This window comes from Gilliamella sp. X-23 (genome assembly GCF_057063545.1).
This window is the reverse complement of record NZ_JBXSQG010000014.1, coordinates 1-57,671: the sequence shown is the minus strand read 5'-3', so window position 1 is coordinate 57,671 and position 57,671 is coordinate 1. Positions and strand designations below refer to the sequence as shown.

The window sequence follows — 57,671 nt, the reverse complement described above, 5'->3', positions numbered from 1 at the left end:
ACTACTTGTTTTAAAATACCATCTTTAGACGCCTTAACGCTAATGAAGCCTCGTGGTGGTTCAATGCCATTTGTTGCGTTAGATATTTGTGACGAAGTTTCTGATGGCATTAATGCTGATAAAGTTGAATTACGAAGCCCATGTATTTTAATCGATTCTCGTAGTGATTCCCAATCATAATGTAAAGGCTCTTTGGTAAGAGTATCTAAATCTTTTTTGTAAGTATCGATTGGTAAAATACCTTGTGCATACGTTGTTTCGTTAAATAATGGGCATGCTCCCTTTTCTTTAGCAAGGTTATTGGATGCTTTTAGCAAGTAATATTGCATGGCTTCAAAAGTACGGTGAGTTAAGTTATTAGCACTACCATCAGAATATTTGACTCCATGTTTTGCTAAATAATAGGCATAATTAATAACACCAATACCTAATGTTCGACGATTTAATGAGGAATTGCGAGCAGCAGGCACAGGGTAATCTTGATAATCAAGCAGTGAATCAAGGGCCCGTATTGCTAAATCGGCTAATTCTTCAAAGTCATCTAGTGATTCAATTTTACCTAAATTAAAGGCTGATAATGTACAAAGTGCAATTTCACCGTGCTCATCATTAACATTATTAAGGGGTTTGGTAGGCAATGCAATTTCCATACATAAATTCGATTGGTGAACAGGCGCTAATAGGGCATTAAATGGGCTGTGGGTATTACAGTGATCGACATTTTGGATATAAATGCGTCCAGTCGATGCGCGCTCTTGCATTAATAGAGCAAAGAGTTCAACGGCTTTAACTACTCGTTTGCGAATATTGACATCTTTTTCATATTGGTGGTAAAGCTTTTCAAATTTATCTTGATCGGCAAAAAAGGCATCATAAAGCCCAGGGACGTCTGATGGACTGAATAAAGTAATATTTTCGTTGTTAATTAACCGTTGATACATTAATTTATTGATTTGTACCCCATAATCTAAATGGCGAACACGGTTTTCTTCTACTCCACGGTTATTGCGTAAGACTAATAAGCTCTCGACTTCTAAATGCCAAAGAGGGTAGAAAACGGTTGCGGCTCCACCACGCACACCGCCTTGTGAACATGATTTAACCGCAGTTTGAAAATATTTATAAAAGGGAATGCAACCAGTATGAAATGCTTCACCACCACGAATTGAACTTCCTAAAGCGCGAATTCTCCCAGCATTGACCCCAATTCCTGCACGTTGCGATACGTATTTTACAATAGCACTTGCTGTTGCATTGATTGAATCTAAACTATCATCACACTCAATTAATACACAGGAACTAAATTGACGAGTAGGTGTTCGAACACCTGCCATAATTGGGGTTGGTAGTGAAATCTTAAAGGTAGACACTGCATCATAAAAGCGTTTTATATAGCTAAGGCGTGTCTCTTTTGGGTAATTGGCAAATAAACATGCTGCGACTAGAACATATAAAAATTGTGCACTTTCATAAATCTCTCCAGTAACGCGATTTTGTACCAAATATTTTCCTTCAAGCTGTTTAACTGCGGCATACGAAAAAGACATATCTCGCCAATGATCGATAAACTTATCCATTTCCGCAAATTCTTCTTGAGTATAATCTTCAAGTAGATGTTCGTCGTATCGTTTACTTTCTACTAACTTTTTGACATGCTCATAAAGAGATGGTGGTGTAAACTGGTTAAAGGCCTTTTTACGTAAATGGAAAATAGCTAAGCGAGCGGCTAAATATTGGTAATCAGGAGCATCTTGAGAGATAAGATCGGCTGCAGCACGAATAATTGTTTCATGGATATCTGATGTCCGGATTCCATCATAAAATTGAATATGAGAGCGCAATTCAACTTGTGATACCGAAACATTATCTAATCCTTCGGCTGCCCATGTAATGACTTTATGGATTTTATCAAGATTTATTGGTTCTTTTTTGCCGTTTCGCTTTGTGACAAGTATTGATTTATTCATTTTTCATTCACTGTAATTATGTATTCTTGTGATAGCTATAGTAATTGATATTTATCAAAATATACAATATATAGTACCTATTAATCATTTAATTACTATATATAGTGTGCTTGTTAATCGGTAATGCTGATTTTATTAACGAAAATCAGGTTTTATTGATTTTAAAAGGTACTGTCAGTTTTTATTAACAGTCCCATAAAGATAGGTACAAGTGGAAAAAATTAAAATATTGTATATGATAAGATCTACCTATGAATAGATAGATCCTAAAATTTACACGAACATTGACAATACTTTATCTTCTAGGTACAGAGACGCATATGCCATTTTTATTTTCTTTTTCTCTATCGCGACAATGATATATACCATTATAAGTATGTATATCGCAATACTTTCCTTTCCATGTATCCCATAAGTAGTACCGCCTAAAACTATTTGATTGGTTTTCATGCGGTGCCAAAGAACCAGGGTAAATCTGTTGACCCAGATCGCCCCATTCACTAAATAATGTTCCTATTTCACGTGTATATAACGCTACTTTGTTATTACCACTTAACATCACATTACTTACTTCGTCAGCATGACTTAAGCGATAATGACCACTTTTATGTGAACATGCTGCAATTACCTCCGTAAGCTCGTCTCTCATAGAGAGAGGCTCTTCTTTATTGTTATACGTTTGATTCCAAGCGTCAAACCATTTGGTAAGGGTAAATGAGTATTGAACTATTGTATTTTTTGTTTGATTTCTTCCTTCAATGACAACAGTATATCCAGAGTCAGATCCCATAATATATTGCCAAGCTTTGCCTGGATCTTTTGCATCAACGGTATTGAAAGCTATCGTGACAAAATTAGTATTATTGGTGACATTAACTAGTGCACTGCCTTGCTTAACTGTCCAAATGTAGTTTGAAGCGATGCCCTGATTGGACAAGAGCAAATCAAATTTAGCACCATAAAAACCTGTAGTTGGGAAGTTTTTTGTTGGATCAACATTCGATTGATGTAAGAAACCATATCTTGGATCCCATTGATTTTTTTTACTTCCTGTAATTCCTGATGGATTTAATGAAGGTCTAGCATAACAGACAAAAGCATCATCTAATATGGTATACGTTTTAGAGGGATGAGTGATGACATCCACATTAGGATAGGTATTGCTATTAGGGATACCATACTGCGAAGATAAAATTAGATCAGCAGATAATTTTATTTTAAAAGGCGCATACATACCTTCTGTGGATAAGCTACAAAAAGTATCAGTATCTTTAGGGGTAAATTCAATGAGTTTATTATTTATGTCTGTATAATACCAAGTCATACTAACTTTTTGTTGCCCTTTGGGTACAAGTGCTTCTAATTCGTCTCCATCGGGATCAAAATATTCATGACTATCTGGCTGTTTTATTGGTGCCGCATCGATTTTATTTTTAAAAGGGTAATTGTGTTGAATAGGTAAGTATTTTACTTCATCTCCATAATAGTTTCTATTGTCTACAGTTAAACCAAATAAATTCAAATCATCTATTCGCTGCTCAATTATGGGTGATAAAGATGGTTTTATTCCGTGAATAACCTGAGTTGTTTGAGAGCTAAGACTTGCATAACTTATTTCGGAAAATTGCGATAAGATTGTTGTATATATGACTGATTTTAAATGTTTTTTTATTACTGCTTGATTCATCTTTGAATTCCTTTTCATCATTTTTTATCCTAAAAGAAATTAAGGAAATTACTAGATGATGACTATATTTTAAAAGTCGCCGATTTTAGATTAGGCCGTGATATTTAGTCAAATGGTATCTTTTTTAAAGATTGCTAATTGACCAAATTTTAGTTGATTAATTGGATTGCTATGTAACAACATGAAATTAAACTTGATTTTTTTTAGACTTATAACGTTGAATTGGACTTGCTTGGTTTTGTGCATCTATCCATGCTAATTTATCGGCATAGTTTTTTTCTGCCCCTCGTGTTGTAGGCCGGTAATATTTTGTATTAGCCATTTCTGGTGGAAAGTAATTTTCACCTGCAGCGAAAGCATTAGGTTCATCATGAGCGTAGCGATACTCAGCACCATAACCTAAATTTTTCATTAAGTTAGTTGGTGCATTACGCAAATGTTCGGGTACATCATAATCTGATTTAGATTGGGCGTCACTCATTGCTTGTTTAAAAGCAAGATAAACAGCATTACTTTTGGGTGCACAAGCCATATAGACAATTGCTTGTGCAATTGCACGTTCTCCTTCAGCTGGACCAACTCGGGTAAAACAGTCCCATGCTGCTAGTGCCACTTGCATCGCTCTTGGGTCAGCATTGCCGACATCTTCTGATGCAATGGCTAATAACCGGCGGGCGACATAGAGTGGATCGCCACCAGCCGAGATAATCCTAGCATACCAATAAAGTGCAGCATCGGGTGCTGAGCCTCGAATCGATTTGTGGACAGCTGAAATTAAATCATAAAAACGGTCACCTTGGTTATCAAATCTAGCGCTGCGTTCACCCATTACTTCCTTGAGTAGTTCAGGGGATAGCTCTTGACCATCGGACATGTCAACCAATAGCTCAAGTGTATTAAGAGCACGCCTTGCATCCCCTCCTACAAATTCAGCAATCTGTTTTTTGGTTTCTTCGGGCAGCAAAATATTTCGGTTACCGTAACCTCGTTCGGGATCGTTCATTGCCTGTTGTAAAATCTGTTCAATGTCGTAGTTGGTTAATGATTTTAGTAAATAAACTCGTGCACGCGATAGTAAGGCTGAATTGAGTTCGAATGATGGGTTTTCGGTCGTAGCGCCAATAAATGTTATGGTGCCATTTTCAACATAGGGTAAAAAAGCATCTTGTTGGCTTTTGTTAAAACGATGAACTTCGTCAACAAATAAAATAGTACGAATACCGGCTTGTTGATCAATTTTAGCTCGTTCAATCGCTTCGCGAATATCTTTTATACCGGATGTAACGGCAGACACTCGTTCAACTTTTGCATTCGCATGGTGAGCAATAATTTCTGCTAATGTTGTTTTACCGGTACCTGGTGGCCCCCAAAGAATCATTGAGTGTAAATTACCAGCTTCAATGGCTTTTGGTAGCGGTTTATTTTCACCTAGCAAGTGAGCTTGTCCTATATATTCAGATAAGGTTCTAGGACGCATTCTTGCTGCTAACGGTTTAAACTCATCAGTGGTAAATTCAAAAGACATACTCGGCATGGCAGGTCATTATCCAAATTGATAAATTGAATCTATTATATACTTGTTATTTAATAAGTGAAAAAAGAAAAGAAAATATCTTTTCCCATCAGAATAAAAACGTTAATATTTTGAACTAATTTAGTTACTGGACTTTATTTAAGTTGTTAGATGAAAAGTAAGGATTGGGTATGAAGAAGTATTTATTGTTAATTGGGTTATTGGCGAGCTTATCAGTATGGGCTGGTGATAAAGAAGTATTACAACAACGTTTAGATAAAATTGAAGGATTTTATGCAAGCTTTTCTCAAAAAGTGAAGACTGAAGATAATCAACCTGTGCAAGACGGTAAAGGAGATTTATGGGTTAATAGGCCTTACTATTTTAATTGGACAATGAATGAGCCAGATGAAACTTCAATTATTTCTGATGGAAAAAATATGTGGGTGTATACGCCAGCGGTTGAGCAAGTAAGCGTAATGGATTTAAAAAAAGCGGTTGATAATCGTTTAATGTTACTTATTACTGATAGCCACAATCCAATTTGGGATGTTTATCAAGTGACTCGCAAGCAAGACTCATTTACACTTAAACCGACGGATGGATCTAATCAAGATTTTATTATTTCTGTATTACCTACAGGTATGATTTCAAATTTCACTATCATTGAAGAAGATGGCCAACGTAGTTTTTATGATTTGTCTCATCAAGTACTAGGTAAAGTGGAACCGAATAAATTTAAATTTACTCCGCCGGCAGGTGTAACAATTGATGATCAACGTTAGTTGATTTTCTTTTGCTCAAATTTAATTTGTTGTGACCGACTTCTTTGTTCTATGCTAGAGTTATCACTGTGATTAAATTTGAGCCATGATTTAGAATAAAAGAAATTATTCAGTCACGCCGTTTTTGAAAATGGATAAATCTCTAAATTGATTAATTTCATTACATGTGGGTTTACCATTAACCAGTTGTATAATCAGATCAATAAATTGTTCTAATAATTTATCCATTTTGATGCCATTTACTAACTGCCCTGCATCAAAATCTATCCAGTGCTGTTTTTTATGAGCTAAAGCTGAATTAGTTGAAATTTTTACGGTTGGCACAACTCCACCATAAGGTGTTCCTCTTCCTGTAGAAAATAACACCATATGGCAACCAGCTGCAGCTAATGCGCCTGTTGCAACTGCATCATTACCGGGTGCAGATAATAAATTTAAGCCTGTTTTTTGGAGTCTATCACCATATTCTAATACATCAATAACCGTACTATTACCTGCTTTTTGCGTACAACCTAGAGATTTGTCTTCTAGTGTAGTAATACCTCCTGCTTTATTACCAGGAGAGGGGTTTTCGTAGATAGGTTGATTGTATGACATGAAATATTGTTTGAAGTTGTTAACCATATTTACGGTTTTTTCAAATATTTGTTGATTGACACAACGAGACATTAAAATTGTTTCCGCGCCGAACATTTCTGGAACTTCTGTTAGTACACTTGTCCCCCCATGCGAAATTATATAATCAGAAAATTTACCTAATAGAGGATTAGCTGTAATGCCAGATAGGCCGTCAGAACCACCACATTCAAGCCCAAATTTAAGTTCACTTAGTTTACCTAATTGCCGTTGATCTGATTTCATTATTTGGTAGATTTCAAATAAATAATTGACACCTTGTTTTATTTCATCTTCAACTTCTTGAGCAATCATAAAGCGTACTCGCTCGCTATCATACTCTCCAAGACTTTCTTTAAAAGAATTGAGTTGATTATTTTCACAACCTAAGCCAATGACTAAAACTCCGCCTGCATTAGGATGTTTAACCATATCTTGTAATATAGTTTTGGTTGTTTGATGATCACAACCTAATTGTGAACAACCATAGGGATGAGAAAGTAAATAAACACCATCAAAATTATATGATTTTTGTAAAAGTTCTTGAGAAATATCGGCTAAAAATTGATTACGAATCTGTGCGGCAATACCATTAACACAGCTAACTGTAGGAATAATCCAAAGCTCATTACGGATACCAACATCTTTATTTTTTCTTCGATAAAGTTTGACTTCTCTATCACTAAATTGCGTTGAAATATGTCCTATAGCCGGTTGGTATTGATATTCATTAAGTGCACCAAGATTAGTTTTTACATTATGCGTATGAACATGCTCACCAACTTGAATCGCTTGTGTGGCATGGCCAATTGGAAAACCATATTTTATAATATTTTCACCTTGTGCAATTGGTTTTATTGCTATTTTATGACCGGCAGGGATATCTTGTAATGCAGTAATTTGATGTTGATCTACCAATAGTTCACTAATGATTTTATCGCCTTGATGTAATTGTTCTAATGCAATAATGACATTATCATTATCATTGATTTTAATTGTTTTTTTCATAGCTAATTCCTATAAATGCTCATTTCCGCTACGTTTGGTAGCGGAAAAAATTGGCAGATTGTTATTGTTTTAACTGATTTTTATGACTGATTTGAGTCGAGCACTTGGATCATCTCGCATTTCTTGGAATGCCTTTTCAGCATCAGCTAACTCATATACATCGGTAATGATTTTTTTGACATCACATTTTCCTGAACTGACTAAATCAATTAATTCGATAAAGTCGTTTTTTAGGGCATTGCGAGATCCAAAAATATCCAACTCTTTTGTTTGAATTTGGGTAAAGGCAAAATCTAACTTTTGTTTGCTTACACCAACTAAACCAATACGTCCTCGGAAAGCTGCTGCATCAATGCAGTTTTGGAAAGTTTGTGGTAGTCCTGCACATTCAATGCAAACATCAAAACCGTCATTTTGAGTGAGTTTTTTTACTCTTTCCTCAAAATTTTCTTTATCTGTTCGAATAACACCTTTTGCACCTAGTGATAATGCCTTATCTAATCGTGATTGCATTACATCACTTACATAAACTTCAGCACCTTTTAATACAGCAGCCATAACTGCAAATAAGCCGATAGGTCCGGCGCCAACCACTAAGACTTTATCTCCTTTTTTTACTGATGTTCGTTGAATGGAATGATAGCTAATACAAAATGGTTCGATCATGGAAAGTGTTAATGCATCTAATCCTTTACCATCATAAATACGTTCAATTGGTATACTGTAATATTCTCTAAAAATACCATCGCGTTGTGCGCCAAGTGTTTGATTACTTGTGCAGCAATTAACAAATCCACGTCGACAAGAGTAACATTGACCACAGTTGAAATAAGGATTTGCTGTAACTATCATGCCTTTTTGGATACCATGATCATTGTCTTGGACTTCAACAACTTCGGCCGAGAATTCATGGCCAGGAATACGAGGATAACTGGCATAAAGGAAAGTCCCTTTATACGTTCCCATGTCTGAACCACAAATCCCACCATATAATACTTTTAAGATCGCTTCTCCTTTTTGTAACGTTGGTTTTTCCATCTCTTTAATTTCAACTTTTCCTGGTTCTGGAATAACAATATATTTCATTTTAGGCATTTAATTGACTCCTAATGTTTAATTGTTTGGAATATAGTTTTTAATATCGTGGGATAAAATACTTTTCAAATTTTCCGTTACTAAATCAGTTAATCCAGTGACGTTATTTAAATCTTCTCCCCAATGCTCTGTCATTTTTAAGACATTTGTGACTAGTGTTTTTACATCATTTTGATAAAGAGGTTGCCATTCATTAAACTTTGCTAATAAATGAGCATCATCAGTTAATGAAATAGTTTGACCTTGGTACTTTCCACGATAAAAAGCAATAAGTGCAGCTAATGAAAAAGAAATATATTTGGGTGGTTGGTTAAATTGTTTACTATAGGTTAATAACTGCGGTAACAAGCGAGTTTTAAATTTCGTTAGTGAATTTAGTGAAATAGATATTAATTCATGTTTTATGAATGGATTTTTAAAACGTTTTAATACTTCATCTGCAAATTGTTTTAGTTGTTCTTTATCCAAAGATAGCGTTGGGATAACTTCTTGGTTAAGCAAATTTTTCACAAACGTTTCAATTTGCAAATTATCCATACATTGTCCTACAGTGCGTAGTCCTGCAAGATACGCAACGGGAACCATTGCTGTATGGGCGCCATTTAAGATGCCAACTTTTCTTTCTTTGTAAGGTTTAATATCATCAACAACTAAAATATTTAGGTCTACTTGATCAAGCTTTAATTTTTGTTTTAACCAATTTGGTCCTTGGATAACAAATAAATAGAAGTATTCTGCTGTGTCTAAAAATCGATCTTGGTAACCTAGTTGTTGTTCAAGTTGAGTGGCTTCATCCTTTGGGTAACCTGTTACAATACGATCTACTAGCGTTGAGCAAAATGTATTACTTTCGTTTATCCATGCAATAAAGCTATTACTAAGTTGCCATAATTTTGCATATTTTAGTACCAACTCTTTTAGTTTTTCGCCATTATAATCAATTAGTTCACATGGAATAATGATTAAACCTTTATCTTTCTTTCCGTTAAAAAATTTGAATCGATGATGCAAAAAACAGGTCAATTTAGCAGGAAAGGTTGTTGGTGGCGTATCGGTAGCTTTATCTTTCTCGCTAAATGCTATTCCTGCCTCAGTGGTATTTGAGAAAATAAATTCTAAATCAGGATTTTGTGCACATTTTAAATATAACTGATAATCTTGATATATCAATATTTCGCGATTAACTGAATAGATAATTCGAGGAGTAGCAATAGCATCATCTTGTTCATTAAGACCTCGAATAATCGTTGTATAAAGTCCATCTTGTTCGTTAATTGAGGGGTGATGGGTATCAATAGGCCTGATAATTGTTACACCACTATTGAAGTCTGTTTTTTGGTTTAGATTATCAATGATCCAATCGACAAAAGCCCTTAAAAAATTACCTTCACCGAATTGGATAATCTTTTCAGGGTAATTTGGTCCAGAAAAATTAGATCTATTTAATTGTTTAACCATGGTATAGTTCTCTTTAATTAATTTATTAGGTAGTAAGTAAAGAGAACTATAAAAGAAGATACAAAGTAGTATTTATTTTTTTAATTGTTTCGTGTTGAATATAAAATTTTTTTGTTTTTTATCTGTTTTTTATAGCTAATGTTCGACCAATTGACTCTTGCATTGATGTTTTTGCTGTATTTAAATGACGACACAACGCTGCGATGGCCGCTTGTTCATTTTTTTGTAAAATTGCTGTTAAAACAGCAATATGCTCTGATACGGCAATACTATTACGTTCTTTTAGATTGCTGTTATCCCACTGATAATGAAAATGAAATATGACCGAAATTAAATCAAAAGACTGCATGAAAAACGGATTATCATTACAAGATAAAATTAACTGATGAAAATCACGATCAAGTGTTGAAAAAAGAGTATATTCATCTTGTATATTTTTCTGAAAATTTTTATGACGTTGTAATAATTCTCGTGCTTTTATCCAGTTGATATGATTATCTGGTTGAGCCATAAATGCTTTAAGTGCAAATATTTCTAACACACTCCTAAATTCATAAAGTTTTTCTGCATAATCTTTGGCAAATGTAACTAATTCCCATTCCCCTTTTTTTATATTATTAATAAGCCCGTAGTGTAAAAAACGTAATAAAAATTCACGTACCACAACGGGATTTACTTTTGTATCTTTAGCAAGTTGGATTTCGTTAAAATTATCACCAGGCAATAACTTCTTATGATTTATTAAATGGTAAAAATAGGTTTCAAAATTTTTATCTTGTACCGCTCTTTTTTCAAAAGTACAGACTATCTTATCCTCATTTGTTGGTTCTCGTAATAAATGGTATTCATTATTATTAAACAGTAGGATTTGTTTTTTGCATAAATGCTCTAGTACTGCTCGGATAGTTGTTCTACTAACATTAAAAGCCTCAGCCAGAATTGAAATAGAAGGTAATGGAAAAGATAATATTTTGTTATTAATGCAATCAATAAATTGATTAATGGTATTTTGCCTTAATGCTTGACTTCTGCCCATATTATTTTCTCAATAATGTTATTATAATAATAGGAGTTTAAGAAAATCCTATCGAATATTTTTAATAGGATTTTCTAATAAAATGGCTAAGTTATAAAGTAGATTGATTTTCTGTAATCGGTTTAATATCTTTTAATACAAGTGAGTAGACAAGCGCGCCTATTGCACAAGCGCAACCTGAAACCACTAGGGCATACATAAATGAGCCTGTTGCGCCAATAATGTATCCTGTTACAATTGGACCTAATATTCCTCCGCAATTTGAAACCGTATTTTGAATCCCTCCTAAAACGGATGTCATATTTCTTGGTGCTACATCGCCAGGTAGGCACCAGATAGCTGAACCAGCAAAGGCAAGACCAATATATGAAATACAAAGTAAAGCCATCATTATGGTTATAGAATCAACTAAGCCAGCAAATGAAATTGAGGTTGCAATTAACATTCCTCCGACCAAATTACATTTTCTAGCAAGATTGATATTATTGGTTTTTATGTAAATAAAATCAGTTAACCACCCTCCAATCCATTGTCCAATTATACCACATAAAGGCGGTAACATAGCCAAAAAGCCCATTTCTGTTAAACTTAAACCTCGTTCTTTCATTAAATAAGTAGGGAACCAAGTAATGAAAAAATAGACTGCATAATTAAGCATAAAAAATCCAATGCACATAGCAACCACATTGCGATACTTTAATAATTGATACCATTTCATTGGTTGTATGGTATCGATCCCTTCTTTTTTGATTTGGCCGTCACGAATATATTTTAATTCTGTTGCACTAATACTTGGATGTTGTTCTGGATCTCGGTAAATATATATCCACCAAACAACCCAAATAAGACCTAAAGCTCCACAAATAAAAAACGCCGCATGCCACCCCCAAGCAGCAATAATCCAAACAACAAGAGGCATCGCAAATGCCGTGCCGAAACGTGAACCACTATCAAATAGTGCAGTTACGCGTCCTCTTTCTCTATCAGGGAACCATTTTGCGGTTATTCCCCCATTACAAGGATATGCTGCAGCTTCTCCAATGCCCATAAACACCCGAGCAAAAATAAAACCGATAGGGGAGGTTGCTAATGCCGTTGCACCAGTTGCTAAAGACCACCAAGTTACCGACCCTGCAAGAGTTTTTCTTTGCCCAAAACGATCTGCAAGGAAGCCAGCAGGAATTTGACAACAGGCATAACTTAAGAAAAATGCAGACATGATCCATCCCATTGCTTCAGGTGAAATATCTAAATCAATCGCAATAATAGGTGCAGCTGCAGACATGACAGTTCTATCTAAATAATTAATCACAATAGCAAATAACATAAGTATTGCTATGTGGAATCGAACACGACTATTTTTTTTAGGCATACAAAACCTCTTTCTATAAATTATTTAATAATATATTCATTTAGTTATCTTAGTCTGGGTAACAATCATAAAGATGACTAACGAATAAGTCATTTCACTAAAATGGCTATATTGATAGTAGAGAAAAAATTTATTTAGATAAGGAATTGTTTGTTCGATTGTGGTCTGGATAATATTTTTCTGTTTTTAATTTGTTTTTTTATTTTTTCATCGTTTATATTACATCTTGGTTAGTTTTAATATATCTCCCTTTTTATAAAAAATTTATTTTATTTTCATATAAATAATTGATATTAAATATTATATTTTATGGTTCAGATGTTTTTATTAGTAAGAATATTAAAATAATTTTGATGTTGATCACATTTATCCAATAAACCTTTTAAAGCTAAATTTTTAGCTCTGCATACTCAATTGCAGTGGTTCACTCTTTATAGGATAAATTATGACAAGTGTATTTTATAATAAGCCGTCTTATTGGTTTGCTTCCTGTTATAGTTTTATGAATTACGCTACAGGTAGTTTCGTTTTTTCGTCTTATGCTATGCTAAATAAGGAGACTGGTTTAACGGTAAAACACACTGGCATTATTTATTTAATTATTTTGTCTCGCTCATTCTTATGATTGTGGATGGTGTTTATCACGATAAATTAGTACTGAAAAAACAGCTTATCTGGTTTCAAAGTATTATTATCACATTAGCAGCGCCTACATTAATTTATGTTTATGAACTGCTACTAAAGCATAGTTTTTACGTTGGTGTCATATTTGGTAGTTTCTTTTTAGGCTTTGGTTGGATTGTATTAATGGGGTTAATTGACTCTTACTGTGAAAAAATCGCCGCGTTTTTGGTTTCTACTTTGGTCAATGTTGCACATGGGCGTGTATCGCTTATGCAGTAGGAACCTTTATTGCCGGTATGTTAATTAGTCTTAATCCACAAATTTTTGGACTGCATCGGGTGTAGGTATCTGCTTTATGCTACTTAATCTCAATTTTAAACACGATTTAAGTCAATCATCAGAAGCTGTCTTCCAAAAAAACAAGCTAAGTTTTAATGAAATTATATCAGTCTTTACACTGAAAAATTCTGGATATTTGTTATTTATATGCTTGGAACTTATAATATTTATGATCAACAGCTATTCCCTGTTTATTTTATTTAGCAGTTTGACTATATCAATGATTGTTATCGGTTATATGGCATATTAAATTCGTTTCAAGTTTTTTTAGAAACGGCGGTCATGTTTTGTGTTACGTGATGTTGTTATCCACATTTATTGGGATGATGAAAAAGTACCATCAGTCGAAAGCCCAATCGATGATTTTTTCTGTAATGATTTTGGCGCACGGTGTGATATTAACTCAATGCCAATTGTGGTCAATCCAACAGGTGGATTTAATAACTATTTTAGAATGCCGTTTAATAGAAAAGCGAGGATTGAAATTCAAAATGAACATGAAGCAGATTTACAGCATTTCTTTTTAACTATTAATTGCCTTAATGCTTAAAACATTTGAAGTACTACTTTATTTTCATGTTCAATGGCGTAACGAGTAACTAATTATGCCGAAGATTATGTATTATTAGATAATATCGAAGGCTATGGCTATTATGTTGGTACTTACTTAGGATTAACAGCTTTGGATTGTTACTGGTGGGGAGAAGGGGAATTTAAGTTCTATCTTGATGATGATAGTCAATATCCAACTCAACATTCAACAGGCACTTTACTGAAAGAAGTGCTGAGCTATTTAGTTGAAGTAGACTCCAAATCGCAACAGATTTGTTTGTGTTCTTATGATTATAATATTTATCTTAATTATTCTTACTATCCGATTAATGCTATTGCACAAGACTTTCAAAGTATGGCTCATACATTGTATTAATGTAATTGATGACTTACTTAACTTTAATCAATTAAAAACCATGCATTTTTTATCAAACCACAAAATATACGTCACCACTAGACCTATGCTTTACCAAGTAATAACGTATTATCGATTTGCATTTTTCATAATGCGTGCTTTATCAACTTGCCATTGACGTTCTTTAATATCAGTGCGTTTGTCGTATTCTTTCTTCCCTTTGGCAATACCAATTTTTACTTTTGCCCATGCGTTTTTCCAATATAAAGAAAGGGCAACAACGGTATAACCTTGGCGATTAATTTGACCAAATAATGAATTGAGCTCTCGCTCATTTAGTAGTAACTTACGATTACGCATTGGTTCGCAAATAACATGCGTCGAGGCGACATTTAGCGGTGTAATGGTTGCCCCAAACAGCCATGCTTCACCGTCTTTGAGTAGAACATAGCTATCACTAATATTGGCCTTGCCTGCTCGCAGTGATTTGACTTCCCAGCCTTGCAGGGATAAGCCCGCCTCGATTTCTTCTTCAATGAAGTACTCATGGCGTGCTCGTTTATTTAATGCTATGGTTGCTGAACCTGGCTTGTGTGATTTTTTCTTAGTCATAATGTGCGTTATTATAGAGTTACGTGATATTATATGCTACTAATTTTATTTTTTTATTTTATTATTATGGCACATGTTTTTCACGAAGTTATCGAACCTTATTCAATTGAGCAAATGTTTGCTTTAGTCAACGATATTGAAAAATACCCAGAATTTGTCCCTGATTGTATAGCAACAGGTATTATTAGAAAACAAGATAACACTATTGCTGCATTTATTGAGGTTGAAAAGTTTGGCTTTAAAAAATCGTTCACGACATTAAATCAAATCAATGAACCTAATTCAATTGATATGAGACTTTTAGATGGTCCATTTAAACAATTATCGGGGCAGTGGCAATTTGTTGAAATTTCTGAAAACAAAAGTAAAATCAGTTTTAATTTAAATTTTGAGTTCAAAAATAAATTATTAGGTATGACTTTTACCCCTGTTTTTAAAGAAGTCATGACAGGTATGGTTAATGCGTTTTCAAAACGAGCAAGGCAGATTTATCAAGATGATTAATATTCAAGTTGTTTATGCGTTACCGAATAACTCGACAGTCATTGATTGCAATGTCGACGAGCAAACGAACGTCTTGCAAGCAATTACAAAATCCAATATCTTAAAAATATGTCAAATAAAATTAGATGAGCATTTAATTGGCATTTATGGAAAGCGTTGTGGTCTTAATGAATTGGTTAAAAATGGTGATCGTATTGAACTATACCGTGCTTTAATCAATGATCCTAAAGAAATAAGACGAAAAAAAGCGACACAAAAAAATCATCACTAAAGGCAAAGGAAACCGAATGCATAATATGCTAATTGAAAAGATTGAAACTTTATGCAAAAAACGTGGTATTAAATTGACAACGCAACGTCGAACTGTCTTAGACATCATGTTAACGGCTAATAAAGCAATGAGTGCGTATGATCTTCTTGATCTACTTAAAGTCAGCGAACCACAAGCTAAACCGCCAACAATTTATCGTGCGCTTGAATTTCTACTTGAGCAAGGCTTTATCCACAAAGTGGAATCTTCGAATAGCTATATTATCTGCCCACATTTTCAAGACCCAGAACATATTTCTATTTTATTGATTTGCGATAAATGCCAACAAATTATTGAAAAACACTCTGAGCAAATCGAAGAACAGCTAAAACAGCTTGCGCACCAAAATCAATTCTTAATAAAGCATAGCGTGCTTGAAATACATGGACTTTGTCAGCAGTGTCAACTTTAATTATTGTCCTTTGGTTAATAAATATTGTTTGCGATACTATTGGGCAAATAGCGTTCAAGTATGCGGCGATCACATCCCAAAAAAAGCAAGGCTTATATTATTGGCAAAAATTATTTGGAAATTTCTGGCTTTGGATCGGCTTTAGTGCTTACTTTCTTGGGTTTATTTTTTGGTTGGCGTTTTTAAGTCAAGTGCCATTATCGGCAGGCATTTTATTGGGATCATTTAATATTATCACAGTGATGTTAGCTGGGCGGATTTTATTTAAAGAACACCTTACTTTGTTCCGAATCGTGGGGATATTTTTTATTACGACTGGTGTAGTATTAGTGGGGCTCACTTAATGAAAAAATTTTACATCATCGGTTTTATTTTACTGCTATTTTTTGACACCTTTGGGCAAACTAGTTTTAAATTAACCGCACTATCAGCCTTGCCTTTTGAAGCTAGTTTTGATTGGTTAGTCCGAATTTTTACTTATGGTTGGGCTTACTTAGTTATGCTGGGCTATACAGGGGCTTTTATTACTTGGATGGTATTATTAAAAAAAGCACCAGTAGGTCCTGCGTTTGCGGCTTCTCATTTACAAGTGGTTACAGTTATGCTGGTATCGGTTATTGTTTTTGATGAACAAATTACCATCACTCGGTTGTTAGGCGCGTTATGTATTATTATTGGCATCATTTTCCTTGCCTTAGCGGAGCAAAGATTGCAGCGTAAATCCTAGTTTTTTTAGCTTCTTGTATCGAAACTTATACTTAATTATAAAAAAATAAGCGATATTACTTTGTGTATGAAGATGAAGTTGAGTTTATTTAGGCGAGTGAATAACTGCATTGGTTCCCAATCTAACTATCAGACATTCCTTATCTATTTTTGCTTTGTAAGACAAATTATGTGTAAAAATAGATAAGCGAATTTAGGTTTATTTAGTTTCGTTCTCGTTCAAGTACCACTAAATAAGCTTCTCTTTTCCAAAATAAAAATAAGCGACGCATGTCTTTTTCCATCGTAACAACTCGCCAACCTTGTTCTGCATTCTTATTTAAGGCTTCAGTAAATTTAACCTCATTAACATTAGCGTTACCCAAAAGTAACGAAGACAAAGTTCCTTCTTGAAAAACAATAACCTTATATTCTTTCATATAATTAATTCCTTAACTTTTTATAAATCATTATTTTTAATGATAAGTACCCCCAAAAAATGGGAAGGAATTATATACTTTTTAATTTTTTACTTTCAAGAGCATAATCAGTTTGTTTAAAAATAGATACGTTTAATCGATTTTTGTTCTATCAATTGTTAACTAATATATATACAATTAAAAAAATTAGCCAAAAAAACGTTCAAAAATATCATTGATTTTATTAATGTTTTTTAAATTGCTGTTTTCTTATAAAAAAATATTTATTTACACGTACCTAACAAGTTTTTCCAATTAAAGTTTCAATACCAAAACTAACAAAACATTACAAAACTTTAATAAAAAAAAGTGGTTATCTGCTTTTAACTAGTTATACTTTGAAATAAATAATCACTCAAATAGAGCATAAAACCAATATAAAACTATTGAAAATAAAATTCAAAAGTTACTTGATAGGTAGGACATTATGAAGAATTGTTTCAGTATCATTTTGAGCATCAAACCTCAGGTTTGCCAAGCCTATGTATTAAATTTATTTAATTATCTCTGTAGTCAAAAACAGATGGAATGCTTATTTTTATCACGAGACTTAGAGAAATCGCCGAGGTTCAAGTTCTTACCCTCCTTATCTCAGTTAGCCTTTGCGCCGTTGTCGTTATTGTCGTATTCGTTTGATTCGCAGGCGTTATCGGCGAAAACCACAAGGGTTATTGAGGGTAGTGCACCGTATTTGACGTTTGATGGGGGACGAACTAGGGCGACAATAAATGATGTATTGGCCATCACGTTGCCAGATGGATCGAGGGTCATCCCTTCATCCGATACCTCAAGTAGAACAAATCCAATGCTGGTAAGGAATATAAGTACTTTTGATGATATACACACGCTGGTGCCATCGGGGAAAAATACCATGAGTTTTAGTGACTTAATTGCTCAAGGTAATTGGGGGGATGATGATGGGGATGGTCAGGGTACTAATCGACCGCCTGTGGAGTATAGTGTAACGGCGACCGGAAGTATATCGATGAGTATTCGTAATAAGTATGGTAGTACAGTAAGTCGTAGTGATACAGTGGATGTATGTAAGGGGCCTTATGAGGTAATATTAAGTAATACAAGGCATAATTTAATGACACGGTATGGGGTGCCTCGTGCTTCTTATCTTGATGCTCAGGAAAAGACGTATTATATCAATTTGAATCAGCCTAGAGTTTGTTATGCAAGGCCATATCTTGGCGGTTGGGCTAACGTTGCTGGTATATGGAATACTTATGAGGGTTTTTTGGTTCAGTCAACAAGTTCTTCATCTTATGGACTTAATTTTCCTACTACGGGTGCTGATGGGTTGTATTTTTATTTAGCTGTAGGTGGTGGGACTGATGTAAGTAAGTTGAAGTGGGCTCCAGTCACGCGTAGTGGCATAACGGCTACCGTAACAATGGTAATTCCTAATGAAACTTGGATTCCTATCCCTGATAGGAGAGAAGTTTTCGCTCGTGTTCAGTTAAGTGGTCCTAGGGCAGATAGCACTCAAATACAATCAGATAATCCTAGTCCACTTAGTAGACCTAGTTTACCACAGGTTTTTGAGTTAGAGGGTAAGGATAGTCGAGGTAATGTGGTGGTCAAGTATGGATTTAAGTTGAGGCAGTGGTTCGTCAATCGAAGTAGTATAATAGATACTGTTTCAGGTCAAATAAAATGGTGTGGTAGTTTGGGCTATCGTCTGCCTAGGATAAAGGATTTAACCAATGCGAAATGTGGTGTGAATCTGAATTTTCCATGTTTAGGAGGGATTGATGGCGCCACGCCGTCGTCAGGTACTAATTATTTTCAGCGTCGAATAGGTGCAGGCTTTTTCACTGAGTGGGGTGGAATGAACAATTACCCCGATGCTGACTTCATGTTTTTCACTGGCTACTGGACGAGTGATGTGATATCTGACAATAAGTTTGATGTCAACTCGATGAATGGTTACGTCGCCAGATACGAGGACGGCGAACATCCAGCTGTTTGCATTACGCCTTAGTTCTTAATCTTTATGCGTGGGGACGCTTATGAATCCAATAGAGAGTAATATAACAAAGAAACAAGTCCCTGAGTTGCGGAGCCGAGCGGGGCTGGCTTGCCAGCCTTGCGCTTTAATGACTGAAATCCCCAAAAGCGCCTCCCGGCAGACGACGCCGAAGGTGTCATTGGCTGCGTAATGTAAGTCTGCGGTTACGCTAATCGTATCATCCTGATGCTTGTCTCTTCAAGGCCATTTTCGTTTTGCTATGATGTTCAAATTGTTCCTGATAAATAATAATACGCCAAACATTCCTGTGGTGTATTAATATGCTTTGCTGTCGGCATATGCTGACTCTGAGACGATACAATCCAAATAACCTTGAGTGTTTTTTTTGAGTTGCTTTTTTGTTAAAAGAGGACTAGTTGCCACTTAAAAAGCGGTCAGGAAAGGTATTGATTTTATTGAAGTTTTTATTTTGACGTTTTCAAGTAAAATCAAGCGTTTATACAACCTAGGCAAGATATTGATAGCTAACAAACCCATAAAATCATGAATAGAGCCCCTAATAACAACCATTTAGCTTGCAAAAAGTGGTCAGGAAAGATATTGATTTTATTTGTTTTTTATAAAAATAAAAGCACTAAATTTGCTTATCTAAGTTCTTTAGCATCTCAATAATTGGCCTATTGGCGTCTGGGAATTCGTCAGCATTGAGATCTTCTTGGTCAACCCAACGACTTGGTTGTCCTTCTTTAGCAAAAGGAACGCCATCCCATTCTTCGACTAAATAAGCATGGATGGTGATGTTGCGATCTTCATAACTGTGTTTAAAGACTTTTAAGAATTGGGCTTGATGGATGTGAATGTCGACTTCTTCGGCAATTTCGCGTAGTAAGGTTTGATATGGGGTTTCACCGTTCTCAATTTTCCCACCCGGAAACTCCCAAAAACCGGCAAGATGGGAATCTTCGCCGCGTTGGGTGATAAAAATTTGACAATTTTGTGAACGAATAATACCTACAGCAATTTCAGTATGTTTTTTCATAATTCTGTCTGTTTATCTTTAAATTTAGGGAAAGTAGAAGCTTTCCTTTTTTATTTAATCACCGACTTTAATCGGTGATTTAAACATCAATTTATTCGATAATACTAAATTTTTGTCTTAATTAACAGCACCATGACAATGTTTATATTTTTTACCTGAACCACAAGGACATGGATCGTTGCGTCCTACTTTGGATTGTGAGCGTACCATTGGTTGTGGTGCACTAGTTGGCTGCGCTTCACTTTCACCACTCATACCGGCTAGTGATTCATGGTTAGCTTGCTGCTTAGCCATTAATTTTTCCATTTCGGCAAGGCGTTGGCGTTCGGCTTCGTCTACTTCTTCTTGTGAGCGAATTTGTACACGGCTTAAAATACCGATAACGTCATATTTTAATGATTCTAACATGCTGGCAAACATATTAAATGATTCTCGCTTATATTCTTGTTTTGGATCTTTTTGCGCATAACCACGTAGGTGAATACCCTGACGTAAATAATCCATTGAAGCTAAATGTTCTTTCCAAAGCGTATCAAGTGTTTGTAGCATAACACTTTTTTCAAAGTGTCTAAATGCTTCAGCACCAGCAGTATTTTCTTTTTCTAAATATCTGTCTTGTGCCATTTGTAAAATACGTTCGCGTAGTGTTTCTTCATGTAGATTTTGTTCTTCATCTAACCATTTTGCTATTGGTAAATCTAAGTCAAAGTCTGTTTTTAGCGCCGATTCAAGCCCCGGAATATCCCACATTTCTTCAATTGATTGTGGTGGAATATATTGGTCAATTAGCGTATTAAATACATCGTTTCGGATTGAATCAATAGTATCTTTTATATCGGTATTATCCAGTAAGCCGTTTCGTTCACGATAAATAACTTTACGTTGATCATTGGCAACATCATCATATTCTAGAAGTTGTTTACGTATATCAAAGTTGCGACTTTCCACTTTCTTTTGCGCATTGGCAATGGCTTTAGTTACCCATGGGTGTTCAATGGCTTCACCTTCTTTCATGCCCAGTTTACGCATCATGTTACCTACACGTTCAGAGGCGAAGATTCGCATTAACGGATCTTCAAGTGATAGGTAAAAACGTGAAGCACCTGGGTCACCTTGACGACCAGCACGACCACGTAACTGGTTGTCGATACGACGTGATTCATGACGTTCTGTACCTAAAATATACAGCCCTCCTAATGCAATCACTTCTTCGTGTTTTACTTGCCAAGCTTGTTTGGCTTTTTCGATATCTTCTGGGGTTGGATTTTCGATTTTTGCTATTTCGCTTTGCCAGTTTCCACCCAGCATTATATCGGTACCACGCCCGGCCATATTGGTGGCAATAGTCACAGCGCCTTTGCTACCAGCATTAGCAATAATTTCAGCTTCTTGAGCATGGAATTTGGCGTTTAAAACATTGTGTTTAATACCGGCTTTTTTAAATGCTTGCGAAACAAGCTCTGATTTTTCAATTGATGCTGTCCCAACTAAAACTGGTTGACCGCGTTTTACACATTCTTGTACATCCGCAACAATTGCTTTAATCTTTTCTTTTTCGGTCATATAGACAAGGTCAGATTGATCTTTTCGTTGCATTGGGCGATTAGTTGGAATAACAATCGTATCTAAACCATAAATTTGGTTAAATTCAAATGCTTCTGTATCAGCTGTCCCCGTCATGCCTGCTAATTTTTCGTATAAACGGAAATAGTTTTGGAAAGTGATTGAAGCAAGCGTTTGGTTTTCATTTTGGATTTTAACGTGCTCTTTTGCTTCAACTGCTTGGTGTAAACCATCAGACCAGCGTCGCCCATCCATTGTTCTGCCTGTATGTTCGTCAACGATGATAATTTCATTATCTCTAACAATATAATCAACATCACGATGGAATAGGTGGTGAGCGCGCAGTGCGGCGTTAACGTGATGCATTAATACGATATTGTTCGGTGCGTAAAGTGATTCATCACCTTTCATGATGCCTTGTTTAATAAGTAATTCTTCAACTTTTACTAATCCACGTTCAGTTAAATTTACTTGGCGTGATTTTTCATCAATAGAGAAGTCTCCATCCCCTTGGAACTGATCAGAGTCTTCTTTTTCTTGACTGGTTAAATAAGGAATAATCTTATCAACACTAATATATCTGTCAGAACTATCTTCGGCTTGACCTGAAATAATCAGTGGTGTTCTCGCTTCATCAATTAAAATTGAGTCGACTTCATCGACTAAAGCGTAATGCAGTGGACGCTGTACTCGAGCATCTTTGCTAAATACCATATTATCGCGTAAATAGTCGAAGCCGTATTCATTATTCGTACCATAGGTGATATCAGCATTGTAAGCCTCGCGTTTTATATGTGCAGGCATATTTGGCAGGTTGATTCCAACTGTTAAACCTAAAAATTCAAATAAAGGGCGGTTATTTTCAGCATCTCGCTGTGCTAAGTAATCATTAACTGTAATAATATGCACGCCTTTACCGGTTAATGCGTTTAAATAGGCAGGTAATGTTGCTGTTAAGGTTTTTCCTTCACCGGTACGCATTTCTGCAATGCAGCGTTCATTGAGTACCATACCACCAATTAGTTGTACATCAAAATGACGCATGCCAAATACACGTTTACTCGCTTCGCGTACTACCGCAAAAGCCTCTTCTAAAATATCATCTAATTGGGTTCCAGCAGCAATTTTTTGTTTAAACTCCGTGGTTTTTGCTTTTAGTTCATCATCGGTTAATGCTTCCATGGTTGGTTCAAGTGCATTAATGTTTTCAACTCTCTTGCGCATGTTTTTTAGTACGCGTTCATTGCGGCTACCAAATACTTTTGTTAATAATTTTAATAACATAACTTTTCTCTTGTTTTTTCAATGCGGATATAAGGAATTAACCTTATATAAATATTAGTTCTATTTGAGTTATAAATGCATTAAGCGGTAGTGTTGGGCCCAGCTCTTATGCCATTATAAGGAGATAGTCGAATAACTTTACTGGATGAAAGTTCAATATCATTGGGTGTGATAAAGATCGCTACAATGCATTGTTTTTGTGCATGCGGTAGCGTTTGTGATTTTTTTCGATCTACTTCTTGGTTATCTTGCACAATGGATGCAATTGCAATAATCCCAATTTGCGAAACAGGAGCTTCTGAGGGAAGCGTTTCGTGTTGATACAAACTGAACCCAGCAGCAATTGCACCTAATAATAAGTGTGATAAAGCGGTTTTAATGATCAACCGTTTGTTCAGTTTTTGCCAGTAGTAAATGACGATCATAACGCAATATTTTAGCATTTATTACAAAAATAAAAAACATTTATTATTTTTTATAACTGCTTATTTCATAATGATTTTTATATGGTTGATTTTATTTATATGAACTAATTAATTAACCAATTTGTATTTTCCTTTATTAATTTAATTAGATAATTTACTGGCTTGTCTATGTATATTAAGTTATGTTTTGGTTTTTATGTGTTTTTTAGTAAAAAAATAAGATAATTATAAAGTGTTCTGGTATGATATTTATTAATAATAATTGGCAAATAATATTGATATGAAAATTCTCTTTGGTGTTCAAGGAACAGGAAATGGCCATGTCAGTCGTTGTAGAACATTAGCTAAAGCTTTGAAAATAGCTGGTGCTGATGTGGATTATATTTTTAGTGGGCGAGATCCTAAAGACTATTTTGATATGCAAGCTTTTGGAGATTATAAAACTTATCGAGGAGTCTCTTTTGCAACGCTTAATGGTAAAATTAATTTTCGGAAGACTGTACAACGAATACGAGCATTTCGGCTTATTAAAGATGTGCGTGAGCTAGATTTATCAAAGTATGATTGCATTATTAGCGATTTTGAACCAGTGAGTGCTTGGGCGGCGCATCATCAGCATCGAGAGTGTTTAGGGATAAGCAATCAGGCGGTATGTCAATATCTTAAGCCTAAAGAATATGGGCTGATTGCTAATGTCATTATGAAATATTATGCACCTGTTACAAAGCCGATTGGTTTACATTGGTTCCATTTTGGGCATAAATTACTACCACCAATGATTGATACATTCCAAACTATGCCAACAGAAGACGGTAATGTTGTGGTTTATTTGCCGTTTGAAGGCTTAGATGAAATCATGGCTATGTTAAAACAATTTCAAAATCAACATTTTATTTGTTTCCATCCTGATGTCCAGCAGTCTTATAAATATAGCAATGTATCTTTGCAGCCGCTTGGGCGAGATAGCTTTACTCACGCTTTAATTAGTTGCTCTGGTATTATTTCAAATACAGGTTTTGCCTTAATTTCAGAAGCTTTAGCGCTAGGTAAAAAGATTTTGACTAAACCTGTTTCAGGGCAATTTGAGCAAATTTATAATGCACAATGTCTGCAATCTCTTGATATGGCAACGGTTATGGAAAATTTAAACTGTATCAAACTTAAGTATTGGCTTGATTTACCTTCTCCAAAAAAAATAATTTATCCTGATGTGGCTACCGAGTTAGCTAATTGGATTGTTGCAGGTCAAAAAGAATCGTTACTTTCTTTAAGTGAACGGCTTTGGAGTCAGACGGTGTTTCCTGAAAATGTAAATAATCGTATTAAATCTTTAGGTTATGTATAAAGGAACAAAAATGATTTTAAGTATTATTGTGGCGATGGCGCATAATCGTGTTATTGGTTTAAATAACCAAATGCCTTGGCATTTACCTGCGGATTTAGCTTGGTTTAAAAAAAACACGCTTAATAAACCTGTTATTATGGGACGAAAAACATTTGAGTCTATTGGGCGCCCATTACCTAACCGTCACAATATTATTATTTCAAGACAAGCAGCAATAGGAGGTCACGCAACTCCGCATGTAAGTTGGGTGCAATCGATTGAGGCAGCTATATTGTTAGCTCAAACACGGCATGTTGATGAAGCGTTTATTATTGGGGGGGGAAATATTTATCAACAGGCGTTACCTTTAGTTGATCGGCTTTATTTGACTCATATAGATGCAGAACTACAAGGTGATACTTATTTTCCTGATTATTTGTCTGAGCAATGGCAAGTCATTCATCAGGAAAGTCATCAACGCGACGATAAAAATGGTTATTTGTACCAATTTGAAGTTTTAGAGAGAAAGCCATAAAGGCTAATTTTTTTGATTAAATTTGCCACTAAAATTAAAAAGTAGCAAGTTAATACATTAATTAACCTTAAAAACGTTTAGCTTCGATAACATCAGGTAGTTGTTTTATTTTATTGAGCACTCGATTTAACGAGTCCTGATCAAAAATTTCCATATCGACCTCAATAGTCGCTAACTGTTGCTTCATATCAGAGCGACTAATTAGACCAAGGACATTAACCTTTTCATTAGCTAAAATCGTAGTAATATCTCGCAATAAACCACTTCGATCGTTGGCAACAATTTGTACCATCATGGTATAGCTTGAGTTGGTACTATTGTTCCAAATAGCATGAGTAATTCGTTCGGGAGCGTGATTTTTAAGTTCTTGTAATTGTTCACAATCAGAGCGATGAATTGAAATACCTCGCCCTTGGGTAACAAAACCAGTAATTGGATCGCCAGGAATAGGGCGGCAGCAGTTTGCAATGGTGTACATTAAGTTATCAACACCTTCAATAATAATTTCGCAGCCTTTTTTACTGCTGGTTTTATTAGCATTTTTGGTTTGTATATTTGATTTTTGGGCAATCTGCTTTAATACGGCTTCATCTTCTTCCTCTGCTGTTGGTTTATTAAATTGTGCATTGATGAAATTAACTAATTGATTAATCCTTATATCACCACTTCCAATACCAGCTAGTACCTCGTCAAACGAATGGGCGTTATATTTATTAATTAAGATTTTTTCAACGCTTTTTATACTAATATTTAATGGTTCCAGTTCGTGTTCTAAAATTTGTTGTCCGGCAGCGATATTTTTATGTCGATCTTGTTTTTTAAACCAAGCTTGAATTTTTGCTCTTGCACGGCTACTGTTAACAAATCCGGTATTAGGATTTAACCAATCTCGGCTTGGATTAGGTTGCTTTTGGGTAATGACTTCAACTTGATCACCCATTTTTAAATGGTAGGTAAATGGTACAATTCGTCCACTTATTTTAGCACCAATACAACGATGCCCAACATCACTATGGATATGATAAGCAAAATCAAGTGGTGTTGATCCTGCAGGTAAATCAACAACATCGCCTTTCGGTGTAAAAACATAAACTCGATCATCGAAAATCTGGCTACGAACGGCTTCTTGAATTTCACCACTTTCGGACATTTCTTGTTGCCACGTTAATAATTTGCGCAGCCAAGATATCCGTTGATCATAAGCTGTCATTTTATCGGTACTGCCTTCTTTATACTTCCAATGAGCGGCAACACCAAGTTCAGCATCATTGTGCATTTGTTCAGTTCGGATTTGAATTTCGATGGTTTTATCTTGTGGTCCATAAACAACAGTATGGATAGATTGGTAACCATTTGGTTTAGGATTAGCAACATAATCGTCAAATTCTTTGGCGATATGTTTGTAATGGCTGTGAACAATTCCTAATGCATTATAACAATCTTCAATACTATCACTGATAATACGCACTGCTCGGATATCATATAGATCTTCGAACTCAAGATGTTTACGTTCCATTTTTCGCCATATGCTGTAAATATGTTTAGGACGACCATAAACCTCAGCACGAACATGATCTTGGTCCATTAGCTCTTGTAGACGGTCAACAAATTGGTTGATATATAATTCACGATCTAATCGTTTTTCTTGTAATTTTTTAGCAATAAAGCGATATTCATCGGGATGTAGATAGCGGAAGCAAAAATCTTCCAATTCCCATTTTAATTGGCCTATTCCTAAGCGATTGGCTAAAGGTGCATAAATATTAAAACATTCTTTAGCAGCAAGTACTTGTTCTTCTAAGGGAGCATTGATTAAATTGCGCAAATAGGTAATGCGTTCTGCCAATTTAATGACTACACTTCGGAAGTCATTTACCATTGCTAGTAACATGCGACGAATACTATCAATTTGTTCGGTAGTGGCACTACCGTTACGGATCGCTCGTAGTTGGCGAATTTCTTTCATTCTGACAATGCTAGAAATGATATGAGAAATTTCACGATCGAAATCTTCAGGAATATCTTCTCGACGAATTATTTTTGTATCGACAAAAGGAAGTAACAAAGCAGCACATAAACTATTGATATCCATATTCAGTGTCGATAAAATTTCGACCATTTCTATTGCATTTTGGAAACAATGGATCTGTTCTGGTGCGCCAGCGCTGTTTTCAAAACAAAAATCTAAAACCTCTCTAAATTTTTTATAAGATGCAGGGTTGGTTAATAACAATTCTTGCTTTATCCATCGCTCAACATCAAATTGGGTAAGAGAATAATGATTTTCACTATGTTGGTGTGCGCCTCTAATCGATACCATAATTTATGTTCCTGATTTCGTTAACAACAACATTGATTCAATGTGTTTGGTTTGTGGAAACATATCCAAAATAGCAACTTGATTAATTTGATATCCAGCTTCGATAAGTTGTTTACTATCTCGAGCTAGAGTCGCAGGATTACACGATATATAAACGATTTTTGACGGAGCTAATTTTATAATTTCTATCATTGCATTTAATGCACCAGCTCTCGCTGGATCTAATAGTACTTTATTAAATTTCGATTGACTCCATATTGAAAATTGTTGGTTATCGTCTAAGTTGCTAGTTAAAAAATTGGTTTCAGCACAAATCTTATTATTATTTAATATAGTGTTAAATTTTGCTTTTTCAACCAGTGCATCAATCCCTTCAACGCCTGTTACAGTTTTGCATAATGTTGCCATAGGTAACGAAAAATTACCCATGCCACAAAAGAGATCTAAAACTTGGTCAGTTGGCCTTAATGATAGCCAATCAAGCGTTTGCACTATCATTTTTTGGTTAATTTTACAATTTACTTGAATAAAATCGAGAGGGCTAAACGTTAATTTTAAATGATTAAGCAAATAAAAATGTTCAGTGCTACCGGTAATATGTACTAAATCTTTTCCGTGAAAATAAAGTGAAATATTATTATCTTCAGCGAATGTTTTTAACAATTTAACATCATGCTCAGTTAAGGGTATGGTATGTCTTAAAACTATAATGATACCACTATCAACTGAAATTAATTCAATATGGCCAAGTGCTTTTTTTTGTTTTATGCGATTTAGTACGTCTTGTAAGGGTGCTAGCAAGGAATCTAATTCAACAACTAATACTGGGCAATGCTTAATATTAGTTATCTGGTTTGATTCGGCTTGGCGAAATCCAATAACTAATTCACCTTTAACAATATTGATCGAAAGTCTTGCTCGTCGACGATAATGGTAAGGTTGATCGGCAATGATTTGGGGCGAATGTTGAATAATATTAGCTAAGGGTTGTCCTGTTTCTTTTTGTAACAGTTTGATTAATGAATCATACTTTGCTTGTTGTTGTAGATGAGGAGCCATATGTTGTAATTCACAACCACCGCATTTTTCATAGTATTCACATTGTGGTTTCACACGCTCTTTGCTTTGATTATGGTATCGAATGACTTTGGCTTTAGCGTAATTTTTTTTATTTTCAGTTAGTTCAATATCAACGGTTTCATCAGGCAAGGCAGATTTAACAAAAATTGCTTTACCTTTATGATTGGCAACGCCTTGTCCAAAAGCATCTAAAGATGAGACTGTTACTGTCAATTTTTGTGGTATGAACTTTTTTTTCTGTGGAGTATAAAAATTAACCATAGACGTTTATTTATGTTAAGCGCTTTAATAATTCTGTTTTGACATGCAGTGGTACTAAATTTGTAATATCACCACCATGATAGGCGACATCTTTTACGATTGTTGATGAAATAAACCCCATTGCAATAGATGGCATCAAAAAGATAGTATCTAAATCAGATTTTAACGCACGATTCATTTCAGCAAGTTGTCTTTCGTATTCAAAATCATGTGTGGTGCGTACCCCACGAACGATAACAGTGGCATTGTGTGTTTGCGCAAAATTGGCCATTAAATTGTTAAAACCGATAACTTCAACATTAAGTAGATGTTCAACAGCAGTTGAAGCCAAGTTAACACGTTCTTCTAATGTAAACAGTGTTTTTTTGTTAGGGTTTTGAGCAATAGCAACGATTAATCGAGGAAACAATAACGACGCACGTGTAACAAGATCGATATGACCATTAGTAATGGGATCAAAAGTGCCCGGAAAAATAGCTGTCAAGGCTTTGCTTTTCATATTTCATATTATCCATTAGGTATGATAGCTGTATCATACCTAATTTTTCTTTGGATTGTTAGTTTAACGCTACAAAATTCTTTGGCTCAATATGGCGAAACTATCCCCATTGGTTAGCTAGTAGGGAGCATGACAGCTAACTGGGTTAAACTTAACCTTTTTTACTTTTTTTGATGCTGATTTTATTGATTCGTATTACTTAATCAGGATAACCTTGCGGGTTATTTGATTGCCAATTCCACGAGTCTTTTACCATGTCATCAAGTGTTAGTTTTGTTTTCCACCCTAATTTTTGTTCAGCTTTTTTTACATCAGCCCAAAATGCGGGTAAATCGCCAGAGCGTCTTGCTGCGAAGTGCCAATTGAGTGATTTTCCTGAGGCTTTTTCAAAGGCATTGATGACTTGTAACACACTGTAGCCAACACCGGAACCTAAGTTATAAATATGTACGCCAGTTTTATTATGATCAGCCTTAAGTGCGGCAATATGCCCATCAGCTAAATCAACAACATGTATAAAATCACGAACACATGTGCCATCTGTCGTTGGATAGTCATTACCAAAAACGGCTAATGATTCCCGTTTGCCGACAGCAACTTGTGTTATATATGGCATAAGATTGTTGGGAATACCGAGAGGATCTTCTCCCATTAAACCACTTGGGTGAGCACCAACAGGATTAAAATAACGAAGTAAAGTTAATGACCAATCAGGTTCAGCAACAGCTAAATCCATGATACATTGCTCGACCATTAATTTACTTTTACCATATGGACTAGTTGGTAAACCTTGAGGTAAAGTTTCAACATAAGGGACTGGTGCAAGTTCACCATAAACTGTTGCCGATGAGCTAAATACTAACTGTTTAACCCCTGCATCGCGCATTGCTTTCATAAGTACAATACTACCATAAACATTATTTTCATAATATTCAAGGGGTTTATGTACTGATTCACCTACCGCTTTGAGTCCTGCAAAGTGAATAACTGCACTAATGCTATGTTTTGCAAAAATTTTTTCTAATAATTGTGCATCACAAACATCACCTTGATAAAAATCAATTTTTTTCCCGGTGATTTTCTGTATTCTATCTAATACTGACACTTTGCTATTGAATAAATTATCAATCACTATGGGAGTATAACCTGATTGAATTAATTGTACACAGGTGTGACTTCCTATATATCCACAGCCACCAGTTACTAATATTTTCATAATAAACCTTCATCTAATTATAATAATTATAGTGATCTTCTGTTAGTTTTCAGTATCTTCACTTTTTTTATATTTCTATCTGTCCTATGGCTTACGCTTTGATAATATGAAGGAATAAATTAGCGTAAAATTAAATACGATCAAGCCAAGAACTAGATATGCTCCTTCAAAAATTTATTTTAATATACATTAGACTTAAAAATATGGCCATAAATAGAATGGCAAAATAATAACTTTTTACTGTTGTACTCACTCCGCTTGGTAAATGTTAAGCCGTTTTTCAAAATCTTTCCAAGCATAAAATCCATCACTGTTTAATGGCGCATCTTTCAATTTAAGTTGAAAATGCTCAGGTGGGTTATTAGCATCAAGTGCTTGTCCGTTATAGAGTTGCTCAAAACTTTGATAAATATATTCGGCCTTAAAGAAATATTCGCCCGTGGATAAATGTTGAAAACGCTGTAAAGCCAGTTTTCCGCCAATTGGTGTGGTTTCAAATTGCTTTGGAAGTCGGTAAGATTCAAAATTTAATGCTCCTAACAACGATGCAATTGTACTGTCGTGTCCCACAAGTAGATTGACTTTATTTTGTTGTTGCATAAGATCGCTTATGGTGTTGATGATGAGTGTAGCAGAATGTTTGGCTAATGTTTTAGTATGGCATATTAAATTAACGTATTGATTCCGAATTTCAACTATTTGTTGCCATTGTGCTAAGTCGTTTATCCTGCCCCATGCAATTTGTTCTTGAGGGAATGCGGAATAGTATTGTAATAAAAATGCATCAACCGCAGATGCACCTATGGCTAATGCACCAAGCAGTGCTGGTTCTTCATTTTTCTTAAAATGAAGCTCAATCGGGATATCAGCTAGCGGGCATTGATATTGAGCATATAGTGTTGAGTGACGATAATCTAAAATATCTGATAAAATTTCATAAGCAGGTGCTAAACTTTTAAAGATGGCTTCTGCTTTATTTGTTTCTTCAATATCACTTAATACCGCTTGTTTTAGTTCTGGTGAATCATCCCTTAGGCTTGGATCAAAAATAGGATCCATTTTTTCGATTGGATATTTGTGGTTAACCGCAATATCATAACCAGCATAAGCACCAGCTATAATAAATTGTGCGGTTGCCACCGTTCTTTGTAAGCTATTAGCATAAACAAATACCTCTGGCATAGTTACCGAAGGTTTAATGCCGTGGTTCTCAAGCCATTGTGATAGATAGTGGCCAAAATAAACTTCTAAAGCTCCCCCTCGTGTTGTTAAATAGCCATAAGGGTGTTGCCATGTAGGCCATTTAAAAGGTGTTGCTTGCTCAAGAAATTCAAGTGTATTTTGTAAAGGTGTACGAATACCATGGCGGCTAAGTATAACGACTTTATCTAATCGGTAATGGTTGTTTTTCATTTTGAGATCCATCATTATTTTTTTATAAATTGTAAATCCCAAACACCATGACCAAGGTTTTTTCCACGTTTTTCAAATTTAGTAATTGGTCTATCATCTGGTCTAGGGATGTAATCACCCGTTGGGGATAAATTTTCGAACCCTTCAGCTTGGGTTAATACTTCAAGCATATGTTCTGCATAGTGTTGCCAATCTGTTGCAAGATGCAAAATGCCACCGGATTTTAATTTTTGACTAATTAACTGTACAAATTTTGGTTGAATAATTCTACGTTTATTATGTCTTGCTTTATGCCATGGATCAGGGAAAAAAATTTGCACTTTGTCCAACGAATGATTCGCAATCATATTAACTAACACTTCAACTGCATCGTGACACATGACTTTTAAATTAGTTAATTGGTTTTCTTCAATCGCCATTAAACAAGCGCCTACCCCTGGTTTGTGTACCTCAATACCTAGAAAATTTTTATTTTGAGCATGTTCTGCCATTTCAACTAATGAAGCACCCATGCCAAAACCGATTTCTAATACTAATGGTTTGTCTGTATCGAAATTCACCGTTGAGTTTGCATTGTAGTCAATACCATACATTGGCCATAAGTTGACTAAAGCTTGTTGTTGACCTTTGGTTAAGCGACCTTGCCTTAAAACAAAGCTGCGAATAGCTCTTTTGGATTTTATATCTTCAATCTTATTGGTAATTAATTGTTCATTCATTACGTTGTCTTTTTGTTTAAGAATTATTGAAATTTATTATTCACTATGACTAATAATAAGTAATAGTTTAACCGATTTTTAATTCACTTCAAAAAACATATTATCTACTTATTTTTTTTATTTATTATTACTATATATACAAAATATTTTTAATAAATTTTTATAATGTGGTTGAGCATAATCTGTAAATGATTATATAATTGTCACTCCGATTTAACCGATTACGTATAAGTAATCATGATAACATGCTTGAGGATTTCTCGTGCCTGATATGAAGCTTTTTGCTGGTAATGCCACACCCGAACTAGCAAAGCGTATAGCTAATCGTCTTTATACTTCTCTTGGTGACATTGTTGTAAGCCGTTTTAGTGATGGTGAAGTTAATGTCCAAATCAATGAAAATGTCCGTGGTGAAGATGTTTTTATTATTCAATCAACTTGTGCTCCAACCAATGATAATTTAATGGAATTACTTGTCATGATCGATGCAATGCGTCGTGCATCTGCTGGTCGTATTACTGCGGTTATTCCTTATTTTGGTTATGCAAGGCAAGATCGTCGAGTTCGTTCGGCTCGTGTACCTATTACCGCTAAAGTTGTTGCTGATTTTCTATCAACAGTTGGTGTTGATAGGGTATTAACCGTTGATCTTCATGCAGAACAAATTCAAGGCTTTTTTGATGTGCCTGTTGATAATGTATTTGGTAGCCCAGTTATTTTAGAAGATATGTTACAACGTGATTTTGACCGTCCGATTGTGGTATCTCCAGATATTGGGGGGGTGGTACGTGCTCGTGCGATAGCTAAGCTACTTAATGATACTGATATGGCTATTATTGATAAACGCCGTCAACGCGCAAATGAAGCTGAAGTGATGAATATCATTGGTGATGTTGCTGATAGAGATTGTATTTTAGTTGATGATATGATTGATACAGCGGGAACACTTTGTAAAGCAGCTGATGCTTTAAAAGCACGAGGTGCAAAAAGAGTGTTTGCTTATGCAACGCATCCAATTTTTTCAGGTAAAGCAGTAAGTAATATAAAAAACTGCGCTATTGATGAAATTGTTGTTTGTGACACAATTCCATTAACGGCTGAAGTAAAAGCATTGAAAAATGTTCGCCAATTAACTTTGTCAGGTATGCTTGCTGAAGCAATTCGTCGAATCAGTAATGAAGAATCGATTTCAGCTATGTTCCATCAATAATCTATTTTATCATTGAGTTAAATGCCCCTTTTGGGGCATTTTTCACAATAAAATCAGTGACAATAAAAATATTATGACAACGATAAAACTGATAGTAGGTCTTGCCAATCCTGGAAATGAATATGCAGCAACAAGGCACAACGCAGGTGCATGGTTTGTTGATCAACTGGCTCAGCGTTATAATCAATCATTAAAAAATGAACCAAAATTTTTTGGTTACACATCACGAATCAACGTTGCCGGTCATGATGTGCGTTTATTAGTTCCAACTACATTTATGAATTTAAGTGGTAAAGCGGTGCAAGCTATAGCAACATTTTACCAAATAAAACCAGAAGAAATATTAATTGCTCATGATGAACTGGACTTGAATCCCGGTATAGCTAAACTTAAGTTTGGTGGTAGTCATGGTGGGCATAATGGGTTAAAAGATATTGCTAGCAAATTAGGTAATAATTTAAATTTTTATCGGTTAAGGATTGGTATTGGTCATCCTGGTGATAAAAATAAAGTTGTTGGCTATGTTCTTAACAAACCCTCTAGATCTGAACAAGATTTGATTGATCAAGTTATTAATGAATCAGTGCGTTGTACTGATATTTTATTATCGCAAAGTGTCGAAGCTGCAATGAATCAGTTACACTCTTTTAAAGCTTAGTTTATTTAGTGAATCAAAAATACTAATAAAAAACGTAGTGATTTGTATAAAAAATCCACCCGAAAATTGGGTGGATTATAATTACCTTAACCTGTTAGGTTAAGAAAATAGATGAGTGACATTTCCACCTTTTTCAGCTATTTTCTTCATGACTTCTTTAATTAGCCATGTATTCATTGCTGCTGTGTCATCAGTGCTGCCAGTATAATTTAGTTCTTGTGCTAATTTTTTACGCGCATCTAAACTACTGTCCATACCTAATAGTTTCAATAGATCAACGATAGATGTTTTCCAATTGAGTACTTCTGGATGCTTTTTAGCTAAATTATCAAGGATAGAGGTGACATCAACATTAGCTGCAGATACGCTTTGTTCTACCTTTTCTTTAATTTGTTCTGAACCATTGGATACTGTATTTTTGGCTGATCCAGTTATATTTTCAACTTTATCTTTCACCACATCAACTGCATGATCTACTGCTGCTTGAGCGCTAGGAAATACTTTAGAAAAAATGTTATTTAAGATACCCATATTACACTCTCCACTGTTTTTATTGTTGAACTATTTAGATGTATACACTAACTTATATATAACTCCCAGAAATTAGAAATGTCAAAGTGATTATAATTTAATAGCATTTTATGTATTACTGGGCAATATTTACAAAAATGTTAATCATGTTAACTACTTTTATAATATTAAAGAAAAAATGCCCTTAAAAGGGCATTGAAATTGTTAGGATTTGGGAATGTATTTATTACAATTAATTTAGTTTTACTTATTGAAAAAAAGCACGCTTTATTGCATATTCAACCCCGCGAATTTCAGCTAAACCTCTTAAACGACCAATTGCAGAATAACCGGGATTGGTTTTCTTTCTAAGATCATCTAACATTTGATGTCCATGATCTGGTCGAACAGGTATGGAGCGTTTAACTCCTGCTTTTTTGCGTCGTTCTTCTTCAGTGATTAATGCTTTAATTACTGCATACATATCGACATCACCAGCTAAATGGTCCCCTTCGTGAAAGGATAATGGGTTATCTTCTCGCACAGTTGCTCTCAAGTGAATAAAGTGGACACGGTCGGCAAATTTTTCAGCCATGATTGCTAAATCATTATCGCTACGAACACCATAAGAGCCAGTACAAAAACAAAAACCATTATGAATGCTATCAACGGTATCTTTAATCCATTGCATATCTTCAATGGTTGAAACAATACGAGGTAAGCCTAAAATTGGGCGCGGAGGATCATCAGGATGAACGGTCAAAACAACGCCAACTTCCTCAGCAACAGGGACAATAGCTTTTAAAAAATAGGCATAGTTTTCACGTAATTTTTCTTTATCAATATTATCATAAGTTGCGAGATGAGCACGAAATTGATCAAGTGAATAACCTTCTTCTGCTCCGGGCAAACCTGCAATGATATTTGCAACAAGTTTATCTTTATCTGCTTGTGTCATTTGCTCAAAATATGTTTTTGCTAAAATGGCATCTTGTTGTGAATAATCTTTTTCTGCATTAGGTCGTTTTAATAGATAAATATCGAATGCGGCAAAGGCAACTTGATCAAACCGTAATGCCTTTGAACCATCAGGTAATTCATAAGAAAGATCTGTACGAGTCCAATCTAATACGGGCATAAAGTTATAACAAACAGTGTCAATTCCACAAGCAGCTAAATTTCTAATTGACTGCTGATAATTTGCGATATGTTGTTTAACATTACCGGAGTGAATTTTAATTTCTTCGTGCACAGGAATACTTTCAACAACGGACCAAGTTAAACCTTTTTCTTCGATGATTTTTTTTCTTTTTTGAATTTCGTCTATTGTCCATACTTCGCCATTTGGAATATGGTGCAAAGCTGTAACAATTCCTGTTGCCCCAGCTTGCTTAATATCATCTAATGATACTGGATCGCTAGGACCAAACCAACGCATTGTTTGTTCCATTTAAATTCTCCTTAAAAAATTTTAATTTATTTTATTTCTGAAATTAAAAGATCTATAAATGGCGCCAGTTTTATGTTGCCTATTGGTTAACAATGTTAACAGGAATAGAATCAAATAAATAACCATCAAAATTTGGATCTTCACTATCAGAAACTGTCATTAATGTTTGCTTAACATTTTCTAAATGTTGCCACATAGCGTGGCGTGCAGCCATTGCATCCTTCACTTGTAATGCTTGTAGAATTTTTTCGTGATCATAAAGCCATTTTTTTCGATAACTATGATCGGTAATTCTACAGTGTAATTGATTCCACATTTTGCTAGCAGAACGTTTTTGCCATAAATCATCTAGCAAATTTTCAAGTATTGAGTTTTTGGTCGCTCTTGCTATTGCAATATGAAACATTTCATCTGCACTGTAATCGTCTAAAATACCCTGTTCTAAAATTTGTCGCTCTTGCTCTAAGATAGCTCTTAATTCAATAATATCTGATTTTACAATTTGTGAAGCGGCAAAAGCCGCGATATTACTTTCAATTAATTGTCTAGCTTGTAATAATTCAAAAGGACCAAAATCTTCTTCTTCAATTTTTTTATCTGTTTCTGATAATATTTCATTTGGTAAACCAATTACATATACGCCAGAACCTTTTTTGACTGTGACTAAATTTTCGAGCTCCAGCATGATTAGAGCTTCACGGACAACAGTTCTACTTACACTAAATGCTTCTGCAATATCTCTTTCTGGTGGTAACCGCTCACCAATTTTATAGGTGCCACTTTTTAATAATGATTTCAGTTCATTACCAATTTTTTGGTATAGCCGATTAACCGTTAGCATTATTTATAATCCTCATTCTAATTTTGGTCTAATTAGGATAATTATACGCTAATTATTACAAGTACTATAAGTCAATTATGGGATAAATTCATTTAATTTCATAATTGGAATGCCAATATGGTTTTGTATTATAGATTTTTTTTGAGCATCACATATAAAATAAACCAAAAAACGTGATTTGTATCACAAAAAAAGAAAAATTGGGGTGAAAAGTTTGCCGACAAATGAAAATATGTCTAACCAATAAGATGATTAAACAGATAATTACGGTGAATAGAATGTTAAATTTATTAAATCTTCCTAAATCAATCCAACATAGACCTTTATATGACCGACAAAAAATAACCTCACGAATTGTTCATTTGGGATTCGGAGCTTTTCACCGCGCTCATCAAGCGTTATTTACCGATCGTTTACTTAATAAGGGAAACTGTGACTGGGGTATTTGTGAAGTTAATATTGTTGGTGGTGAAGAATTAATTAATGAAATTCGTAAACAAGACCATTTGTATACTGTGTTAGAAAAAGGTGCGACATCAAAAGAAGCATTTATTATTGGTAGCGTGAAAGAATCATTGTTAGCACCAACAGATGGAATAGATGCAATTTTAGAAAAAATGGCTGATCCAATTGTTGAAATTGTTTCATTAACAGTAACAGAAAAAGGATATTGCATGTTACCTGGTGGAGTTGGATTAGATTTGAATAATACATTAATTAAAGCTGACTTAGCGAATCCAACCAAGCCTATTTCTGCCCCTGGTGTTATTGTCGAAGCGCTTTATAGAAGAATGCAACGAGGGGTAAAATCTTTTACTGCTTTATCATGCGACAATATTCCTGAAAATGGGGTAGTCTTAAAAAAAGCAATATTAGGACTAGCTAATGCTCGAGATCCAGAATTAGCAAATTGGATTGAGTCTAATACAACATTCCCATGTACTATGGTTGACCGTATTGTTCCAGCCGCAACATCCGAAACATTAACTGAAATTGAAGATACATTAGGCGGTATGTTTGATCCATGTGGTATTGCTTGTGAACCTTTTATTCAGTGGGTTATAGAAGATAATTTTGTGACTAACCGCCCTAATTGGAATGAAGTTGGTGCTGAATTTGTTGATAATGTTGTTCCATATGAAGAGATGAAACTTCGTATGCTAAATGGTAGCCATTCTTTTTTAGCCTACTTAGGTTATTTGGCCGGTTACGAGCACATTAATGATTGCATGAATGATGTTAATTATAAAAAAGCAACTTTAGCATTGATGTTGCAACAACAAGCACCAACACTTCACGTCCCTGATCATGTTAATTTGCAAGAATATGCAGACAAACTTATTGAACGTTTTAGTAACCCATCGTTAAAACATAAAACATGGCAAATTGCGATGGATGGTACTCAAAAATTGCCTCAAAGAATGCTGGATTCCATTCGTTGGCATATTAAAAATGGATCAGACTTCTCATTACTTGCACTGGGTGTTGCTGGCTGGATGCGCTATGTTGGTGGAATAGATGATAACAATCAACCAATAGATATACGTGATCCAATGAGCGAACAATTACAACAAATAGTGAACTCTAGTACAGATGGAATTGAGAGAATTAATCAATTATTTAAATTGGAAGATATATTTGGTTCTGATTTACCGACCAGTTCATTATTTAAAGAAAAGGTTACTGAGTATTATCTTTCTTTAATGCAGAATGGTGCAAAACAAACAGTTAATCATTATGTTTTATCTAATTAATGTTTAATCAATAAAAATAAAATTGAGAATAGGGGTTTTTATTTATGGAATTTTTAAATATTCTTTGGGTTATCCTTGGAATAGGATTAATGTTGATTTTAAATATTCGTTTTAAAATTAACTCAATGGTTGCATTATTAGCTGCTGCAGTATTTGTCGGTTTGATGGCTAAGATGGATTTATTGAGCATTCTTAAAACGATTAAATCAGGGTTTGGCGGAACACTTGGTGAATTAGCTATTATTGTCGTATTTGGTGCAGTGATTGGTAAATTAATGGTTGATTCTGGCGCAGCTCATCAGATTGCTCAAACGCTATTGAAAAAATTAGGCATTAAATATGTAAAAATAGCCATTATTATTATGGGGCTTATATTTGGTTTAGCGATGTTTTATGAAGCGGCATTCATAATTTTAGCACCGTTGGTGATCGCATTAGCCAAAGAGGCTAAAATTCCATTTTTAAAATTAGCTATACCTGGCGTTGCAGCGGCAACAACAGCTCACTCTTTATTTCCGCCACAACCAGGACCTGTTGCACTAGTGAATGTATATAATGCTGATATGGGAATGGTCTATATTTATGGGCTGATTGTTGCGATTCCTTCTGTCATTTTTGCTGGACTGATTCTTCCTAAATTTTTAGGTAATCTGGAAAGACCAACCCCTGAATTTTTACAATCTGAAAATCCTGTTGATGAAAATAATCTTCCTTCCTTTTTTACATCAATTACTGTTCCCTTGATCCCAGCTTACATTATGATTGCAACGACAATAGCAAATATATGGTTAGAAAAAGGAACAACTACTTATTCTGTTCTTAATTTTATCGGTTCATCTCAAATTGCCATGTTTATTGCAATGATCGCCGCATTTATATTATTTGGAAAAAAACTTAATCACTCAATGGAATGGGTTATGCATTCTTTTGATAATGCGGTAAAAGGTATTGCAATGGTAGTATTAATTATCGGGGCTGGTGGTGCACTAAAACAAATTATTATTGATACTGGAATTGGCGATGTTATTGGACAATTAATGTCAACAGGGGGCGTATCACCATATATTATGGCATGGTTAATTACAGTGTTAATTCGTTTAGCTACAGGGCAAGGTGTTGTTTCTGCAATGACAGCAGCGGGAATCATTGGCGCTGCTGTGATTGATCCAACAACAGGCGTTATGAATGGAGTTAATCCAGCACTACTCGTGCTTGCAACTGCAGCTGGCTCTAATACGTTAACTCATATCAATGATGCTTCATTTTGGTTATTTAAAGGTTACTTTGATTTATCGATTAAAGATACTTTAAAAACATGGGGCTTATTAGAATTAGTTAATTCAATTGTTGGCTTAACTGTTGTACTTATCATAAGTATTATTGCTTGATTGTCCTTTCTTAAAAAGATTAACTGCAAAATGTAGCAGTTAATCTTTTTTATTTTTATTATTTTTAATAAAGAAATCTTTATCAAACTGTAAATATATTTTTTAAACAGGACATTTTTAATGAAATGAGGTAAATTATTGAGATTGAGTTGTTAATTTATACAGGATTAGTTGACTTATTTTTTATTAGGAAGTAAATATAAAATATGCGTTATAATGAGCCAAAAATGTTATCATCAATTTTATCTCAAGAATCGTGTTTATCTGAGATAAAAGATAGAACATTTGCATTAAGTAAATTAAGCAATATTGTCGATGAGTTGTTACCGTCTTTATTGAAACAACAATGTCGGGTTGCTAATTATCGTCAAGGTGTGCTTGTTCTTGAAGTGAGTTCTGCGAGCTGGTTAACTAGATTAAAATATGAACAAAGCAATTTAATATCTGAGATACGGAAAAATATTTTACCTTCCTTATCTTCTATCCAATATAAGATTAACCCAAATATTTCGACCAAGTTGTCACAGTGCCATTGTCAGGCATCTAAATTATCTTTACTTTCGAGTGTTATGACCCCAAAAAGTGCAATGTTTTTATATGCATTAGCGGAAAATGCACCAGATAAGTTAAAAAAACAATTGATAAAACTTGCTAACCATGCAAAATAAATGCTGATAATTGGATTTCAATTTTATAAAATTATATATCTAAAGGATATAAGGAGTGAATGATGGATAAAGATATGCTTACTTATCTTGTAATCGGATTAATAATTGGTTTTATTATTGGTTCTATTTTTATAAGTGTTATTAGCCCTAAGGCTCGTAAATATGCCAAAGTTAAACAAGAACTAGATCAAACAAAAGATGAATTAATAGCGCAAAAACAAATGATTGCTAAACATTTTTCTCACAGTGCTGAGATATTGGATAATATGGCTAAAGAGTTTCGTCGCCTTTATCAACATATGGCAGAAAATTCTAATCAATTTATGGATAGAGAGAACGTTCCAACTTTGGATTTTGATTCTGATTCTAACGAGAATTTAGTCGAAAAAAAAGAAATTACATTTGATAAGCAACCTAGAGATTATTCTGATAATCCTTCTGGTTTATTTAAAGCAGATGAAAATAAGTCTTAACTATTATACTGTTATTCTTCGTTAATTAATAACGAAGCATTTTTATATAGATTAACTTTTTGTAAAAGAGAGAGTTATAAAATGATTGATTCATTAAAAAAACAAAAAAAATTGTTAAGCATTTTAGCATTAAGTGTAGGCGTCAGTTTAACTGTACTTCCGAATGCTTATGCCTCTTTTCCTTCTATTCCAACCGATAATAATGCACAGCAACCAAGTTTAGCCCCTATGCTAGAAACTGTCTTGCCTTCAGTTGTTAGTATTAAAGTTGAGGGTACTGCACAAATGCAAAATAATATGCCGGAAGAATTTAGACGATTTTTTGGTTATCCTGATAGCCAATCAAGAGCGTTTACAGGTGAAGGCTCTGGTGTGATTATTGATTCCGAAAAGGGTTATATTGTTACCAATAATCATGTTATTGATAATGCGGATAAAATTACAGTTGTTCTAAATGATGGGCATGAATTTAAAGCAAAACTAATCGGTAAAGATCCACAAAGTGATATTGCATTACTTAAAGTTGATGACGCAAAAAAATTAACAGCGATTAAATTGGCCGATTCTGATAATTTACGTGTTGGAGATTATGCCGTTGCTATTGGTAACCCATTTGGTATCGGTCAAACAGTTACTTCGGGGATTATTTCAGCTTTGGCCCGCAGTGGGCTTAATATGAATGGTTTTGAAAATTTCATTCAAACAGATGCATCAATTAACCAAGGAAATTCTGGTGGAGCACTTGTCAATTTAAAAGGTGAACTCGTTGGAATTAATACAGCGATTATTGCGCCAAGTGGTGGTAATGTTGGGATCGGATTTGCTATTCCTAGTAATATGGTAAAAAGTTTAACTTCACAGCTGATTGAATTTGGTGAAGTAAAACGTGGTGTTCTTGGTATCAAAGGTAATGAGTTGACATCAGATATAGCAAAAGCGTTTGATGTTGATGTTCAAAAAGGTGCCTTTGTTAGCGAGGTTATTGAAAATTCAGCTGCACAAGCTGCAGGAATTAAATCTGGCGATATTATTGTTTCGATGGATGGTAAGGCCATTGATAGTTTTGCTGAATTACGAGCAAAAATAGCAACAACTGGAGCAGGGCGAACTGTACAGTTAGGCTTAATTAGAGATGGCAAACAAATGACCGTTAGCGTGAAATTGAAAAATAGTGATGAATCGTCTACTGAAGCCAAATCACTTCATGCCGCTCTTGATGGTGCAAACTTGAGTAATGGCGAAGTAAAAGGACAAAAAGGGGTATTAATTGAAAGCATTGCTAAAAATTCGCCAGCATCTCGCTTAAGCTTACAAGAAGGTGATCTTATTACAGGTGTTAACAAAGAAAGAGTCAATAACATTGCTGACTTGCGTAAAATGATTGATAGTAAACCTTCAGTTATTGCTTTAAATATTATAAGGGGTGATAGCCGAATTTATCTAATTTTACGCTAATTGCTTATTAAGCCTCGATTTTGCCGATAGTCTTATCGGCGAAAAACATACATATTCACCTTTGATTAGATATGATAAAATCATATCTAATCATTTTCTATCAGAATAATCACACTAATGCTTAAAAAATTTTTGTGGCCAATATTGATTGGTACAGTGTTAGCCCTTGTATTATTAACTATTTTTCCATCGTTACGTAATGGAACACAATCTAGTTTTCCAAGATCTATTTTCAATGATGATCCGCTGAGTTACTCTGATGCCGTTAAAATCGCAGCCCCAGCAGTGGTTAATATATATAGCCGCTCAATTAATTCTGTTTCTAAGCAGTCACAAGATAGTGCTATAACACCGTTAGGATCAGGCGTGATTATGAGTGAGCAGGGCTATATTATCACTAATTATCATGTTGTTGATGGTGCTGAACAAATCATTGTTGCGTTGCAAGATGGGCGAATTTTTGAGGCGCTTTCGGTTGGTTCTGATAAGCTAGTTGATATTGCTGTGTTAAAAATTGAAGCAACTAACATCCCAACTATATCTATTAATCCTCGGCGTGAACCAAAGATTGGGGATGTTGTTTTAGCTATAGGGAATCCTTACAATATAGGGCAAACTATTACACAAGGTATTATCAGTGCAACGGGTCGTGATGGGTTGAGTCCATACAGAAGACAAAATTTTATTCAAACAGACGCATCAATAAATCATGGTAATTCAGGGGGAGCATTAGTTAATACCAAAGGTGAACTAATGGGGATTAACACTCTTACCTTTGCAAAAAATCTAGGTAACGAAGTTCCTGAAGGCATAGGATTTGCGATTCCTACAGCTTTAGCTGTTAAAATTATGAATAAATTGATTCGGGATGGCAAAATTATTCGTGGTTATATTGGTATTGATGGATTAGAATTTGCGCCAACTCAAAATCCAAGTGATATGCCAATTGTATTAGGTATTTTAGTAACCAATGCTGAAGGACCGTCATTACAAGCCGGTATACAAGCTAATGATATCTTGATTATGGTAAATCATCAGCCAGTTAAATCCATTGTTGAAACAATGGATCAAATTGCCGAGTTGAAACCGGGTACGATTGTCCCCATTATTGTATTGCGGAATGGTGAAAAGGTTGAACTACAAGTAACAATAGGGCAATTACCCGTTTAATTTGTCTTTTTGTGGCTTGATTATTTAACCTTTAAGGCATATAATTCGCAACCTTATCATGTTTTTTAACACTCGTATGGTGTATAGATTTTGCTTTTAGCCATTTATATAGCGATACGAACAAACTTTAGAGGTTTATTATGAAAGAAGGTATCCATCCAGAATATACTGCAATTAATGCAACTTGCTCTTGTGGTAACGTGATTAAAACTCATTCAACTATTGGTCATGATATTCATCTTGACGTATGTGGTGAGTGTCATCCATTTTATACAGGTAAACAACGTGATGTTGCAACTGGCGGACGTGTAGATAAATTTAAACAACGTTTTGCTATGGTTGGTGGTAAAAAATAATATTGCGATAAGCAATAACTAAAAAGGCGCTTAATGCGCCTTTTTGTTTTTTTTAAATGTGAATATTGATAAAACAACAATTTTACTCATCAATGAAATCAGGATCGATACCTAAATTGCGCATCATTTTTTGTGTTTTCATTGGGATGCCATCTTCACGGTCTTTTTGCAAATCTTCATCACAAGGTAAAGGTTGGCCCGTATAAGCATGAAGAAAAGCTTCACACAATAATTCACTATTTGTGGCATGGCGTAAATTATTCACTTGTCTGCGAGTACGCTCATCAGTTAAAATTTTCAATACTTTAAGTGGAATTGACACTGTAATTTTTTTTACTTGCTCACTTTTTTTACCATGCTCTGCATAAGGGCTTATGTATTCGCCATTCCATTCCATCATTGTTCACCAAAAAATACATCACAAATAATATGGGTAATTTTATCGTTTTTTTCATATTACTGCAATCTATACACCAAGACAGTTAGACGTCTAGACATGTTGACGTCTTTTTTTAATGTGTTATGCTTACAAGACTAATCTTATATTAAAAGTATTGTTTGAGGGCATTATCATGACTATTCAAACTAAAAATTTAAGTCAGGGAACTATTGCGGTTCGTGGTGGATTAAATACCGATGAACAATATGGAAGTGTCGTGCCTGTTATCACACCATCTACTTGTTATCGCTATGAAGAGTTTGCTAAGCCAAGGGAGTTTGATTACGGTCGAAAAGCAAACCCTAGCCGTCGTCTGGTTGAGCAAACGATTGCAAAATTAGAAGGTGGTGCTGATGCTATTTTAACAAATTGTGGTATGTCAGCGATTCATTTAATCAGTGTTGCATTATTAACGCCTAATGATTTAGTCGTTGCACCGCATGATTGCTATGGAGGTAGCTATCGCCTTTTTAATAGTTTAAGTCAGCGAGGCTATTTTAAAGCTAAATTTGTAGATCAGTCAGATCCTGAGGCATTAAAAGAAGCACTCAGTTTACGTCCAAAACTGGTACTAATTGAAACACCAAGCAACCCTTTATTGCGAGTTGTGGATATTGAGAAAATTGCAGCGCAAGCTCATAAAGTTGGGGCGTTAGTTTTAGTCGATAACACCTTTATGACGCCTATTTTACAACAACCTTTAGCACTTGGTGCTGATATTGTTACTCACTCTTGTACCAAGTTTTTAAATGGTCATTCTGATTTACTGGCAGGTATTTTGGTATTTAAAGATCAAAATCTTTTTACAGATGTATTATGGTGGGCCAATAATATTGGTACAATGACTTCATCATTTGATAGTTATCTCTTGTTACGAGGATTACGTACACTTTCCGCTCGAGTAAAGTTACAACAAGATAATGCGCAAAAAGTCGTTGAGTTTTTAGTCAATCACCCCAAGATCGCCAATGTTTATCATCCATCTTTATTTTCAAATCTTGGACATGATATAGCTAAAAAACAACAAAAAGGTTTTGGTTCATTACTCAGTTTTGAATTAGCCGGCGATGCTAATGTCATGCCCGCTTTTTTAAAAGCGCTCAATATTTTCACTTTAGCCCAATCTCTCGGCGGAGTTGAAAGCCTTGTGTGCCACCCTGCAACAATGACGCATTCAGGCATTAGTGCTGAAGCACGAAAAACAGCGGGAGTTTCAGATCAATTATTGCGTATTTCTGTTGGGTTAGAAGATATTACCGATTTACTTTCAGATTTGGAACAAGCATTGGAACAAGTCTAATTTAGACTTAAGACCCATCTATACTTGGCTGTTTGGATTAATGAAATATGATTATTTCATTAATCTTACTTCTTGTTATATTTTGGATATAACTTAACGTACTGATACGCCAAAATAGTCTTTCATCTTATTTTCAATGGCAGAAAAAATCTCATCGATAGTATGTTTTTTACTTCGACTACATATTTTTGCGATATCTTGGCAGATTAAACATTGTCTTGATTGATGATCAAATTTAGCGCGTGAAATACTTTGTTGTGTAATTGGATCAATCACATCAATATCCCATAGTCGACCTAATGGATGGTTATCTTCTATATCAATACAGCATTGTTTTAGTGCATTGGCAGAGCATTTTGCTGAAATAATTGCTTCATAGCCAGTGATATTATGAAAATGAGATTCATGTACTAATGGAATTGCATTTTTTGATAAGGCTTTGTGTATAGCGGTGATTGCTTCTTTAAATAACCGATTTGCACCACTACTATTTTTTATTGGACCGGGGATAACTAAACTTAGCGAAATAAGCGGATAATGGTAAAGATTTATTGCATTTTGTTGGTTTTGCACTCGTCTTTCTTTAGCCAATAACATCTGTTCAAGTGTGATTGGTGTACCATCGTCGAATTTTATTGATATATTGTTCATAGTAATAGATATAAGTAGCATGACATCTGATAATATCATGCTACTTGTGGTTAATTAGTCTTTAACTTGACGAACCACATCAATGATTGAGCCATCACGGAAATGGACAACACCAACGATTTTATCGTTAAATTCGATTGGTTTTGGTTCTCCAGTTAACGAAACAGCACGTTGATATAGTTCTTCAATGCTCATGACTGGCAAATTAGCTGCTTTAAGTCGCTCTGCAATTTCAGGACGAGCAGGGTTAACTGCTATACCATGGTCAGTAACAAGAACATCGACACTTTCACCTGGTGTAACAACTGTTGTGACTTTCTTAATCACTGTAGGGATTCGGCTACGGATTAATGGAGCAACAATAATGGTTAAATTTGCACCGGCAGCAGTATCACAGTGACCACCAGATGCACCACGCATAACGCCGTCAGAACCCGTTAATACATTCACATTGTAATCAAGGTCAATCTCTAAGGCACTTAAAATAACGATATCGAGTTCATCAACACTTGCACCTTTTGATGCAGGGTTTGCATAAACATTGGTTGACACTTCAATATGATCTTTATTTTTACCTAAAGATTGACCGGCGGTGCCATCAAAGCTTTGAGTATCTAATAAGCGTTTAACCAAACCTTTTTCATGAAGATCAACAATACTTGCGGTAATACCACCTAATGCAAATGATGCCGTGATATTTTTTGCGCGCATACGATTCTCAAGGAAACGCGTTGCTGCAGTTGATGACGCACCAGAGCCGGTTTGAATAGAAAAACCATCTTTAAAATAACCAGAATACTCAATAACATCTGCTGCATAACGTGCAATCATCAGTTCACGAGGGTTACTAGTAATACGAGCAGCACCGACACTAATTTTAGTTGGATCGCCAACCTCATCAACTTTCACAATATAGTCGACTTGATCTTGACGGATACTTGCTGGATGGTTAGGGTAACCAACGATATCTTCAGTAAGTAATACTACTTTCTTCGCAAATTGCGCATCAACCATAGCATAACCAAGTGCACCACATTGTGATTTACCTGATACACCATTCGCGTTACCTTGCTCATCGGCAGTTGAAACCGCTAAAAATGCGATATCAATATTAATTTCACCGCTTTGGATAAGTTTTACACGTCCACCATGAGAATGGATATGAACAGGATTATCCATTAAACCGTGTGAAATCGCATCAGCCAATTTACCACGTAAACCTGATGTATAGATTTTAGTGATCACACCAGATTCAATATGAGGAATAAGTGCTGAGTTACAACTTAATAGGGAACTTGATGCCAATGTTAGGTTTTTAATTCCTAATTTGCTAATCGTTTCAACTACTTTGTTGATAACTTTATCGCCTTCACGAAATGCATGATGGAAAGAAATAGTCATACCATCACGTAATTCACATTTATGGATTGCTTGTTCGATAGAGTCACACAATTTACGCGTATATTTAGACTCATCTTTTAAATAAGGAGTCGTAGCGTTAGCGTCAATAAATGGCGTGATATTTTTGAGATCTGGATGCTGTTTAAGCAAATCATCAATTTTTTTATTTATAGAAGTCATCATTTTAATCCTATCAAATTTCTTTACGTACACCGGAATATTTTGCTAACTCAATTACTTTTCTAGCACGAGCAATAATCGGTGCATCAATCATTTTGCCATTTAGAGAAATCACGCCAAGGCCTTTTCTTTCACCTTCTTCAGCTGCTTCAACCACTTTTTGGGCATTTTCAACTTCAGCGGCTGTTGGCGCATAAGCATTGTGTAACAGTTCAATTTGTCGTGGATTGATAAGTGATTTACCGTTATAACCAAGTTTTTTGATTAGGCTGACTTCTTTTAAGAAGCCTTCATCATCATTAACATTTGAATACACCACATCGAAGGCATCAATGCCAGCTACACGCGCAGCATGTAAAACAGCGCAGCGAGCATAAAATAACTCGGTACCATCGCCACGTTCAGTTTGCATATCAACAAGATAGTCAAATGCAGCTAGTGCAATACCGATTAAGCGTGGAGAAGATTGAGCAATAGAAACGGCATTAACAACGCCTTGAGCGGATTCAATTGCCGCCATTAATTTAGTGCTACCCACTTCACGGCCACACTCTTTTTCAATTCTTGCAACGTGTGCTTCTAGCTCATGAATATCTTCAGCACTGTTAGTCATCGGTAAACGTACTACATCAACACCAGCTCTTACCACTGCTTCAAGGTCTTTTAAACCAAATGGAGTATTCAGGGCGTTAATTCGTACTACTGTTTCAATTCCGTGCTCTTTATAAACAGGAAGGAGCAGTGTTTGTGCCACCAATAAGCGTGCAGAGTCTTTTTCTTTAATTGAAACCGCATCTTCAAGGTCAAACATAATTGAATCAGGTTTATAAACAAAAGATGTTGATAACATTGCCGCGTTTGCGCCTGGAAGAAATAACATACTTCGACGTAATTTTTTCATAGTAATTTACTCCAATCTAAGTTTTCTTCTTCTGCGCCACGTAATACTGCACATTGAATTCTTGCTTTGATAGCGCAATCAAGAGCGCCTTTATCATCAATAATAATTAAGCCATCTGTTACGTTCAGATCTTGTAATGTCTGCTCAACTACAGCGCGAATTTGATCGCCGAATTGTTTATTAACATCGCTATTAATAACAATTTCAACCCCGGTATTAGGCATGACTTTGACTAACAAATCGCTTGATTCGAGAGTCCCTGCCATGGCTTCTTTTTGTATTTTCATTTTTTTACCTTTTAAAATGTATTAAATTTTAAATTTATCTAAATTAGCTGAAAGGTAATCCCAAGTGGTTGGTGGAACTAACTTTTTTATCTCTTCATATTGCTTGGAGGCCAATAACTTTCTTACCACTGAAGCTGATATGATAGTATCACCTTCGGTTTTTCGTTTAACTTCAACAACGGTAATAGGCGAATAATCACTGACCGTATTATCCTCTAGCCAATAACGCATTGCTTCATTATAAGCTTTAGTAACCTCATCATAAGGCTCAGTTCCAACGAATCGGTGGGTTATATTAAGTGTTGGCGCAATATAATTTCGGAATATAAGAAGATCGATACCCATATAAGCGCGATCTATTTTTTCCTTATCTTTTAGAAAATAAGTAGGAAATGTTGCTCTTGATATAATATAAGGTGAACTTGCATGCACTGTAACATTGTTTATCTGCTTCGTGCCATCTTTAACTAACTTTAAGCGTGTATCAAATGAAAATAGTGATGCATTTTCATTGACGACAAAAACATGCAACCAGTCACATTGACTGGCCGCATATTGCACAAGATATTGATGACCTTTAGTAAAAGGATTGGCATTCATCACAATACTACCAATCTTTTTTCCGTCTTTTTGCTGTGTGTGCAGTTGTTTACAATAGTGTTTTATGCCAACAGGATTATTTTCCATTAGGACAACAAGATCTGTTATTTCAACAAGAGGATAAAAACCACATCCTTTAAAAAAATCTATATTTTCAGGTTTTGTATATAAAAAAAGATGAAAATAGCCATTTTCGTTGGCATATTTTATGGTGTGATCCATTAATGTTAGATTAAGTTGATTACCTCGATACTCAGCATCAATAGCAACACATTTTATAATGTTACGATCAATTCCTGCACAAGCAATAATTTTGTTGCTCATTTTAGCTACCATGAAAATGGTAACTTGTGAATCTAAATCAAGATCATATTGTGATAATAATTGCTTAATTTCTTGACAGTTTTGATCTGATTTAGAAATATCGACAACGATATAATCAACTGAATCGTACATAAATTTACCTTTTTTCAGCTACCACATAATTAGTTAAACGGCCAATTCCAGAAATTTCAACTTCTATTGTATCACCATCTTTCATAAACACAGGAGGGTGACGTTTTTTACCCACCCCACCAGGCGAACCAGTAAGAATGACATCCCCAGGTGATAAATGAGTAAAGGTACTAATATAAGAAATTAATTCAGGAACAGTATGCACTAGATTTTTGATTGAATCATGCTGCATTTCTTGACCGTTTAAATAAGTTGCTAATGTTAAAACTTTAGGATCTGGAATTTCATCCGCGGTAGTTAAACATGGACCAAATGCTCCCGTATTTGGCCAGTTTTTACCTGCGGTAAACCAAGTATACTGCCAATCACGAATTGATCCATCCATATAGCAACTATATCCTGCCACATGAGATAAAGCCTCTTCTTGGCTAATGCGAAAACCTGCTTTACCAATGATAATGGCTAATTCGCCTTCATAATCTAATTCGTTAGTGATAGCAGGTTTAATAATATTAGTCTTATTTCCTGTTTGAGAATCAGGAAAACGAACAAATAGAGTTGGCGCTGAACTGGTTTCATTAAATTCTGCTCGTTTTTCAGCATAATTCATGCCAACACATAAAATTTTATTTGGATTTGGGATTACTGGTAAATAAGTAATATCTTGCTCGTTAATGTCACTTGTGGCATCAAGATAGGTTTTAGCAATAGCAAGTCCTTCGTCATCGGCAAGTAACGATTTTAAATCAACATATTTATCGTCTAATTTTTTTCTTAAATCAACAATACCGTTGTGAGTAAGAAGACCAAAACTTGCTCTACCAGAGACAAGATAACTGACAAGCTTCATGAAAACTCCTTAAAAGCTGTTTGTATTAATTGTAAATATAAAATAAAAATGAACAACCTTAGTATAAACTAAGGTTGTTCTTTAATGTGTAAAATCTATACTAAGAAATTGCCGAGAATAAGTAATGATACGGAAACATTGATTGCACCACCAATACGCGTTGCAATTTGTGCAAATGGCATTAATTCCATACGTTCAGCTGCAGTCAAGATAGCAACGTCACCTGTTCCGCCTTGACCACTTTGACAACAAGAGATAACCGCAGCATCAACTGGATACATACCTAATTTTTTAGCAACAAAGAAACCAGTTGTAACCAAACTTACCACTGTACAAACGATAACTGTCAAATTTGTTAACGTAAAGGCAGAAATAATTTTATCCCAAGGCGTAATTGCCACACCAACTGCGAATAAAATTGGATAGGTAACAGACGTTTGGAAAAATTTATAAACAACTTGCGAACCACTTAATACTTTAGGTGAAACACCTGAAATTAGTTTAACAAAAACTGCTGCAAATAGCATACCCACTGGAGCTGGAATACCGGTTGCTTTATGACCGATCATACCAATCATATAAAGAATCGCAGCTAATAATACACCTGATGCAAATGTTGTTACATCAATGACAGATTCAGTTTTAGTAGCTTTTTGATCTGTCGCCTCATCATCCGCTGATGCTGGTAATAAACGACCGTTACCTGTTAAGTGTGGATAAGCCTTACCAATACGGTTAAGAATACCACCACAAATAATACCAGTTAAACCACCTAACATAACGATTGGTAACACACGACCTAACGCTTCACCTTGATTCATATGTAAAATTGTTGCATAACCGATTGAAAGTGGAATAGCACCTTCACCAACACCGCCAGCCATAATAGGTAGAACTAAGAAAAAGAATGTATCAAACGGCGTTAAACCTAGTAAATAACCAACGCCAACACCAACTAACATACCAACGATTTCACCGCACACCATTGGTCCGAAAATTTTTAAGAATCCTTGGATAAGTGTTTTTTTATCCATGTTCATGATACTACCAACGATGATACAACAAATGTATAAATAAAGAATATGTGTATCTTTATAGAATTTTGTTGTTGCTTCAACAATTGGTGTAGGCAAAATACCATAATAAACAAGTGCTGACGGGATAAATGTTGCACAAATTGCTGCTGCGCCCATTTTACCTATGATTGGTAAGCGTTTACCAATTTCACCACATAAGAAACCAAAGAAACCACAAGCTACTATCATTACAACGATTTCACTAGGTAATTTACCTGTTATTAGCACTTCAGCAAAAATAAGAATACCAGCAATAATGAATAATGGAAGCGGGATAACACCGATTTTATAGTTATCCATCAGTCGCCACCAATTATATGGCCAACCAGTTAGCTTTTGTTCAAAGGGCTTACTGATTGATTTTTTGCCATTATAGTCCTTTTCAGATGAGTTAAAATTCACCATTATTTTTTTTCTCCAAAATGATTTGATTTATTCGAAATTAATGGTGCGTATCTTTACAGAAAATTAATGAAATTTTTGTGATATAAATCATAAATTAACTGTGGTTTTTATGGTTTTAAAGGCTATATGTTTTTTTATGCTGTGTTACACTTATTTCAATTTAATTTGAATAGTAATGTAGAATGCGAAAAAAATTACAGGTATCGTTTGCAACAAAACTTTTTTTATCGCTTTTGTTTTTTTCATTGATCGTTCTTGCGCTGTTACAAAGCTATATTTGGAACACCACCGAAACGAACTTATATAGAAGTTTGGGCGAAAAGGCGCAAATTCAAGCAAAAGAGTTATCTGTTTTACCAAGTTTAATTGAATATGTCAAAGAAAAAGATACAAATAAAATTGCCAATTTAATCACAGAGATATTTGAACAAAGCGACGCAAGTTATATTGTTATTGGCGATGCGAATGCCAACCGTTTATTTCATACGGCTAATAGCCCGTTACACTCGCCAATGGTTGGTGGTGATAACCAAGAGGTTCTTAGCGGTAATAGTAGCATCTCTATTAGTGAAGGCTCTCTTGGCTTAGCATTAAGGGGGAAAGCACCAATTATCGATCATGGTAAAATTATCGGCATAGTCTCGGTCGGTTACATGATTGATGGTATTTATGCATTGCATATAAAGCAATTTATACCATTTATCTTTTTTTGTTCTTTATTGTTTTTAGCGTTATTTATCTTTTCATATTGCTTTTCAAAAGCAATTAAAAAACAGATGTTTAATTTAGAGCCTAAAGCAATTGCATTATTGGTGAAAAGCCAAAAGTCGATCATGGAATCGATTTTTGAAGGGGTCATTGCAATTGATCTTAATTATAAAATTATCAATATTAACCAATCTGCTCGTACAATGTTAGATATTCAGATAAGTGATGATGAATTACATGAACATGATTTAAGGACATTTGTTAAATCAAGCGATTTTATTTATAAAAATGACAACCAAACTGAAGACATACATGATCATATTTGTTATTTCAACAACATTATTGTCATTGCTAGCAAAGTTCGTGTGGTCATTGATGATAAAACTCAAGGTTGGGTCATTACATTTCGTAACTTTGATGATATTAATATATTAAGTATGCAATTAACACAAGTGACACAATATGTTGATAATTTAAGAGCATTAAGGCACGAGCATTTAAACTGGTTGGCAACGTTATCTGGTTTAATTTATATGAAACGGTATGAAGAAGCGCAATCTTTTATCGCGCTACATTCTGCAGATAATCAAAGTAATTTAGATTTTATTACCGCACATTTTAAGGTACCAGCTGTATGTGGATTGTTAATTGGTAAATATGCAAAATCACATGAAATAGGTTTAAATCTACTATTTGATCCTGCATGCCAATTAAGTGCATTACCTTCACTTATCACCGAAACAGAATTTATGTCAATTTTAGGTAATTTGCTTGATAATGCCTTTAATGCCAGTTTAAAAAATGATCATGGCGATAAAACAATTTATTTATATCTTAGTGATGCAACAGATGAAATTGTACTTGAGATCAGTGACCAAGGTTGTGGTATTGATGAAAATATTCGTGATTCCATTTTTGAACCCGGCGTTACATCTCAAGAAGGGAAAGAACATGGCATTGGTTTACACCTTGTTTCAACCTATATAAAAAAGGCCAATGGTTATATTACATTTGAAGATAATACCCCATATGGAACGATTTTTTCTGTATTTATTCCCAAATAATCGAAAGGTAATTGTATGAACGAATTCCAAGAAAACATCATCAAAGTACTGATTGTAGAAGATGAGCCCATATTAGCTGAATTAAATGCAGAATTTATTCAAAAAGACACAAAAGTTAACGTCATTGGTATCGCATCAAATCTAGAAGAAGCCAAAATAATGGTTGAAAAGCTAAAACCAACCTTAATTTTACTTGATAACTATTTACCAGATGGACAGGGAATAGAATTATTTGAATACATAATCAATAACCATCTAAACAGTTATGTTATTTTTATTACTGCAGCAAGCGACATGGATACTTGTAGCAAAGCGATCCGTTATGGTGCATTTGATTATTTAATTAAACCCGTATCTTACCAACGGCTAAAGCACTCGCTTGAGCGTTTTGAACTCTTTTTATATCGACAAAGCATACAAAAACACGTCAATCAACGCAAAATTGACGAACTTTTTAATTTACAGACCAAAGACTTTGTCAACATGAATCGCCGCTCAAAAGGTATTGAAGAAATCACATTACAAAAAGTAAAAGATCTCTTTATGCAAACCGATAAAGCACTCACCGTTGACGAAATTGTAGAAAAAGCCAATATCAGCAAAACAACCGCTAGGCGATATTTAGAATATTGTGTCCAAATTAAATTATTAACTGTCGAACTTAATCACGGAAAAATTGGACGCCCAGAAAGATTATATAGACGATTAGGGAAGTAATCCTTTAAATAAAGGAATGATATCTATAAAAATCTGTCAGGAAAATCATTGATTTTATTGATTTTTTTGGGTCAATTTCCTGGATTCAAATATGAAGTGCAATTTTAAACACGGTGGAGTGAAGAAAGTAGAAAGGTGATTTATACTAGCACCTTCGCACCACCACAGTTTGGAGATTGCTATGCATTATAATCACCTTTCTAGGAAGGAAAGATACCAGATTTTCGTATTATTACAAGCTGGAAAGAATAAAAAAGAGATAGCCCAGCTACTCAATAGACATCCTTCGACAATAAGTCGTGAGATAAAAAGAAATTCAAAACCTAATCAAGCCTATCAAGCACATGAAGCGGTAACGCTATCTCGTAAAAGGCGAAAAAACAGCGGTAATGGTAGGCCAATAGAGTCTTCGGTATGGCGTCAAGTTGAAAAATACCTGATGCATTATTACAGCCCAGAGCAGATTGCCGCACGTTTAAAGAAAATCAGTGTTCAATCAATCTATAACTACCTTTATCAAAATAAAGCGCGCTATGAACAATTTAAACCTTATCTAAGGCGAAAAGGCAAAGCCTATAGGCATTGTAAGGCACCGAGTATTAAAGAAGGAGAGCGCCGCTATAAACGGCCAATTAAACAACGTCCAAGTTATGTAGAAAGCCGGAAAACGCGAGGACATTGGGAGGGAGATACGATAATTAGCCGTAAAGACAAGCAAGCATTGGTGACATTAGTTGAACGCAAAACCGGGCTAGTATTAATTGGACGCATCAATCAACGTACTGCCTCCGAAGCGAGAGATATGATAATAAAATTACTAACGCCGTTTAAAAAAATGGTTAAAAGCATTACCTTTGATAATGGGGCCGAATTTAATTATCATCATGCTATTGAGTATTATTTAAATACTACCGTATACTTTGCGGAGCCTTATAAAAGCTGGCAAAGAGGCACAAATGAAAACACCAATGGCTTAATACGTCAGTTTATACCTAAGTCATCGGCCATTTCATTCATTGACGACGAACAGATAAAGAAAATACAATATTTATTGAACTCGCGCCCAAGAAAACGGCATAAGTTTAAAAGCCCTGCCTCCTTTTATTCTAAGGAGCTAAGACGAATTGCACTTCATGGTGTAATCTAGGGTTTTTAAGATAAATCAATCACTTACACAACCTAAGCAAAGCGCCGACATACAACAAATCAACAAAACCACGAATAGCACCCTTAACCGCTCCAAACCCTTTTTCTAACGACAATTTAAAATTAAATAAAATCAATAAATTATAAAACACCTTAAAAAAAGGGTTTTCAAAACCAAAATTGTTGTTTATCTTTATACAGCAAGATTTATCAAATCTTGAGCTCTACCTTAACGCCGTGTAGGCGGTTTAGAAAAGTGTTAATTCACCAACTTGTAGACGTTGCCCCCTTAACGCCGTGTAGGCGGTTTAGAAAATTGGCGGCAGTTGTTTCGACCCACTCAAACACCTTAACGCCGTGTAGGCGGTTTAGAAATTCACCGATATTGTTATACTCAACGATGATATCCTTAACGCCGTGTAGGCGTTTAATTCAAATAAAATCAAACGTATAATTATAAAACATAATATCTT

The 57,671-nt window shown here is 34.9% G+C and carries 52 protein-coding genes and 2 pseudogenes (1 of these 54 running past the window's edge); 24 read left to right on the top strand and 30 right to left on the bottom strand.

What is annotated here, in order from left to right:
* From nrdA to ACYH9I_RS09560, 3 genes are all read right to left on the bottom strand, one after another.
* Positions 1 to 1,967: the 5' portion of a class 1a ribonucleoside-diphosphate reductase subunit alpha gene (gene nrdA / locus ACYH9I_RS09570; protein WP_483560512.1), read on the bottom strand. Its footprint begins 322 nt before the window's first position; only the first 1,967 of its 2,289 coding nucleotides appear in the window; the start codon lies at positions 1,965 to 1,967; the stop codon falls past the left edge of the window.
* Positions 1,968 to 2,262: 295 nt separating this feature from the next.
* Positions 2,263 to 3,489 (bottom strand): hypothetical protein, encoded by a 1,227-nt coding sequence (locus tag ACYH9I_RS09565; RefSeq protein WP_483560511.1) that lies wholly within the window; start codon positions 3,487 to 3,489, stop codon positions 2,263 to 2,265.
* Positions 3,490 to 3,841: 352 nt separating this feature from the next.
* Positions 3,842 to 5,179 (bottom strand): replication-associated recombination protein A, encoded by a 1,338-nt coding sequence (locus ACYH9I_RS09560; RefSeq protein ID WP_483560510.1) that lies wholly within the window; start codon positions 5,177 to 5,179, stop codon positions 3,842 to 3,844.
* A gap of 179 nt (positions 5,180 to 5,358) precedes the next feature.
* Between ACYH9I_RS09560 and lolA the strand changes: the two genes are divergently transcribed.
* Positions 5,359 to 5,952 (top strand): outer membrane lipoprotein periplasmic chaperone LolA, encoded by a 594-nt coding sequence (lolA, locus tag ACYH9I_RS09555; protein WP_483560509.1) that lies wholly within the window; start codon positions 5,359 to 5,361, stop codon positions 5,950 to 5,952.
* 105 nt (positions 5,953 to 6,057) lie between these two features.
* Here the strand turns inward: lolA and ACYH9I_RS09550 are convergent, their stop codons facing one another.
* From ACYH9I_RS09550 to ACYH9I_RS09530, 5 genes are all read right to left on the bottom strand, one after another.
* Complete coding sequence (locus ACYH9I_RS09550; protein WP_483560508.1) at positions 6,058 to 7,575, bottom strand: UxaA family hydrolase; 1,518 nt, start codon at positions 7,573 to 7,575, stop codon at positions 6,058 to 6,060.
* A gap of 69 nt (positions 7,576 to 7,644) precedes the next feature.
* A complete protein-coding gene (locus tag ACYH9I_RS09545) occupies positions 7,645 to 8,661 on the bottom strand; it encodes a zinc-binding alcohol dehydrogenase family protein (RefSeq protein WP_483560517.1) in 1,017 nt (338 codons plus the stop codon).
* A 27-nt stretch (positions 8,662 to 8,688) separates the two neighbouring features.
* On the bottom strand, positions 8,689 to 10,128 hold the full coding sequence (locus ACYH9I_RS09540; protein ID WP_483560507.1) for a tagaturonate reductase: 1,440 nt from the start codon (positions 10,126 to 10,128) through the stop codon (positions 8,689 to 8,691).
* A 118-nt stretch (positions 10,129 to 10,246) separates the two neighbouring features.
* Complete coding sequence (locus ACYH9I_RS09535; protein WP_483560506.1) at positions 10,247 to 11,164, bottom strand: GntR family transcriptional regulator; 918 nt, start codon at positions 11,162 to 11,164, stop codon at positions 10,247 to 10,249.
* A gap of 91 nt (positions 11,165 to 11,255) precedes the next feature.
* Positions 11,256 to 12,536 (bottom strand): MFS transporter, encoded by a 1,281-nt coding sequence (locus ACYH9I_RS09530; RefSeq protein WP_483560505.1) that lies wholly within the window; start codon positions 12,534 to 12,536, stop codon positions 11,256 to 11,258.
* Between the two features lie 621 nt (positions 12,537 to 13,157).
* Here ACYH9I_RS09530 and ACYH9I_RS09525 point away from each other — a divergent pair.
* Both ACYH9I_RS09525 and ACYH9I_RS09520 read left to right on the top strand, forming a co-directional pair.
* Positions 13,158 to 13,504, top strand: a pseudogene (locus ACYH9I_RS09525) (MFS transporter).
* Positions 13,505 to 13,788: 284 nt separating this feature from the next.
* Positions 13,789 to 14,427, top strand: a pseudogene (locus tag ACYH9I_RS09520) (DUF2961 domain-containing protein).
* Positions 14,428 to 14,535: 108 nt separating this feature from the next.
* On the opposite strand, the gene smpB reads toward ACYH9I_RS09520, so the two are convergent.
* Entirely contained in the window at positions 14,536 to 15,018 is a 483-nt protein-coding gene (gene smpB, locus ACYH9I_RS09515) for an SsrA-binding protein SmpB (protein WP_483560504.1), read from the bottom strand.
* Positions 15,019 to 15,051: 33 nt separating this feature from the next.
* On the opposite strand from smpB, the gene ACYH9I_RS09510 reads away from it, so the two are divergent.
* Genes ACYH9I_RS09510 through ACYH9I_RS09490 form a run of 5 tightly spaced genes read left to right on the top strand, consistent with a single transcriptional unit; the run spans position 15,052 to position 16,971 of the window.
* Positions 15,052 to 15,522 (top strand): type II toxin-antitoxin system RatA family toxin, encoded by a 471-nt coding sequence (locus tag ACYH9I_RS09510; protein ID WP_483560503.1) that lies wholly within the window; start codon positions 15,052 to 15,054, stop codon positions 15,520 to 15,522.
* Positions 15,515 to 15,793: an RnfH family protein gene (locus tag ACYH9I_RS09505; RefSeq protein ID WP_483560502.1), complete on the top strand. Its 279-nt coding sequence runs from the start codon at positions 15,515 to 15,517 to the stop codon at positions 15,791 to 15,793. The genes ACYH9I_RS09510 and ACYH9I_RS09505 overlap by 8 nt, the downstream gene beginning before the upstream one ends.
* Positions 15,794 to 15,809: 16 nt before the next feature.
* The gene (gene zur, locus ACYH9I_RS09500; protein ID WP_483560501.1) at positions 15,810 to 16,244 is read left to right on the top strand and encodes a zinc uptake transcriptional repressor Zur; all 435 of its coding nucleotides are present in this window, start codon (positions 15,810 to 15,812) and stop codon (positions 16,242 to 16,244) included.
* Entirely contained in the window at positions 16,232 to 16,588 is a 357-nt protein-coding gene (locus tag ACYH9I_RS09495) for an EamA family transporter (RefSeq protein WP_483560500.1), read from the top strand. Before zur ends, ACYH9I_RS09495 begins: the two co-directional genes overlap by 13 nt.
* Positions 16,588 to 16,971 (top strand): DMT family transporter, encoded by a 384-nt coding sequence (locus ACYH9I_RS09490; protein ID WP_483560499.1) that lies wholly within the window; start codon positions 16,588 to 16,590, stop codon positions 16,969 to 16,971. Before ACYH9I_RS09495 ends, ACYH9I_RS09490 begins: the two co-directional genes overlap by 1 nt.
* Positions 16,972 to 17,173: 202 nt before the next feature.
* Here the strand turns inward: ACYH9I_RS09490 and ACYH9I_RS09485 are convergent, their stop codons facing one another.
* Positions 17,174 to 17,389: a DUF4177 domain-containing protein gene (locus ACYH9I_RS09485; RefSeq protein ID WP_160403544.1), complete on the bottom strand. Its 216-nt coding sequence runs from the start codon at positions 17,387 to 17,389 to the stop codon at positions 17,174 to 17,176.
* A gap of 466 nt (positions 17,390 to 17,855) precedes the next feature.
* Here ACYH9I_RS09485 and ACYH9I_RS09480 point away from each other — a divergent pair, with 466 nt between their 5' ends.
* Positions 17,856 to 19,418 carry a hypothetical protein gene (locus tag ACYH9I_RS09480; protein ID WP_483560498.1) on the top strand — a complete coding sequence of 521 codons (1,563 nt, stop codon included), beginning with the start codon at positions 17,856 to 17,858 and terminating at the stop codon, positions 19,416 to 19,418.
* Positions 19,419 to 20,040: 622 nt separating this feature from the next.
* Here the strand turns inward: ACYH9I_RS09480 and mutT are convergent.
* The 3 genes from mutT to ACYH9I_RS09465 all read right to left on the bottom strand — a co-directional run bounded on the left by mutT (position 20,041) and on the right by ACYH9I_RS09465 (position 23,717).
* Positions 20,041 to 20,445 carry an 8-oxo-dGTP diphosphatase MutT gene (gene mutT, locus ACYH9I_RS09475; RefSeq protein WP_483560497.1) on the bottom strand — a complete coding sequence of 135 codons (405 nt, stop codon included), beginning with the start codon at positions 20,443 to 20,445 and terminating at the stop codon, positions 20,041 to 20,043.
* A 117-nt stretch (positions 20,446 to 20,562) separates the two neighbouring features.
* A complete protein-coding gene (gene secA, locus ACYH9I_RS09470) occupies positions 20,563 to 23,292 on the bottom strand; it encodes a preprotein translocase subunit SecA (RefSeq protein WP_483560496.1) in 2,730 nt (909 codons plus the stop codon).
* Between the two features lie 80 nt (positions 23,293 to 23,372).
* A complete protein-coding gene (locus ACYH9I_RS09465) occupies positions 23,373 to 23,717 on the bottom strand; it encodes a hypothetical protein (protein ID WP_483560495.1) in 345 nt (114 codons plus the stop codon).
* A gap of 280 nt (positions 23,718 to 23,997) precedes the next feature.
* On the opposite strand from ACYH9I_RS09465, the gene ACYH9I_RS09460 reads away from it, so the two are divergent.
* Positions 23,998 to 25,062, top strand: a complete 1,065-nt coding sequence (locus tag ACYH9I_RS09460) for an MJ1255/VC2487 family glycosyltransferase (RefSeq protein WP_483560494.1) — start codon at positions 23,998 to 24,000, stop codon at positions 25,060 to 25,062.
* 10 nt (positions 25,063 to 25,072) lie between these two features.
* Positions 25,073 to 25,576 (top strand): type 3 dihydrofolate reductase, encoded by a 504-nt coding sequence (gene folA, locus ACYH9I_RS09455; RefSeq protein WP_483560493.1) that lies wholly within the window; start codon positions 25,073 to 25,075, stop codon positions 25,574 to 25,576.
* Positions 25,577 to 25,643: 67 nt separating this feature from the next.
* Here the strand turns inward: folA and relA are convergent, their stop codons facing one another.
* The 6 genes from relA to trmB all read right to left on the bottom strand — a co-directional run bounded on the left by relA (position 25,644) and on the right by trmB (position 33,084).
* Positions 25,644 to 27,896, bottom strand: coding sequence for a GTP diphosphokinase (gene relA, locus ACYH9I_RS09450; protein ID WP_483560492.1), 2,253 nt, complete (start codon positions 27,894 to 27,896; stop codon positions 25,644 to 25,646).
* A gap of 3 nt (positions 27,897 to 27,899) precedes the next feature.
* Positions 27,900 to 29,237: a 23S rRNA (uracil(1939)-C(5))-methyltransferase RlmD gene (rlmD, locus tag ACYH9I_RS09445; RefSeq protein ID WP_483560491.1), complete on the bottom strand. Its 1,338-nt coding sequence runs from the start codon at positions 29,235 to 29,237 to the stop codon at positions 27,900 to 27,902.
* Between the two features lie 10 nt (positions 29,238 to 29,247).
* Entirely contained in the window at positions 29,248 to 29,736 is a 489-nt protein-coding gene (gene coaD, locus ACYH9I_RS09440; RefSeq protein WP_091346382.1) for a pantetheine-phosphate adenylyltransferase, read from the bottom strand.
* A 199-nt stretch (positions 29,737 to 29,935) separates the two neighbouring features.
* On the bottom strand, positions 29,936 to 30,952 hold the full coding sequence (gene galE, locus ACYH9I_RS09435; protein ID WP_483560490.1) for a UDP-glucose 4-epimerase GalE: 1,017 nt from the start codon (positions 30,950 to 30,952) through the stop codon (positions 29,936 to 29,938).
* A gap of 249 nt (positions 30,953 to 31,201) precedes the next feature.
* The gene (locus tag ACYH9I_RS09430) at positions 31,202 to 32,365 is read right to left on the bottom strand and encodes a histidine-type phosphatase (protein ID WP_483560489.1); all 1,164 of its coding nucleotides are present in this window, start codon (positions 32,363 to 32,365) and stop codon (positions 31,202 to 31,204) included.
* A 14-nt stretch (positions 32,366 to 32,379) separates the two neighbouring features.
* Positions 32,380 to 33,084 carry a tRNA (guanosine(46)-N7)-methyltransferase TrmB gene (gene trmB / locus ACYH9I_RS09425; RefSeq protein ID WP_483560488.1) on the bottom strand — a complete coding sequence of 235 codons (705 nt, stop codon included), beginning with the start codon at positions 33,082 to 33,084 and terminating at the stop codon, positions 32,380 to 32,382.
* 262 nt (positions 33,085 to 33,346) lie between these two features.
* Between trmB and ACYH9I_RS09420 the strand changes: the two genes are divergently transcribed.
* Together ACYH9I_RS09420 and pth are read left to right on the top strand one after the other, a co-directional pair.
* Entirely contained in the window at positions 33,347 to 34,294 is a 948-nt protein-coding gene (locus ACYH9I_RS09420; RefSeq protein WP_483560487.1) for a ribose-phosphate pyrophosphokinase, read from the top strand.
* Between the two features lie 73 nt (positions 34,295 to 34,367).
* Positions 34,368 to 34,952: an aminoacyl-tRNA hydrolase gene (gene pth, locus ACYH9I_RS09415; RefSeq protein WP_483560486.1), complete on the top strand. Its 585-nt coding sequence runs from the start codon at positions 34,368 to 34,370 to the stop codon at positions 34,950 to 34,952.
* Between the two features lie 99 nt (positions 34,953 to 35,051).
* Here pth and ACYH9I_RS09410 read toward each other — a convergent pair whose 3' ends face one another.
* The 3 genes from ACYH9I_RS09410 to ACYH9I_RS09400 form a co-directional block, all read right to left on the bottom strand.
* Positions 35,052 to 35,483 (bottom strand): DUF3597 domain-containing protein, encoded by a 432-nt coding sequence (locus ACYH9I_RS09410; RefSeq protein ID WP_160403368.1) that lies wholly within the window; start codon positions 35,481 to 35,483, stop codon positions 35,052 to 35,054.
* Positions 35,484 to 35,730: 247 nt separating this feature from the next.
* A complete protein-coding gene (gene uxuA, locus ACYH9I_RS09405; RefSeq protein WP_483560485.1) occupies positions 35,731 to 36,912 on the bottom strand; it encodes a mannonate dehydratase in 1,182 nt (393 codons plus the stop codon).
* A gap of 79 nt (positions 36,913 to 36,991) precedes the next feature.
* Positions 36,992 to 37,753: a GntR family transcriptional regulator gene (locus tag ACYH9I_RS09400; protein ID WP_160403371.1), complete on the bottom strand. Its 762-nt coding sequence runs from the start codon at positions 37,751 to 37,753 to the stop codon at positions 36,992 to 36,994.
* A gap of 278 nt (positions 37,754 to 38,031) precedes the next feature.
* Here ACYH9I_RS09400 and ACYH9I_RS09395 point away from each other — a divergent pair, with 278 nt between their 5' ends.
* The 7 genes from ACYH9I_RS09395 (at position 38,032) to rpmE (ending at position 45,017) form a co-directional block, all read left to right on the top strand.
* Positions 38,032 to 39,507: a mannitol dehydrogenase family protein gene (locus ACYH9I_RS09395; protein WP_160403374.1), complete on the top strand. Its 1,476-nt coding sequence runs from the start codon at positions 38,032 to 38,034 to the stop codon at positions 39,505 to 39,507.
* 44 nt (positions 39,508 to 39,551) lie between these two features.
* Positions 39,552 to 40,895 carry a gluconate permease GntP gene (gene gntP / locus ACYH9I_RS09390; RefSeq protein WP_483560484.1) on the top strand — a complete coding sequence of 448 codons (1,344 nt, stop codon included), beginning with the start codon at positions 39,552 to 39,554 and terminating at the stop codon, positions 40,893 to 40,895.
* Positions 40,896 to 41,122: 227 nt separating this feature from the next.
* The gene (locus tag ACYH9I_RS09385; RefSeq protein WP_202112714.1) at positions 41,123 to 41,563 is read left to right on the top strand and encodes a DUF721 domain-containing protein; all 441 of its coding nucleotides are present in this window, start codon (positions 41,123 to 41,125) and stop codon (positions 41,561 to 41,563) included.
* A gap of 59 nt (positions 41,564 to 41,622) precedes the next feature.
* Positions 41,623 to 42,036: a Z-ring associated ZapG family protein gene (locus tag ACYH9I_RS09380; RefSeq protein ID WP_091346357.1), complete on the top strand. Its 414-nt coding sequence runs from the start codon at positions 41,623 to 41,625 to the stop codon at positions 42,034 to 42,036.
* An 81-nt stretch (positions 42,037 to 42,117) separates the two neighbouring features.
* Entirely contained in the window at positions 42,118 to 43,491 is a 1,374-nt protein-coding gene (locus ACYH9I_RS09375) for a Do family serine endopeptidase (protein WP_160403380.1), read from the top strand.
* Between the two features lie 117 nt (positions 43,492 to 43,608).
* Complete coding sequence (gene degS / locus ACYH9I_RS09370) at positions 43,609 to 44,661, top strand: outer membrane-stress sensor serine endopeptidase DegS (RefSeq protein WP_160403381.1); 1,053 nt, start codon at positions 43,609 to 43,611, stop codon at positions 44,659 to 44,661.
* A gap of 140 nt (positions 44,662 to 44,801) precedes the next feature.
* Positions 44,802 to 45,017, top strand: a complete 216-nt coding sequence (gene rpmE, locus ACYH9I_RS09365) for a 50S ribosomal protein L31 (protein ID WP_065636780.1) — start codon at positions 44,802 to 44,804, stop codon at positions 45,015 to 45,017.
* 82 nt (positions 45,018 to 45,099) lie between these two features.
* Here the strand turns inward: rpmE and metJ are convergent, their stop codons facing one another.
* The gene (gene metJ / locus ACYH9I_RS09360) at positions 45,100 to 45,417 is read right to left on the bottom strand and encodes a met regulon transcriptional regulator MetJ (RefSeq protein ID WP_091346351.1); all 318 of its coding nucleotides are present in this window, start codon (positions 45,415 to 45,417) and stop codon (positions 45,100 to 45,102) included.
* 172 nt (positions 45,418 to 45,589) lie between these two features.
* Here metJ and metB point away from each other — a divergent pair, with 172 nt between their 5' ends.
* A complete protein-coding gene (metB, locus tag ACYH9I_RS09355; RefSeq protein ID WP_160403383.1) occupies positions 45,590 to 46,756 on the top strand; it encodes a cystathionine gamma-synthase in 1,167 nt (388 codons plus the stop codon).
* Positions 46,757 to 46,849: 93 nt separating this feature from the next.
* Here metB and citX read toward each other — a convergent pair whose 3' ends face one another.
* From citX to ACYH9I_RS09320, 7 genes are all read right to left on the bottom strand, one after another.
* On the bottom strand, positions 46,850 to 47,446 hold the full coding sequence (citX, locus tag ACYH9I_RS09350; RefSeq protein ID WP_483560483.1) for a citrate lyase holo-[acyl-carrier protein] synthase: 597 nt from the start codon (positions 47,444 to 47,446) through the stop codon (positions 46,850 to 46,852).
* A gap of 15 nt (positions 47,447 to 47,461) precedes the next feature.
* A complete protein-coding gene (gene citF / locus ACYH9I_RS09345) occupies positions 47,462 to 48,991 on the bottom strand; it encodes a citrate lyase subunit alpha (RefSeq protein WP_237410337.1) in 1,530 nt (509 codons plus the stop codon).
* Positions 48,992 to 49,001: 10 nt separating this feature from the next.
* A complete protein-coding gene (gene citE, locus ACYH9I_RS09340; protein ID WP_091346342.1) occupies positions 49,002 to 49,889 on the bottom strand; it encodes a citrate (pro-3S)-lyase subunit beta in 888 nt (295 codons plus the stop codon).
* Positions 49,886 to 50,176: a citrate lyase acyl carrier protein gene (gene citD, locus ACYH9I_RS09335; RefSeq protein WP_091346340.1), complete on the bottom strand. Its 291-nt coding sequence runs from the start codon at positions 50,174 to 50,176 to the stop codon at positions 49,886 to 49,888. The genes citE and citD overlap by 4 nt, the downstream gene beginning before the upstream one ends.
* 21 nt (positions 50,177 to 50,197) lie before the next feature.
* On the bottom strand, positions 50,198 to 51,232 hold the full coding sequence (gene citC, locus ACYH9I_RS09330; protein WP_483560482.1) for a [citrate (pro-3S)-lyase] ligase: 1,035 nt from the start codon (positions 51,230 to 51,232) through the stop codon (positions 50,198 to 50,200).
* A 4-nt stretch (positions 51,233 to 51,236) separates the two neighbouring features.
* Positions 51,237 to 52,082, bottom strand: coding sequence for a fumarylacetoacetate hydrolase family protein (locus ACYH9I_RS09325; RefSeq protein ID WP_483560481.1), 846 nt, complete (start codon positions 52,080 to 52,082; stop codon positions 51,237 to 51,239).
* 95 nt (positions 52,083 to 52,177) lie between these two features.
* Positions 52,178 to 53,563, bottom strand: coding sequence for a 2-hydroxycarboxylate transporter family protein (locus tag ACYH9I_RS09320; protein ID WP_483560480.1), 1,386 nt, complete (start codon positions 53,561 to 53,563; stop codon positions 52,178 to 52,180).
* A gap of 182 nt (positions 53,564 to 53,745) precedes the next feature.
* Here ACYH9I_RS09320 and ACYH9I_RS09315 point away from each other — a divergent pair, with 182 nt between their 5' ends.
* The 3 genes from ACYH9I_RS09315 (at position 53,746) to ACYH9I_RS09305 (ending at position 57,199) form a co-directional block, all read left to right on the top strand.
* On the top strand, positions 53,746 to 55,335 hold the full coding sequence (locus ACYH9I_RS09315; protein WP_483560479.1) for an ATP-binding protein: 1,590 nt from the start codon (positions 53,746 to 53,748) through the stop codon (positions 55,333 to 55,335).
* Positions 55,336 to 55,350: 15 nt separating this feature from the next.
* Positions 55,351 to 56,052, top strand: a complete 702-nt coding sequence (locus ACYH9I_RS09310) for a response regulator (protein WP_160403395.1) — start codon at positions 55,351 to 55,353, stop codon at positions 56,050 to 56,052.
* 181 nt (positions 56,053 to 56,233) lie between these two features.
* A complete protein-coding gene (locus ACYH9I_RS09305; protein WP_483560478.1) occupies positions 56,234 to 57,199 on the top strand; it encodes an IS30 family transposase in 966 nt (321 codons plus the stop codon).
* Positions 57,200 to 57,671: the final 472 nt, after the last annotated feature.

Excerpts from the sequence above, each read along its gene's own strand:
- ACYH9I_RS09560 (WP_483560510.1), bottom strand. The coding sequence starts at position 5,179 with ATGTCTTTTGAATTTACCACTGATGAGTTTAAACCGTTAGCAGCAAGA.
- lolA (WP_483560509.1), top strand. The coding sequence starts at position 5,359 with ATGAAGAAGTATTTATTGTTAATTGGGTTATTGGCGAGCTTATCAGTA.
- ACYH9I_RS09550 (WP_483560508.1), bottom strand. The coding sequence starts at position 7,575 with ATGAAAAAAACAATTAAAATCAATGATAATGATAATGTCATTATTGCA.
- ACYH9I_RS09545 (WP_483560517.1), bottom strand. The coding sequence starts at position 8,661 with ATGAAATATATTGTTATTCCAGAACCAGGAAAAGTTGAAATTAAAGAG.
- ACYH9I_RS09540 (WP_483560507.1), bottom strand. The coding sequence starts at position 10,128 with ATGGTTAAACAATTAAATAGATCTAATTTTTCTGGACCAAATTACCCT.
- ACYH9I_RS09535 (WP_483560506.1), bottom strand. The coding sequence starts at position 11,164 with ATGGGCAGAAGTCAAGCATTAAGGCAAAATACCATTAATCAATTTATT.
- ACYH9I_RS09530 (WP_483560505.1), bottom strand. The coding sequence starts at position 12,536 with ATGCCTAAAAAAAATAGTCGTGTTCGATTCCACATAGCAATACTTATG.
- smpB (WP_483560504.1), bottom strand. The coding sequence starts at position 15,018 with ATGACTAAGAAAAAATCACACAAGCCAGGTTCAGCAACCATAGCATTA.
- ACYH9I_RS09510 (WP_483560503.1), top strand. The coding sequence starts at position 15,052 with ATGCTACTAATTTTATTTTTTTATTTTATTATTATGGCACATGTTTTT.
- ACYH9I_RS09505 (WP_483560502.1), top strand. The coding sequence starts at position 15,515 with ATGATTAATATTCAAGTTGTTTATGCGTTACCGAATAACTCGACAGTC.
- zur (WP_483560501.1), top strand. The coding sequence starts at position 15,810 with ATGCATAATATGCTAATTGAAAAGATTGAAACTTTATGCAAAAAACGT.
- ACYH9I_RS09490 (WP_483560499.1), top strand. The coding sequence starts at position 16,588 with ATGAAAAAATTTTACATCATCGGTTTTATTTTACTGCTATTTTTTGAC.
- ACYH9I_RS09485 (WP_160403544.1), bottom strand. The coding sequence starts at position 17,389 with ATGAAAGAATATAAGGTTATTGTTTTTCAAGAAGGAACTTTGTCTTCG.
- ACYH9I_RS09480 (WP_483560498.1), top strand. The coding sequence starts at position 17,856 with ATGAAGAATTGTTTCAGTATCATTTTGAGCATCAAACCTCAGGTTTGC.
- mutT (WP_483560497.1), bottom strand. The coding sequence starts at position 20,445 with ATGAAAAAACATACTGAAATTGCTGTAGGTATTATTCGTTCACAAAAT.
- secA (WP_483560496.1), bottom strand. The coding sequence starts at position 23,292 with ATGTTATTAAAATTATTAACAAAAGTATTTGGTAGCCGCAATGAACGC.
- ACYH9I_RS09465 (WP_483560495.1), bottom strand. The coding sequence starts at position 23,717 with ATGATCGTCATTTACTACTGGCAAAAACTGAACAAACGGTTGATCATT.
- ACYH9I_RS09460 (WP_483560494.1), top strand. The coding sequence starts at position 23,998 with ATGAAAATTCTCTTTGGTGTTCAAGGAACAGGAAATGGCCATGTCAGT.
- folA (WP_483560493.1), top strand. The coding sequence starts at position 25,073 with ATGATTTTAAGTATTATTGTGGCGATGGCGCATAATCGTGTTATTGGT.
- relA (WP_483560492.1), bottom strand. The coding sequence starts at position 27,896 with ATGGTATCGATTAGAGGCGCACACCAACATAGTGAAAATCATTATTCT.
- rlmD (WP_483560491.1), bottom strand. The coding sequence starts at position 29,237 with ATGGTTAATTTTTATACTCCACAGAAAAAAAAGTTCATACCACAAAAA.
- coaD (WP_091346382.1), bottom strand. The coding sequence starts at position 29,736 with ATGAAAAGCAAAGCCTTGACAGCTATTTTTCCGGGCACTTTTGATCCC.
- galE (WP_483560490.1), bottom strand. The coding sequence starts at position 30,952 with ATGAAAATATTAGTAACTGGTGGCTGTGGATATATAGGAAGTCACACC.
- ACYH9I_RS09430 (WP_483560489.1), bottom strand. The coding sequence starts at position 32,365 with ATGAAAAACAACCATTACCGATTAGATAAAGTCGTTATACTTAGCCGC.
- trmB (WP_483560488.1), bottom strand. The coding sequence starts at position 33,084 with ATGAATGAACAATTAATTACCAATAAGATTGAAGATATAAAATCCAAA.
- pth (WP_483560486.1), top strand. The coding sequence starts at position 34,368 with ATGACAACGATAAAACTGATAGTAGGTCTTGCCAATCCTGGAAATGAA.
- ACYH9I_RS09410 (WP_160403368.1), bottom strand. The coding sequence starts at position 35,483 with ATGGGTATCTTAAATAACATTTTTTCTAAAGTATTTCCTAGCGCTCAA.
- uxuA (WP_483560485.1), bottom strand. The coding sequence starts at position 36,912 with ATGGAACAAACAATGCGTTGGTTTGGTCCTAGCGATCCAGTATCATTA.
- ACYH9I_RS09400 (WP_160403371.1), bottom strand. The coding sequence starts at position 37,753 with ATGCTAACGGTTAATCGGCTATACCAAAAAATTGGTAATGAACTGAAA.
- ACYH9I_RS09395 (WP_160403374.1), top strand. The coding sequence starts at position 38,032 with ATGTTAAATTTATTAAATCTTCCTAAATCAATCCAACATAGACCTTTA.
- gntP (WP_483560484.1), top strand. The coding sequence starts at position 39,552 with ATGGAATTTTTAAATATTCTTTGGGTTATCCTTGGAATAGGATTAATG.
- ACYH9I_RS09385 (WP_202112714.1), top strand. The coding sequence starts at position 41,123 with ATGTTATCATCAATTTTATCTCAAGAATCGTGTTTATCTGAGATAAAA.
- ACYH9I_RS09380 (WP_091346357.1), top strand. The coding sequence starts at position 41,623 with ATGATGGATAAAGATATGCTTACTTATCTTGTAATCGGATTAATAATT.
- ACYH9I_RS09375 (WP_160403380.1), top strand. The coding sequence starts at position 42,118 with ATGATTGATTCATTAAAAAAACAAAAAAAATTGTTAAGCATTTTAGCA.
- degS (WP_160403381.1), top strand. The coding sequence starts at position 43,609 with ATGCTTAAAAAATTTTTGTGGCCAATATTGATTGGTACAGTGTTAGCC.
- rpmE (WP_065636780.1), top strand. The coding sequence starts at position 44,802 with ATGAAAGAAGGTATCCATCCAGAATATACTGCAATTAATGCAACTTGC.
- metJ (WP_091346351.1), bottom strand. The coding sequence starts at position 45,417 with ATGATGGAATGGAATGGCGAATACATAAGCCCTTATGCAGAGCATGGT.
- metB (WP_160403383.1), top strand. The coding sequence starts at position 45,590 with ATGACTATTCAAACTAAAAATTTAAGTCAGGGAACTATTGCGGTTCGT.
- citX (WP_483560483.1), bottom strand. The coding sequence starts at position 47,446 with ATGATATTATCAGATGTCATGCTACTTATATCTATTACTATGAACAAT.
- citF (WP_237410337.1), bottom strand. The coding sequence starts at position 48,991 with ATGATGACTTCTATAAATAAAAAAATTGATGATTTGCTTAAACAGCAT.
- citE (WP_091346342.1), bottom strand. The coding sequence starts at position 49,889 with ATGAAAAAATTACGTCGAAGTATGTTATTTCTTCCAGGCGCAAACGCG.
- citD (WP_091346340.1), bottom strand. The coding sequence starts at position 50,176 with ATGAAAATACAAAAAGAAGCCATGGCAGGGACTCTCGAATCAAGCGAT.
- citC (WP_483560482.1), bottom strand. The coding sequence starts at position 51,232 with ATGTACGATTCAGTTGATTATATCGTTGTCGATATTTCTAAATCAGAT.
- ACYH9I_RS09325 (WP_483560481.1), bottom strand. The coding sequence starts at position 52,082 with ATGAAGCTTGTCAGTTATCTTGTCTCTGGTAGAGCAAGTTTTGGTCTT.
- ACYH9I_RS09320 (WP_483560480.1), bottom strand. The coding sequence starts at position 53,563 with ATGGTGAATTTTAACTCATCTGAAAAGGACTATAATGGCAAAAAATCA.
- ACYH9I_RS09315 (WP_483560479.1), top strand. The coding sequence starts at position 53,746 with ATGCGAAAAAAATTACAGGTATCGTTTGCAACAAAACTTTTTTTATCG.
- ACYH9I_RS09310 (WP_160403395.1), top strand. The coding sequence starts at position 55,351 with ATGAACGAATTCCAAGAAAACATCATCAAAGTACTGATTGTAGAAGAT.
- ACYH9I_RS09305 (WP_483560478.1), top strand. The coding sequence starts at position 56,234 with ATGCATTATAATCACCTTTCTAGGAAGGAAAGATACCAGATTTTCGTA.